General features: G+C 69.2%; 53 protein-coding genes (1 of these 53 cut by a window edge). 20 read left to right on the forward strand and 33 right to left on the reverse strand.

Going from position 1 to position 56,401, the window contains the following annotated elements:
• Positions 1-141: 141 nt before the first annotated feature.
• The 3 genes from moaC to AAGI91_02220 form a co-directional block, all read right to left on the reverse strand.
• Positions 142-645, reverse strand: a complete 504-nt coding sequence (gene moaC / locus AAGI91_02210) for a cyclic pyranopterin monophosphate synthase MoaC (protein ID MEM1041418.1) — start codon at positions 643-645, stop codon at positions 142-144.
• Between the two features lie 249 nt (positions 646-894).
• Complete coding sequence (gene moaA, locus AAGI91_02215) at positions 895-1,941, reverse strand: GTP 3',8-cyclase MoaA (protein ID MEM1041419.1); 1,047 nt, start codon at positions 1,939-1,941, stop codon at positions 895-897.
• Positions 1,938-4,136 carry a winged helix-turn-helix domain-containing protein gene (locus tag AAGI91_02220; protein MEM1041420.1) on the reverse strand — a complete coding sequence of 733 codons (2,199 nt, stop codon included), beginning with the start codon at positions 4,134-4,136 and terminating at the stop codon, positions 1,938-1,940. The genes moaA and AAGI91_02220 overlap by 4 nt, the downstream gene beginning before the upstream one ends.
• Before the next feature lie 481 nt (positions 4,137-4,617).
• Here AAGI91_02220 and AAGI91_02225 point away from each other — a divergent pair, with 481 nt between their 5' ends.
• Positions 4,618-5,181 (forward strand): fasciclin domain-containing protein, encoded by a 564-nt coding sequence (locus tag AAGI91_02225; protein MEM1041421.1) that lies wholly within the window; start codon positions 4,618-4,620, stop codon positions 5,179-5,181.
• A gap of 274 nt (positions 5,182-5,455) precedes the next feature.
• Here AAGI91_02225 and AAGI91_02230 read toward each other — a convergent pair whose 3' ends face one another.
• On the reverse strand, positions 5,456-7,117 hold the full coding sequence (locus tag AAGI91_02230; GenBank protein MEM1041422.1) for an amidohydrolase: 1,662 nt from the start codon (positions 7,115-7,117) through the stop codon (positions 5,456-5,458).
• A gap of 160 nt (positions 7,118-7,277) precedes the next feature.
• Between AAGI91_02230 and AAGI91_02235 the strand changes: the two genes are divergently transcribed.
• Positions 7,278-7,799 (forward strand): methylated-DNA--[protein]-cysteine S-methyltransferase, encoded by a 522-nt coding sequence (locus AAGI91_02235; protein ID MEM1041423.1) that lies wholly within the window; start codon positions 7,278-7,280, stop codon positions 7,797-7,799.
• A 79-nt stretch (positions 7,800-7,878) separates the two neighbouring features.
• Entirely contained in the window at positions 7,879-8,454 is a 576-nt protein-coding gene (locus tag AAGI91_02240; GenBank protein MEM1041424.1) for a hypothetical protein, read from the forward strand.
• A gap of 81 nt (positions 8,455-8,535) precedes the next feature.
• Here the strand turns inward: AAGI91_02240 and dtd are convergent, their stop codons facing one another.
• On the reverse strand, positions 8,536-8,988 hold the full coding sequence (gene dtd, locus AAGI91_02245) for a D-aminoacyl-tRNA deacylase (protein ID MEM1041425.1): 453 nt from the start codon (positions 8,986-8,988) through the stop codon (positions 8,536-8,538).
• Positions 8,989-9,091: 103 nt separating this feature from the next.
• Between dtd and AAGI91_02250 the strand changes: the two genes are divergently transcribed.
• Positions 9,092-9,364 carry a hypothetical protein gene (locus AAGI91_02250; protein MEM1041426.1) on the forward strand — a complete coding sequence of 91 codons (273 nt, stop codon included), beginning with the start codon at positions 9,092-9,094 and terminating at the stop codon, positions 9,362-9,364.
• Here AAGI91_02250 and rdgB read toward each other — a convergent pair.
• Entirely contained in the window at positions 9,361-9,987 is a 627-nt protein-coding gene (gene rdgB / locus AAGI91_02255) for an RdgB/HAM1 family non-canonical purine NTP pyrophosphatase (protein ID MEM1041427.1), read from the reverse strand. The two genes, AAGI91_02250 and rdgB, sit on opposite strands and share 4 nt — an antisense overlap.
• A gap of 48 nt (positions 9,988-10,035) precedes the next feature.
• Between rdgB and rpsU the strand changes: the two genes are divergently transcribed.
• On the forward strand, positions 10,036-10,395 hold the full coding sequence (gene rpsU / locus AAGI91_02260) for a 30S ribosomal protein S21 (GenBank protein ID MEM1041428.1): 360 nt from the start codon (positions 10,036-10,038) through the stop codon (positions 10,393-10,395).
• 114 nt (positions 10,396-10,509) lie between these two features.
• On the opposite strand, the gene AAGI91_02265 is transcribed toward rpsU, so the two are convergent.
• Both AAGI91_02265 and AAGI91_02270 read right to left on the reverse strand, forming a co-directional pair.
• Positions 10,510-14,238 carry a multifunctional oxoglutarate decarboxylase/oxoglutarate dehydrogenase thiamine pyrophosphate-binding subunit/dihydrolipoyllysine-residue succinyltransferase subunit gene (locus AAGI91_02265; protein MEM1041429.1) on the reverse strand — a complete coding sequence of 1,243 codons (3,729 nt, stop codon included), beginning with the start codon at positions 14,236-14,238 and terminating at the stop codon, positions 10,510-10,512.
• Between the two features lie 155 nt (positions 14,239-14,393).
• A complete protein-coding gene (locus tag AAGI91_02270) occupies positions 14,394-15,371 on the reverse strand; it encodes an NAD-dependent epimerase/dehydratase family protein (protein ID MEM1041430.1) in 978 nt (325 codons plus the stop codon).
• A 273-nt stretch (positions 15,372-15,644) separates the two neighbouring features.
• Between AAGI91_02270 and AAGI91_02275 the strand changes: the two genes are divergently transcribed.
• The 3 genes from AAGI91_02275 (at position 15,645) to AAGI91_02285 (ending at position 21,188) form a co-directional block, all read left to right on the forward strand.
• A complete protein-coding gene (locus AAGI91_02275) occupies positions 15,645-17,771 on the forward strand; it encodes a S8 family serine peptidase (protein ID MEM1041431.1) in 2,127 nt (708 codons plus the stop codon).
• A gap of 107 nt (positions 17,772-17,878) precedes the next feature.
• A complete protein-coding gene (locus AAGI91_02280) occupies positions 17,879-18,925 on the forward strand; it encodes a two-component regulator propeller domain-containing protein (protein ID MEM1041432.1) in 1,047 nt (348 codons plus the stop codon).
• Between the two features lie 61 nt (positions 18,926-18,986).
• Positions 18,987-21,188, forward strand: coding sequence for an ATP-binding protein (locus AAGI91_02285; GenBank protein ID MEM1041433.1), 2,202 nt, complete (start codon positions 18,987-18,989; stop codon positions 21,186-21,188).
• 9 nt (positions 21,189-21,197) lie between these two features.
• On the opposite strand, the gene AAGI91_02290 is transcribed toward AAGI91_02285, so the two are convergent.
• The 11 genes from AAGI91_02290 to AAGI91_02340 all read right to left on the reverse strand — a co-directional run bounded on the left by AAGI91_02290 (position 21,198) and on the right by AAGI91_02340 (position 34,155).
• Positions 21,198-21,644, reverse strand: coding sequence for a hypothetical protein (locus AAGI91_02290; GenBank protein ID MEM1041434.1), 447 nt, complete (start codon positions 21,642-21,644; stop codon positions 21,198-21,200).
• A 162-nt stretch (positions 21,645-21,806) separates the two neighbouring features.
• Positions 21,807-23,246 carry a 23S rRNA (uracil(1939)-C(5))-methyltransferase RlmD gene (gene rlmD, locus AAGI91_02295; GenBank protein MEM1041435.1) on the reverse strand — a complete coding sequence of 480 codons (1,440 nt, stop codon included), beginning with the start codon at positions 23,244-23,246 and terminating at the stop codon, positions 21,807-21,809.
• An 81-nt stretch (positions 23,247-23,327) separates the two neighbouring features.
• Entirely contained in the window at positions 23,328-25,679 is a 2,352-nt protein-coding gene (locus AAGI91_02300; protein MEM1041436.1) for a BamA/TamA family outer membrane protein, read from the reverse strand.
• 41 nt (positions 25,680-25,720) lie between these two features.
• The gene (locus AAGI91_02305) at positions 25,721-25,939 is read right to left on the reverse strand and encodes a DUF2795 domain-containing protein (protein ID MEM1041437.1); all 219 of its coding nucleotides are present in this window, start codon (positions 25,937-25,939) and stop codon (positions 25,721-25,723) included.
• A gap of 198 nt (positions 25,940-26,137) precedes the next feature.
• On the reverse strand, positions 26,138-27,115 hold the full coding sequence (locus tag AAGI91_02310) for a M23 family metallopeptidase (protein MEM1041438.1): 978 nt from the start codon (positions 27,113-27,115) through the stop codon (positions 26,138-26,140).
• A 466-nt stretch (positions 27,116-27,581) separates the two neighbouring features.
• Positions 27,582-28,616, reverse strand: a complete 1,035-nt coding sequence (gene hprK, locus AAGI91_02315) for an HPr(Ser) kinase/phosphatase (protein MEM1041439.1) — start codon at positions 28,614-28,616, stop codon at positions 27,582-27,584.
• An 84-nt stretch (positions 28,617-28,700) separates the two neighbouring features.
• Complete coding sequence (locus tag AAGI91_02320; GenBank protein MEM1041440.1) at positions 28,701-29,696, reverse strand: MoxR family ATPase; 996 nt, start codon at positions 29,694-29,696, stop codon at positions 28,701-28,703.
• A gap of 78 nt (positions 29,697-29,774) precedes the next feature.
• Entirely contained in the window at positions 29,775-30,704 is a 930-nt protein-coding gene (gene fmt / locus AAGI91_02325; protein MEM1041441.1) for a methionyl-tRNA formyltransferase, read from the reverse strand.
• Positions 30,705-30,823: 119 nt separating this feature from the next.
• Positions 30,824-32,218: a GWxTD domain-containing protein gene (locus AAGI91_02330; protein MEM1041442.1), complete on the reverse strand. Its 1,395-nt coding sequence runs from the start codon at positions 32,216-32,218 to the stop codon at positions 30,824-30,826.
• A 237-nt stretch (positions 32,219-32,455) separates the two neighbouring features.
• Positions 32,456-33,433, reverse strand: a complete 978-nt coding sequence (gene ftsY, locus AAGI91_02335) for a signal recognition particle-docking protein FtsY (protein ID MEM1041443.1) — start codon at positions 33,431-33,433, stop codon at positions 32,456-32,458.
• Positions 33,434-33,474: 41 nt separating this feature from the next.
• Positions 33,475-34,155 carry a CDP-alcohol phosphatidyltransferase family protein gene (locus AAGI91_02340; protein ID MEM1041444.1) on the reverse strand — a complete coding sequence of 227 codons (681 nt, stop codon included), beginning with the start codon at positions 34,153-34,155 and terminating at the stop codon, positions 33,475-33,477.
• A 175-nt stretch (positions 34,156-34,330) separates the two neighbouring features.
• Here AAGI91_02340 and AAGI91_02345 point away from each other — a divergent pair, with 175 nt between their 5' ends.
• From AAGI91_02345 to AAGI91_02375, 7 genes are all read left to right on the forward strand, one after another.
• A complete protein-coding gene (locus tag AAGI91_02345; GenBank protein MEM1041445.1) occupies positions 34,331-35,404 on the forward strand; it encodes a glycosyltransferase in 1,074 nt (357 codons plus the stop codon).
• Positions 35,405-35,445: 41 nt separating this feature from the next.
• Positions 35,446-37,416: a M1 family metallopeptidase gene (locus tag AAGI91_02350; protein MEM1041446.1), complete on the forward strand. Its 1,971-nt coding sequence runs from the start codon at positions 35,446-35,448 to the stop codon at positions 37,414-37,416.
• Between the two features lie 207 nt (positions 37,417-37,623).
• A complete protein-coding gene (locus AAGI91_02355; GenBank protein MEM1041447.1) occupies positions 37,624-39,012 on the forward strand; it encodes a nucleoside transporter C-terminal domain-containing protein in 1,389 nt (462 codons plus the stop codon).
• Between the two features lie 54 nt (positions 39,013-39,066).
• Positions 39,067-39,285, forward strand: coding sequence for a prevent-host-death protein (locus AAGI91_02360; GenBank protein ID MEM1041448.1), 219 nt, complete (start codon positions 39,067-39,069; stop codon positions 39,283-39,285).
• Positions 39,282-39,668, forward strand: coding sequence for a type II toxin-antitoxin system VapC family toxin (locus AAGI91_02365; GenBank protein MEM1041449.1), 387 nt, complete (start codon positions 39,282-39,284; stop codon positions 39,666-39,668). Before AAGI91_02360 ends, AAGI91_02365 begins: the two co-directional genes overlap by 4 nt.
• Before the next feature lie 13 nt (positions 39,669-39,681).
• Positions 39,682-40,671 carry a tRNA glutamyl-Q(34) synthetase GluQRS gene (gluQRS, locus tag AAGI91_02370; protein ID MEM1041450.1) on the forward strand — a complete coding sequence of 330 codons (990 nt, stop codon included), beginning with the start codon at positions 39,682-39,684 and terminating at the stop codon, positions 40,669-40,671.
• A gap of 48 nt (positions 40,672-40,719) precedes the next feature.
• Entirely contained in the window at positions 40,720-41,325 is a 606-nt protein-coding gene (locus tag AAGI91_02375; GenBank protein ID MEM1041451.1) for an intradiol ring-cleavage dioxygenase, read from the forward strand.
• Here the strand turns inward: AAGI91_02375 and AAGI91_02380 are convergent, their stop codons facing one another.
• Genes AAGI91_02380 through AAGI91_02390 form a run of 3 tightly spaced genes read right to left on the reverse strand, consistent with a single transcriptional unit; the run spans position 41,326 to position 42,585 of the window.
• A complete protein-coding gene (locus AAGI91_02380) occupies positions 41,326-41,595 on the reverse strand; it encodes a hypothetical protein (protein ID MEM1041452.1) in 270 nt (89 codons plus the stop codon). It lies immediately after the preceding gene.
• Entirely contained in the window at positions 41,592-41,984 is a 393-nt protein-coding gene (locus tag AAGI91_02385; protein MEM1041453.1) for a YraN family protein, read from the reverse strand. Before AAGI91_02385 ends, AAGI91_02380 begins: the two co-directional genes overlap by 4 nt.
• Positions 41,977-42,585, reverse strand: coding sequence for a hypothetical protein (locus tag AAGI91_02390; protein ID MEM1041454.1), 609 nt, complete (start codon positions 42,583-42,585; stop codon positions 41,977-41,979). Before AAGI91_02390 ends, AAGI91_02385 begins: the two co-directional genes overlap by 8 nt.
• A gap of 263 nt (positions 42,586-42,848) precedes the next feature.
• Here AAGI91_02390 and AAGI91_02395 point away from each other — a divergent pair, with 263 nt between their 5' ends.
• The 5 genes from AAGI91_02395 (at position 42,849) to AAGI91_02415 (ending at position 46,692) form a co-directional block, all read left to right on the forward strand.
• Positions 42,849-43,670: an SAM-dependent chlorinase/fluorinase gene (locus AAGI91_02395; GenBank protein MEM1041455.1), complete on the forward strand. Its 822-nt coding sequence runs from the start codon at positions 42,849-42,851 to the stop codon at positions 43,668-43,670.
• A gap of 44 nt (positions 43,671-43,714) precedes the next feature.
• Positions 43,715-44,545 carry a hypothetical protein gene (locus AAGI91_02400; protein ID MEM1041456.1) on the forward strand — a complete coding sequence of 277 codons (831 nt, stop codon included), beginning with the start codon at positions 43,715-43,717 and terminating at the stop codon, positions 44,543-44,545.
• Positions 44,546-44,735: 190 nt separating this feature from the next.
• Complete coding sequence (locus AAGI91_02405) at positions 44,736-45,533, forward strand: hypothetical protein (protein ID MEM1041457.1); 798 nt, start codon at positions 44,736-44,738, stop codon at positions 45,531-45,533.
• Positions 45,534-45,773: 240 nt separating this feature from the next.
• The gene (locus tag AAGI91_02410; GenBank protein ID MEM1041458.1) at positions 45,774-45,998 is read left to right on the forward strand and encodes a DUF2188 domain-containing protein; all 225 of its coding nucleotides are present in this window, start codon (positions 45,774-45,776) and stop codon (positions 45,996-45,998) included.
• A gap of 4 nt (positions 45,999-46,002) precedes the next feature.
• On the forward strand, positions 46,003-46,692 hold the full coding sequence (locus AAGI91_02415; GenBank protein MEM1041459.1) for a hypothetical protein: 690 nt from the start codon (positions 46,003-46,005) through the stop codon (positions 46,690-46,692).
• A gap of 4 nt (positions 46,693-46,696) precedes the next feature.
• On the opposite strand, the gene AAGI91_02420 is transcribed toward AAGI91_02415, so the two are convergent.
• From AAGI91_02420 to AAGI91_02470, 11 genes are all read right to left on the reverse strand, one after another.
• Positions 46,697-46,918, reverse strand: a complete 222-nt coding sequence (locus tag AAGI91_02420) for a hypothetical protein (protein MEM1041460.1) — start codon at positions 46,916-46,918, stop codon at positions 46,697-46,699.
• 101 nt (positions 46,919-47,019) lie between these two features.
• Positions 47,020-47,829: a lysophospholipid acyltransferase family protein gene (locus tag AAGI91_02425; protein MEM1041461.1), complete on the reverse strand. Its 810-nt coding sequence runs from the start codon at positions 47,827-47,829 to the stop codon at positions 47,020-47,022.
• 16 nt (positions 47,830-47,845) lie between these two features.
• Entirely contained in the window at positions 47,846-48,265 is a 420-nt protein-coding gene (locus AAGI91_02430; protein ID MEM1041462.1) for a type II toxin-antitoxin system VapC family toxin, read from the reverse strand.
• Positions 48,262-48,549: a hypothetical protein gene (locus AAGI91_02435; protein ID MEM1041463.1), complete on the reverse strand. Its 288-nt coding sequence runs from the start codon at positions 48,547-48,549 to the stop codon at positions 48,262-48,264. The genes AAGI91_02430 and AAGI91_02435 overlap by 4 nt, the downstream gene beginning before the upstream one ends.
• A 72-nt stretch (positions 48,550-48,621) precedes the next feature.
• The gene (locus AAGI91_02440) at positions 48,622-48,954 is read right to left on the reverse strand and encodes a YbjQ family protein (protein MEM1041464.1); all 333 of its coding nucleotides are present in this window, start codon (positions 48,952-48,954) and stop codon (positions 48,622-48,624) included.
• 45 nt (positions 48,955-48,999) lie between these two features.
• Complete coding sequence (locus AAGI91_02445) at positions 49,000-50,388, reverse strand: HAMP domain-containing sensor histidine kinase (GenBank protein ID MEM1041465.1); 1,389 nt, start codon at positions 50,386-50,388, stop codon at positions 49,000-49,002.
• Between the two features lie 386 nt (positions 50,389-50,774).
• Complete coding sequence (locus tag AAGI91_02450) at positions 50,775-52,067, reverse strand: adenylosuccinate synthase (GenBank protein MEM1041466.1); 1,293 nt, start codon at positions 52,065-52,067, stop codon at positions 50,775-50,777.
• A gap of 124 nt (positions 52,068-52,191) precedes the next feature.
• A complete protein-coding gene (locus AAGI91_02455; protein ID MEM1041467.1) occupies positions 52,192-52,563 on the reverse strand; it encodes an STAS domain-containing protein in 372 nt (123 codons plus the stop codon).
• A 255-nt stretch (positions 52,564-52,818) separates the two neighbouring features.
• Positions 52,819-53,742, reverse strand: a complete 924-nt coding sequence (gene secF / locus AAGI91_02460) for a protein translocase subunit SecF (GenBank protein MEM1041468.1) — start codon at positions 53,740-53,742, stop codon at positions 52,819-52,821.
• A gap of 68 nt (positions 53,743-53,810) precedes the next feature.
• Positions 53,811-55,745 (reverse strand): protein translocase subunit SecD, encoded by a 1,935-nt coding sequence (gene secD / locus AAGI91_02465; GenBank protein ID MEM1041469.1) that lies wholly within the window; start codon positions 55,743-55,745, stop codon positions 53,811-53,813.
• A gap of 144 nt (positions 55,746-55,889) precedes the next feature.
• Positions 55,890-56,401: the 3' portion of a hypothetical protein gene (locus AAGI91_02470; GenBank protein MEM1041470.1), read on the reverse strand. The gene runs 1 nt beyond the window's last position; 512 of the gene's 513 nt are visible here — the last part of the coding sequence; its start codon straddles the right edge of the window (only 2 of its three bases are visible, at positions 56,400-56,401); it ends in the stop codon at positions 55,890-55,892.

Genomic DNA, 56,401 nt, shown 5'->3' on the forward strand with positions numbered 1-56,401 from the left:
TACGACCCGAGCCAGGAGGGAAACCTCCGGGTGCGGGACCACGCCATCGACAAGGAGATCTGGCCTCCATCATGACCGTACCCCGCTGCCACTACCTTTCAACCTGTACCCCTGCAGGAAACGGTGTCTGCAATCTTTACATCAGTTGCTGCGCCGGTAGTCGCCGCTCTGGCCGCCGGTCTTGGCCAGGAGCTGGGTGTCGGTGATCGCGATGTCTTTCGAGACCGACTTGCACATGTCGTAGATCGTGAGTGCGGCGACGGAGACCGCCGTGAGCGCCTCCATCTCCACGCCCGTCGGGCCGGTGGTCTTGACGAAGGCGCGGACGTCGATGGCGAAGTCGTCCTCGTTGAGCTCGAGGTCGAGGTCGACGCCTTCGAGGAGGACGTCGTGGCAGAGCGGGACGAGGCGGCTGGTCTGCTTGGCCCCGAGGATGCCCGCGACCTGGGCGACGCTCAGCACGTCGCCTTTGCGGATGCGGTTCTCCCGGACGAGCGTGAACGCTTCTTGGCCGAGCACTACGCGGCCCCTCGCCACGGCGGTGCGTGCGGAGTCCGGCTTGGCGCTGACGTCGACCATCCGGGCGCGCCCGTCGTCGTCGATGTGGGTGAGCGTGAGGGCGTCGGCAGTCGGGCTGTCGGTCATCAGAGCGGAGGCTTGAGAAGAGACGTGAGCAGAGAAGTAACGTGCGGCGCGGCGACCGTAACGTTCACGATTCGGCAACTTCGCATGAAGTCCAGCGCATGCAGTCCAGCGCGGGGCAGCGGAAGCTAGCACCGGAGCGCACTCCGTGCAACGCATTCGCCCTTCCACTTCTGGCGCATTCTGAGCACAGCGCAAACAACGAGCCGGACGCACACGCCTGCCCGCCACTCCTGCGATTCGGCAGGCACCTCACCCGCCGATCAAGATCATCGGACGGTTACCGGCCCGGCGTGCTGCGTGGGCGACCTCGTCGATGCCGCCGTGTGCTGCCTTTTTCCGCTGCACGGCGGCGTGGACCGTCGCCCGCAACGCCTCGTCGCTGGCTCCGGCGCGCAGCGCGTCGCGCAGCGACACCTCGGCTTGCCCGAAGAGGCAGACTTTGAGCGCTCCGTCGGCGGTGAGGCGGAGCCGGTTGCACCCGGCGCAGAACGGAGCCGTCATCGAGGCAACGACACCGACGCGGCCTGCGTGGCCCGGCACGCGGTACGTCCGCGCCGTCTCGTGCGGCCCGTCCGCGCGCCGTTCGAGCGGAAAGCGCGCCTCGATACGGGCGAGCATCTCGGCGTAGGGCACGAGCCGGTCGCTGGCCCACCCGTTCCCGTCGAACGGCATGTACTCGATGAACCGGACCTCGACGGGGCGCTCCTCGGTGAGGGCGACGAAGTCGGCGAGCTCGTCGTCGTTGATCCCGCGCATGACGACGACGTTGACCTTGAGCCGCTCGCCGGTGTAGCCGTAGCCCAGCGCGAGGTCGAGCGCGTCGAGCACGGCGTCGAGGCCGGAGCGGCGGGCGAGGTAGGCGAAGCGGTCGGCGCGGAGCGTGTCGAGCGAGAGGTTGATGTGGGTCAGCCCAGCCTGGTAGAGCCGGTCGAGCTTGCGGTGGAGCAGCAGCCCGTTGGTCGTGAGCGCGAGCGTGCGCAGGCCCGGCATCGCCCCGAGCGCTTCGGCGACGGCTTCGGCGTCTTTGCGCACGAGCGGCTCGCCCCCGGTCAGCCGGACTTTCTCGACGCCCATGCCGACGAAGAGCCGGGCGAGGCGGAGGATCTCCGGCGTCGTGAGCAGGTGGCCGCGCGGCGTGAGCGGGACGCCGGCCGCGGGCATGCAGTAGCGGCAGCGGAGGTTGCAGCGCTCCGTCAGCGAGAGCCGGAGGTAGGTGTGACGCCTGCCGAAGCGGTCCGTCAGCCGGCGGGCGCCCGTCGGAAGGTCCGTCGCGGTCTCGGCGACCGCCGCGCTCACTGGAAGTCCTCGACCAGGAGGATGTCGCTCTCGTTGCGGTCTACGTGGGTGTAGAGCAGGACCCGGCCGTCCGGCGAGACGGCGAGGCTGGGCTGCTCGGGCACGTCGTCGAGCGTGGCGACGCGCGTGGACCAGCCGGAGAGGAAGCTGTAGAACCGGATCGTCGGGCCGTCGTCCTCGCGCCGGATGAAGTAGATGCCGTCGTCGGTCACGGCCCAGTTGCCCCAGTCGAAGGGTTCGAGCGCGCCGAGCACGAGGGTCTCCTGCTCGTCGGTGAAGCCGTGGCGCCACAGGCCGGGCTCGCCTTTCTTGGCGTAGTAGAGCTGCTCGCCGTCGGGGGCCTGGAAGGCGTTGTAGCCGCCGTTGTAGGTGACGCGGCTGGGCCGCCCTCCTTCGGCGGCCACGAGCCAGACCTCCCACTCCCCGCTGCGGTCCGAGGAGAAGTAGACCACCGTCGAGTCGACGGACCAACTTGGGGCGACGTCGGAGGCCGGGTCGTCGGTGAGGCGGCGCGGCTGCCCGCCGGCGGCGTCGATGATGTAGATGTCCGCGTTGCCCTCCACGCGCGCGTCGAAGGCGAGGCGGCGGCCGTCCGGGGCCCAGCGCGGGAGCGTGACGAGGGGGCCGGCGAAGTCGGTGAGCTGGATCGGGTTCTCGCCGTCGGCGTCGACGACCCAGACCTCGGGGCTGCCGGAGCGGTCCGAGGCGAAGGCGATCTGCGTGCCGTCGGGCGAGAACTGGGGGTTGGACTCCCAGCGCGTCGAGTGGATGAGCGGCAGCCGCCCGAAGCGGCCCTGCCGGATCGCCCAGATGTTGGCGTCCGAGGAGCGCTGCTCGTAGGTCAGGCGCCGCGCGCGCCGCGCCACCGAGGGCTGGCGCACGCTCTCGCCCTCGCCCGAGGTCGCGATCCGCTCCGGCGTCCCGCCGGCGGCCGGGATGCGCCACAGTCCGGCCCCCTCGGCCCGGCTCGAGGCGAAGACGATGCTCTGGCCGTCGGAGGCCCAGTCGAGGCCGGCGATCTCGCGCTCGTCCCGCGTCAGGCGCTCCGGCTCGCCGCCGCGCGCCGAGACCACGAAGAGGTCCTCAACGCCCTCGCTGGCGCGCCGCACGAAGGCGAGGCGCTCGCTGTTGGGCGAGAATGCCGGCTCGGCGTCCCCCCACTGCGCGGGCGCGGCCTCCGTGAGCTGGCGCACGTCGAGCGTCTCGACCGAGAGGAGGAAGAGGCTGTACGGCCCCGTCGGCTCGGCCTGCGCCGAGAGCGCGAGCGTGGTGCCGTCGGACGACCAGACGAGGCTCGACACCTCGCGGTCCTCGAACGTGGCGACGACGCGCTCGGTGCCGCCGATCGCAGGCACGATGACAACTTCCCGCACCCCCTCGTCGGTGGCGCGCACGAAGGCGATGTTGAGGCCGTCGGGGCTCCAGGCCGGGCTGTGCTCGCGGGCAGGATTGTCGGTCAGGCGAAGCGGGATCTCGGCCCCGGCTTGCTTGACGTAGACGTCCACGTTGCCGCCGTCGGCCCCCTCCCAGGTGAAGGCTACCTTCTCGCCGTCCGGCGACAGTTCCGGGTCGGCTTCCTGGCCGGGGAAGCTGGTGAAGGGGACGGTCTTGAGCGGTGCGTCGTCGCGGCCCTGGAAGAAAGCGAACCCGACGATGAGGCCGACGAGGAGCACGGTGCTGGCACCGGCGGCCCACCACATGGCCTCCTTCCAGCGCGGCGGCCCCGGCGGGGCCATGACCGGGAGCGACGCCCCGTCAGACCCAGGACTGGCCTCGACGGAGACGGCGTCGACGGGTACGTCCGGTGCGGCGGCGAGGGCGGCGGCTTCGTTCTCGATGGGCTGCCCGGCGGCGGAGGGCGGCACCTCGGCCGGTGGCTCGGGGCGTGGGGCTGCGGGGGTCGAGACCGGGGCGATCAGCCGGTAGCCCGACTTGCGGATCGTCTCGATGTAGTCCGGCTTGCGGGGGTTGTCGCCGAAGGCCTTGCGCAGTTCCGAGATGCAGCGCGCGAGCACGTCGTCCGAGACGACCGTACCGGCCCAGACGCGGTCCATGAAGTCCTCCTTCGTCACCGTGCGGCCGGGGTGGGCGGCGAGGCATTCAAGCACCTGCATCACCTTCGGCTCCAGCCGGACCACGTCCCCCGCCGGCCCGTGCAGACGGTTGCCCTTCGGGACGACCAGCCAGTCACCCACTCGAACGTCTCTCGTTGTCAGCGCGCGCGGCGCGGTCTGCTCACTCATTCCTGACCCGTGGTCCTGCTAGGCGCCCTGCATGTATTGGCCGCCGAGTCTGTCGTCTTCGAACAGGAAGCCCCCAGGGCTGTTCCTCTCGGCTTCCGCTCGGAAGCGGCCTACGAGGTGAACCGGCATCGCGCTCAATATACCGTGCACCGATTGCCCTGTCACACCCCCGCCGCAGAGGCCGTCCGGTTCGCACCGTTTTTCCCTCTACCTTTTTCTTTATGACCACAAGACCGCCCATTCTGGCCCTTAGAAGCGGATTCATTAGGTAACAATCAGGCTATGCCCATAGAGGTCCCGGCAGACCGGGCCTAGAATGGTCCCACTCGCCGCCGGCACCCCGCCGTGCTGAGCGAGCGAGCAGCACCGGCAGCCCAAACGGTACCCCCGTGCCGGTGCGACTCACCGCCACACTGGCTATCCACCACCAATTATGCCACGCACCTTAGCTCTCTCACTCCTCACCCTCCTGCTGCTGGCCGCCCCGGCGAGCTTCGCGCAGGAGACAGCCCCGCCTGAGGACGGTGCAGCCGCCGACCTTCTCACGACCCTCGAGTCGCTCGGCGACTTCACCGTCCTCGTTCAGGCACTCCGCGACACCGGTCTCGACGCGGCCCTCGCCGGAGGCGAGACCTTCACGCTCTTCGCGCCCACCGACGACGCCTTCCAGGCCCTGCCCGCCGGCACGCTCGACGGACTCTCGTCCGAACAGCTCACCGGCATCCTGCGCCGCCACGTACTCGTCGGTGCCGTCTCGTCCGAAGACGCCTCGGCGCTCGGCACGGCGGCGACGGTCGAAGGCAGCAGCCTCGACATCATCGCCACCGGCGATGGGTTGATGGTCGGCAACGCCCTCGTATCGAACGCTGACGTGCAGGCCTCCAACGGGGTCATCCATGTCATCAGTGCCGTTCTCCTCCCAGATGCCGCACCGGAGCAGGACGGCCAGGACCGGATGGACGAAAACGACCTCGAAGACCTCACGCCTCAACCCTGACGACTGACGAGAAGCCTACGGGCGCGGAACGCCCTGTCCGTGCTCACGCGACCTGAGCCCCCGCGTGAACTAAACCACCGCCGCGGACCACCTCTGGCCTTCCGTAGCCTCGCTCCGCCAGTCGTCAGTAGCGCCCTCGCACGCGCGAAGTTCTGTAAGACTTCCCGTGCGAGGGCGCTGCCTTTTTCGGAGGACGGTGAGACGGTGGCGGTGGCGCGTTGCGCGGCGGCCTCGGTAGCTTTGTGAGTCTTGCTTTCGGCAGCTGACAGCCAGCCTACAGGCCGCCGAAGATGGGGAGGCCGTCGAGGTAGGTCGCTACGACCTCGGTCTCCAGAATCTCCGGCGCGGGCACGGTCATGATATCGCGCGAGAGGACGACGAAGTCGGCCCGCTTGCCCGGCTCTAGGGAGCCTACCTGGTCTTCCATGAACGCGGCGTAGGCCGCGTCGAGGGTGAAGCCGCGCAGGGCCTCGGCGCGGGTCAGGCGCTGCTCCGGGTCCCACCCGCCCTCGGGATGGCCGCCGGCGTCCTGCCGGGTGACGGAGGCGTAGAGCCCGAGGAGCGGGCTGACGGGCTCGACGGGGAAGTCGGAGCCGAGAGCAAGGCGAGCACCGCTGCCGAGGAGCGAGCGCCACGCGTAGGCTCCCTCGATGCGCTGCGGGCCGACGCGGTCCTCGGCCCAGGGCCGGTCGCTCGTGGCATGGGTCGGCTGCACCGAGGCGATCACGCCGAGCGCGGCGAAGCGCGGGAGGTCCTCCGGGGCGATGACTTGGGCGTGCTCGACGCGGTGACGGCCCGGCCCGCCACCCGTCTCCTCGACGGCCGCGGCGTAGGTGTCGAGCGCGATCCGGTTGGCCCGGTCGCCGATGGCGTGGGTGTTGACCTGGAGGCCGCACCACATCGCCCGGTTGACGAGCGACTGGAACACGGAGGGGGCCGTGACGAGGAGGCCGCTGTTGCCGGGGTCGTCGCTGTAGGGTTCGAGGAGGGCCGCGCCCCGGCTGCCGAGCGCACCGTCGAGGTAGAACTTGACCGAGCGCACGGTGAGGCGCCCCCCGTAGTCGGCGAAGGGGCGGACCTCGCAGATGTAGTCCAGCGTCTGGCCCGGGCCGCCGATCATCCCGTAGAGCCGGAGCGGGAACCGGCCCGCGTCGATCATCGCCCGGTAGAGCGCCATCGTGGCGAGGTCGACGCCGGCTTCGTGGACGCCGGTGAGGCCGTGCCGGGACGTCTCCTCCAGCGCCCGCTCCAGCCGGAGTTGCAGCTCCAGCTCGCTCGGCGGCGGCACGAACGCCTCGACGAGCGCCTCTGCGTTGTCCACGAACACGCCGGTCGGTCGGCCCTCAGCGTCGCGGAGTACGGCCCCGCCCTCGGGGTTGGGCGGCGCAGGCTGGGCCGGGTCGATCCCGGCGGCGCGGAGGGCGGCCGTGTTGGCCCATGTGGCGTGCCCGTCGATGCGGGCGATCCAGACGGGCCGGTCGGGGAAGGCGGCGTCGAGGTCGGCGGCGGTCGGGAAGAGGTACGAGCCGTCGGCGGCGGCGGGCCAGTCGTTCTGGTCCCAGCCGCGCCCGAGCACCCACGCGCTGTCGGGCAGGGCGAGCGCGAAGCGCTGGAGCCGCTCGACGACCTCGGCCTTCGACGCGGTCCCGGCGAGGTTGGCTTGCAGGAGCGACGCGCCGAGGTTCATCAGGTGGGCGTGGGCGTCGATCAGCCCTGGGACGACCGTGCGGCCCCCGGCGTCGAGCCGCGCAGCCTCGGGGTAGGCGGCGAACACGGCCGCGGTGTCCCCGACGGCCAGCAGCACGCCGTCCTCGAACGCGAGGGCCTCGGCCGTGGGCTGCGCCGGGTCGACGGTGTAGATGCGGGCGTTGTGCAGCACCGTCGGCTGCGCCGCGAGCGGGGTGGCGAGCAGCAGGAACCAGAGAAAACGAAGCATGGGCGTGAGGCTCGGTGGGTGGGGAGCGAAGATACCGAGTGCGACGCATGAGCCGCGACGCGTGAACTCGGCACGGACCGCGTCGCCTGCCCCACGCATTACGCATCGCGGACGGATATTACCCTCGCACGTCTCCCCGACCAGGCTCACCTTTCCCCCGATGCCTCCCGCCCCCGACACCGTCTTCTGGACCCCGTTCACGACGCCGCTCGGCACCGCCTACGCTGCCTCGACCCGCAGCGGCCTGTGCCGACTCACCCTGCCCGACGAGACCGAGGCCCACTTCACCGTCTGGCTCCACGACCACTTCGACGCGGCCCATATCCGCCCGCACCCCGAACCCAACCTCGACGCGATCGAGCAGATCGACGCCTACTGGAAGGGCGAGCGGACGCGCTTCGAACTGCGGCTAGACCTGCGGGGGACGGACTTCCAGCGCGCCGTCTGGGACCGGCTGCTCCACATTCCCTTCGGCAAGACCGAGACGTACAGCGTGCTCGCCGAGGCCGCCGGTGCGCCGCAGGGGTACCAGGCCGCGGGCGCGGCGGTCGGGCAGAACCCGGTGCGGCTCGTCGTCCCGTGCCACCGCGTGCTCGGGAGCGACGGCGGGCTGACGGGCTTCGCCTCAGGCGTCCGCTCCAAGCAGTGGCTGCTTCGCCACGAAGGCGCGCTGCTGCTGTGATGCGGGAGACGTGATGCGTGATCTTATCCCTGGCCACTCTGCCCAGCCTCTCCTCCTTCCTCCCACTCGCCCCCACGCTGTGACCAACCGGTTTCTCTTCCTCGCACTCCTCGCCGCCGCGACGCTGCTCGCCGGGTGCAGCGGTCCGAAGCCCGGACCGCCGCCGCCCGCCGCCACCGAGGTCGGCCTCGACGTGCGCTACGAGCGAGCCTTCGCCGCGCTCCGGGTCCACCCCGCCGTGCAGGCGTTCGGCGCCGCCCACCTCGCGGCGTCGGAGCCGCTCGCGATCGAGGTCTCGCCGGAGATCGTCCCGCTCGACTACGCTCTCCTCGCCCCGGACGTGGCGCGGCAGTCGGGGGCCGCCGGCAGCCGCGTCGACGGCGTCCGCGACTCCCTCGCCGTCCTCGCCGCCGCCGACCGCTTCGCCCCGACCTCGGACGAGGCGCTGCCGCTGCTCTCGATGCGGCAGCAGCGGCCCCTCGTGCTGTTCTTCAGCCAGCTACGCGGCGACCGCCTCGGCGCGCAGCTCTACCCCAACCCGTTTCGCCGCCGGAGCTACGACGCGGTACGCGACGGCGCGCCCGGCCTCGCCCTGCTCGTCACGTTCGAGGACGGGCGCGTGGCCGAGGTCTACGCCGAGGCGATGGGACGGTGAGACGGAGGACAGCGGGCAGAAGACAGAGGACGGCTGACGCGTTGCGCGGCGTTCTCGCCAGCTCTGATAGTTTTGCTTTGTTCATCCGTCGGCGCGCTTCTCGATCCAGAGCGTCACCGGGCCGTCGTTCGTGAGCCGCACGTCCATGTGCGCACCGAATACACCGGTCGGGACCGGCTTGCCGAGCAGGTGGCGTAGCTCTGCCACGAAGGCTTTGTAGAGTGCCTCGGCCTGTTCCGGCGGGGCCGAGGCGACGAACGAGGGGCGGTTGCCCTTGCGCGTGTCGCCGTAGAGGGTGAACTGCGAGACCACGAGCGCTTCGCCGCCGGTGTCGAGGAGCGAGCGGTTCATACGCCCTTCCGTGTCGGGGAAGATGCGGAGGCCTGCGACCTTCTTCGCCACCCACGCTAGCTCTGCCTCCGTGTCGCTGCGGTGGACGCCGAGCAGGACGAGCAGGCCGGGACCGATCTCGCCCGTGACCTGACCGTCCACCGTGACCCTGGCTTCGGAGACGCGCTGGACGAGGGCAACCATAGGGGGGCGGGCAGGGGCGAGTGGATGCGAAGGTACTGTAGGGCACGGCGGATCTTCGCCTGCTGCCCTGCCGTTTCGCCCCGCCCCCTTCGCCGTGCACCTCATGGAACCCTACGCCTCCTACTCGACCAGCCCCCGCCGCCAAGACCGGCTCATCGTCCACGTCCGCGCCCCGGACGGCCGGCACGTCCAAGTGGCCCTCTACGGGTGGGACGTGGAGACGCCGGCAGCGCGCGGCATGCGCCGCAAGGCGACCTGGGAGGCGGCCGTCTACGCCGACACCGAAGAGCCCCTAGCCCCGGACGACGCCGAGCGCTGGCACGACGACCTCGCCGCCGCCGTCCTCGTCCGAGCCGACGTCCGGGCCGCTAGCTAGACCTCGGGCGTCGAGAGCCGGACGCGGAGGAACGCGGCGAAGCGGGCGAGCGCACGGCCTCGGTGACTGATTGCGTTCTTGGCCTCGGGCGGCATCTCGGCGAAGGTGCGCGTTTCGCCCTCCGGCTGGAAGACGGCGTCATACCCGAACCCGCCCTCGCCGCGCCCCGACTCGGTGATCGCGCCGGAGCAGACGCCCTCGAAGAACCGGACCTCGCCACCGCCGGCGAAGGCGAGGACGGTGCGGAAGCGGGCGCTCCGGTCGGTGGCTCGGTCGAGGTCGCGGAGGAGGCGGGCGCGGTTGGCGGCATCGTCGGCGTCGGGACCGGCGAAGCGGGCCGAGTGCACACCGGGCGCGCCGCCGAGGGCGTCCACTTCGAGCCCGGTGTCGTCGGCGAGCGACGGCAGGCCGGTGTAGGCGCGGAGCGTGTGGGCCTTCTTCTCCGCGTTGCCTTCGAGTGTCGGCGCGTCCTCCTCCACCTCCGGTGCCCCACCGATCTCAGCCGCGCTGACAAGCTCGACCGGCAGCCCGGCGAGAAGCGCCCGGAGTTCGTCGACTTTGCCGGGGTTGCGGGTGGCGAGGACGATGCGTTCGCCGTACGGCAGGTTGCTTCGCGGAGGCATGGTTCTGTTCAGTGCACGGGCACGCGGAGGCGGGGAAGATAACCGCGGATGTTGCATCCCAGGCTCTTCCGTGCGCCCCTGACCCTTCCTCACCGGACCGCCTTCGACTCGTTTTCAATCTTGCTTCCGAACAAACCGTTGCGTGGGCATGTTGTGAGGTCCTATCTTGACAAGCTCGCACCCCGTCATCCTGATACCGTCTCCTCGGAGGTCCCGTTGTCTGTAGGCATTAAAGTCCGCGATAAGGAATCCATCGACCGCGCCTTGCGCCGGTTCAAGCGCGCCGTCAACCGCAGCCGCGTGCTGCGCATCTACCGCGGCAATATGGCGTTCACCAAGCCCTCCGAGGAGAAGCGCCTCGCCAAGGAGAAGGCGATGCGCAACGCTCGCCGCCGCCGCCACTACTAGGCCGCCGCGGATCCCGACGTTTCGAACGGGCGACCCTGCCGATGCGCCGGGTCGCCCGTTTTGTGTTTGATCGCGCGAGGGTGGACGCAGGGGCGTATTGCGATACGCCCCTGCTCAACCCTCTACGGTGAGGGCTGTCTGCACGATGTGCCGCTGCTCGGCGGCGTGGACGCGGGCGCTGCCGGTGGCCGGGCTCGCGCTCGGCAGGCGGCCAACGTAGCCAACCTCCGCGCACGGGTCGCCGTGCTGCGTGCGGAGGAGGTCGTTGAACCGGGGCTGGAGGAAGCTCCACGCGCCCATGTTCTTCGGCTCTTCCTGCACCCAGTGCACGTCCCCGACGCCGAAGCGCTCCAGCTCCGCCGCGACCTGCTCGGCCGGGAACGGGTAGAACTGCTCGAGCCTGACAATCGCGACCTCGGCGGGGTTCTCCAGCTCGCCCTGCGCCTTGAGGAGGTCGTAGTAGACCTTGCCGCTGCAGAAGAGCAGCCGCTTGGCAGACCCAGGCTCGGTCGCAGCGGGGATCACCTCCTGGAACTGTCCGTCGGCGAGTTCCTCCGGAGTGGCGACGGCCTGCGGGTGGCGCAGCAGGCTCTTCGGCGTCATCACGACGAGCGGCTTGGCGACAGCGCGCTTCATCTGACGGCGGAGGGCGTGGAAGTAGTTGGCCGGGGTCGAGAAGTTGGCGACGATGATGTTGTCCTCGGCGCACGCCTGGAGGAAACGCTCGAGCCGGGCCGACGAGTGCTCCGGCCCCTGCCCCTCGAACCCGTGCGGGAGCAGCATCACAAGGCTGCTCGACTGGCCCCACTTCTCCTCGGCGGCGGTGATGAACTGGTCGATCATGATCTGCGCGCCGTTGACGAAGTCGCCGAACTGCGCCTCCCACAGCACGAGCGCCTCGGGCGCAGCGACCGAGTAGCCGTACTCAAACCCGAGCGCGGCGTACTCCGAGAGCAGGCTGTCGTAGACCTGGAACTCGGCCTGCTCTCCGTCGCCCGCGATCTCGGCGATGTGGTTGAGTGGGATGTAGAGGCTGGCGTCCTCCTGGTCGTGGAGGACGGCGTGGCGCTGGCTGAAGGTGCCGCGCCCGGAGTCCTGGCCGCTGAGCCGGACCGGCGTGCCTTCTTGCAAGAGCGTCCCGAAGGCGAGCGCCTCGGCGAAGGCCCAGTCCATCGTGCCCTTCTCGAACTGATCGTCCTTCCTCTGGATGAGCCGCCCGAGCTTCGGGTGGACGTTGAACGCCTCGGGGAGGTCGACGAGCGCGCGGAGCGTCTTTTCCAGCGCCTCGCGCGGCACGGTGGTGTCGACGCTGCCCTCGGCGACGGAGACGGGCGACTCGTCCGTCCGCACCGCCACCTCGCCGTCCTGCTCCTCGCTCAGGTTCTTGGTCTCCTCGAACGCCTGCTGGAGCTTCGCGTGGAAGTCGTCGAGGATCTGCTCGGCCGCCTCCGGGTCGAGGTCGCCGCGCCGGAGGAGCGTCTCGGTGTACTTCTTCCGCACCGAGCGGTGGCCCTTGATCTTGTCGTACATCAGGGGCTGGGTGTAGCTCGGCTCGTCACCCTCGTTGTGGCCGTGCTGGCGGTAGCAGACGAGGTCGATCACGACGTCTTTGTTGAAGACCTGCCGGTAATCCAAAGCCAGGCGCGCCACGCGGATGGCGGCCTCGGGGTCGTCGCCGTTGACGTGGAAGATCGGAGCCTGGATGATGCGCGCCACGTCGGTGGCATAGGCCGAGCTGCGGGCGTGCATCGGGAGCGTTGTGAACCCGATCTGGTTGTTGACGACGATGTGGACCGTGCCGCCGGTCTTGTAGCCGTCGAGTTGGGAGAGGTTGAGCGTCTCGCCGACCACGCCCTGCCCGGCGAAGGCGGCGTCGCCGTGGATGAGGATCGGGAGGACCGCGTCGCGGGCGGTGTCGCCTCGCTGGGTCTGCTTGGCGCGCACCATCCCCTCGACGACCGGGTTGACGGCCTCCAGGTGGCTCGGATTCCCGGCGAGCGTCAGGTCGATGGCCTGCCCACTCGGCGAGGAGTGGCTGCCGTGCGCGCCGAGGTGGTACTTCACGTCGCCCGAGCCGTGCGCCGTCCCGGTGTCGAGGTTGCCCTCGAACTCGCCGAAGATGGCGGTGTAGGGCTTGCCCATCACGTTGGCGAGCACGTTCAGCCGCCCGCGGTGCGCCATCCCGATCACCGCTTCGCCGACCTCCTGGTCGGCGGCGTCGGAGAGGATCTGGTCGAGGATCGGGATCAGCGTCTCGGCCCCTTCGAGGCTGAAGCGCTTGTGGCCGATGTACTTGGTGTGGATGAAGCGCTCGAAGGCCTCGGCGGCGTTGAGCTTCTCGAGGATGCGCTTCTTGCGGTCGAGCGGCACCTCGTCGCGCATCCGCTGTGGCTCGATCCGCTCGATGAGCCAGTTCTTCTCGGTCGGGTCCGAGATGTGCATGAACTCGGTCCCGATGTGCCGGGTGTAGGTCTCCCAGACCGTGTCGAGGATCTCGCGCAGCGGGAGCGCCTCCTTGCCCCCGAGGCCGCCGCCGACGGTCCCGATGCCGCCGACGTAGAATGTGCGGTCGAGGTCCCACACGGTCAGGCCGTAGCTGGCCGGGTCGAGCTCGTCGTGCTGGCGGAGGTCGCCGCCGAGCGGGTTGAGGTCGGCCATGAGGTGGCCGCGCACGCGGTAGGCGCGGATGAGCTGGAGCACGCGCGCCTGCTTCTTGACGAGCGCCACCTCGCCGGTCTGCCCGAGGACCGGGGTCGTGTCGTGCCCCATCGTGAGCGGCGGGGTGCCCAGGCCGAGGTCGCGGAAGATGCCCTCGTAGAACCCGTGCTTGCCGGTGAGAAGCGCACTTACGTAGGCGAGAAACTCGCCACTCTCGGCCCCCTGGATCACGCGGTGGTCGTAGGTGCTCGTGATCGTCATCACGCGGCTGATGCCGAGGCGGGAGACCTCGTCCGGCGGGAGGGCCAGGAACTCCGGCGGGTAGCCGATGGAGCCGACAGCGAGGATGAGGCCCTGACCCTGCATCAGGCGCGGCACGCTCATCACCGTCCCGATCATGCCGGGGTTGGTGAGCGTGACCGTCGTCCCCTGGAAGTCCTTGATCTCGAGCTTGCCGTCGCGGGCGCGGCGGACGATGTCGTTGTAGGCCCCCAGCAGTTCGGGGAACGTCAGCGCCCCGGCGTCGGGGACGTTCGGCACCATGAGCGAGCGCTGCCCGTTCTTGCGCTCCACGTCGATCGCGAGGCCGAAGTTGATCCCGGCGGGCTCGATCCGTTCGAGCGCTCCGGCCCCATCACCGGAGGAGGCTCGGCGGAAGGCGTTGTTCATCGCCGGGACCGCCTTGAGCGCCTGCACCAGCGCGTAGGCGATGATGTGGGTGAACGAGACCTTGTCGCCACCGACCGAGCGCTGGTGGTCGTTGATGAGCCGCCGGTTCTCGACCATCAGCTTGACCGGGATCGTCCGCGCGGAGGTCGCCGTCGGGATCTCGAGGCTCGCCTCCATGTTCTCGACGATCCGGGCAGCGGCGCCTCGGAGTGGCTTCAGGTCCGCGCCGCTCGGCGGAGGCGGCCCGGCGGGCTTCTCGGCCGGTGCCGGTGGTTCGGCTTTCGGGGCGGGCGCTTCGGTGGCGGCCCCGTCGCCGGACGGCTTGGCTGGGACCTCGGCCGGGGCTGCCTCGGCCTGCGGAGGCGGCGTCTGCAGCGCAGCCGGCGCGGTGAACGTGGGGCCGGGGTCGTAGTCGGCGAAGAACTCGCGCCAGCGCTCACTGACGGACTCGGGGTTTTCGAGGTACTGGGCGTAGAGGTCTTCGACGTAGCCGGTGTTGAATCCGAAGGTGCTCACGGCGGCGGGCAGGTGCGTGGATGGGAACGGTGCGTGCCGGCTGGAAGGTACGCAGCTTCGGGACGGGCGTTTCCCAAGCGACGAGGAACGAGCGACGAGCGTCGAGCCGGAAATGACCTCTCATTCGTCGCTCGACATTCGTCGCTCGCCGCTCGCTACAGCCACCCGTGCCTGCGGTACCACCGGACGGTCTCGGCCATGCCGTCCTCGATCTCGACCGTCTGCCGGTAGCCGAAATCGCGCCGCGCCTTCGCCACCGAGCACAGCCACGACGCCGTCGCCTCGCGCGCCTTCTCGCGGTTGAGCGGCGGGTATTGCCCGAACAGTCCGCCGACCCGCTCCACCGCCGCCCCGACCGGCCCGACGAGCGCACGGGGCACGTTCAGCTTCAGCGCCCGGCGGCCGAGCGCGCCGAGCACGGCGTCGCGGATCTCGTTCCACGCGTAGTACGCCTCGGACCCGATGAAGTAGGTCTCCCCCGCCGCCTTCCCAGCTTCGGCGGCGTCGGCCATGCCGCGCACGAGGTCGCGGACGTGGACGAGCGAGAGCTGCGGCTGCTCACCCTTGCCAACGACCGGGAAGACGCGCTGCTTGTCGGCGGCTTTGATGATGGTGTAGATGTCGGCCTCGCGCGGACCGTAGACGGCCGGGGGCCGGACGGTCGTGACGGGCAGGCCGGCGTAGTGCTTCTGCACGGCCTCTTCCATACGCGCCTTGCTCAGCCCGTAGCGCGAGATCGGCTCCAGCGGCTCGGCTTCTTTCAGCGGCTGCGCCCCGCTCGGCCCGCACGCGGCGAGCGACGAGGTGATGAGGACCCGCCGCACGTCCGGCGCAGCGTCGCGCACGGCAGCGAGCAGGTTGAGCGTCCCCGCTACGTTCGCCCGGTCGAGCGCCTCCTGCGTCTCGGCCCGCGTCAGGCCCGCGACATGGTAGACGATGTCTGCGCCACGCGCACCCCGGCGCAGCGCCTCGGCATCGAACAGGTCGCCGCCCACCGTCTCCACCGGGAGCCCGTCGAGCCACTTCGGGTCAGAGCGGACGAGGCAGCGGACCTCGTCATACCCGCGCCGGACCAGTTCTTCGGCGAGGTGGCTCCCGACGAATCCGGTCCCGCCGGTGACGAAGGCTTTCATGGAGCGCTCGGTGGATTGCGGATCGGGATGCGGCGCGGCCAAAGTACGGATCTACCCAGCGGCGTGCACTTTCTACCCACCCCCCTTTTTTTCTCTCTGTTTCCCGTTCTGAGACCGCTTCGTTTCACAGTGATCCGCATAGCCGGGGCGATTGCGAAGTCGAAAGCCATCCTCCCGAACCGTGCCAAAACGCATCCCAGGGTGAGATTCCGCAGGATAAGGCGGTCTCCTTGCTCAGCGCCGGAGTGCATTCACTCAACGCCTACAGTCGCCGTGAAAACTCCAATCGACACGTCCGAGCACTTCTCCCCTGCGCACGCGCTCTGGTTCGCAATCTTCCTGGCTGCGGCCTTCGTCCTCACGGGCTGCGACGTGGCCGACGTCAACGAGCCGACGGACGGACTCGGCGCGTCCCCGCTCACAGCGTCGGCCCCGATGGACGGCAAGCTGCGGCACGGGCACCTGATGGACCGCGCCACGCGCACGGTGACGGCATCGGCCCGGGGCGGCGAGGCTCCCGAGAACAGCATCGGCCTCATCGTTGGGCTGGACACGTACAAGATCCTCGACCGCTACGGCGAGCTCGACCTGCAGAAGATCCTCGACCGCTACCAGGAGGTCGACGAGTACCGCATCCTCGACCGCTACGAGTACGACCACGTCTTCGACGGCTTTGCGATCTGGGCCGACGAGGGCTACATCGACGAGCTCCTGAGGGACATGGCCGACGACGACGAGATCTCGTGGGTCGAGCCGGACATCACGGTGAAGGTCCACCCGCTCGGCATCACGATGAGCGACGGCACCTCCAGCGAGACCACGCCGTGGGGCGTCGCCCGCATCGGGGCCGGGACGGGCGATGCGTCGAGCGTGGATCTGTTCGTGATCGACACGGGCCTTTCGCTCGCCAAGAACGACCTCCACGCCAGCGACGGCGTCGACTTTACCGGCGACCCCGGCGGCACGGCGGACTTCCGCGGACACGGCACACACCTCGCCGGCACCGCGGCAGCTCTCGCCAACGGGTACGGCGTGCGCGGCGTCGCTCCGGGCGCGAACGTCCACCCGCTCCGCGTGCTGAGCGGCTACGAGGACGACGACGACTACGGACCGGTCGAGCTCTCGCGGGCGATCGCCGCGGTGGAGTACGTCACCGGCGAGAAGCTCCGCAGGCCGAACACTCCGATGGTGGTCAACTTCAGCCTCGGTGCCGACGTCGGCACGGCGCGCTACAACGCGCTCGACGAGGCCATCGTGGCCTCGATCGAGACGGGCGTGACCTACATCATCTCGGCCGGGAACGACCGCATCGACGCGGCGATGGTCACCCCGGCGCATGTCCGCGAGGCGATCACTGTCGGCGCTTACGACCAGCACAACCGGTTCGCCTCGTTCTCGAACTACGGCGCGGTGGTAGACCTCCACGCCCCCGGCGTGAACGTCCTCTCGCTGGCCAGCAGCCGCGCCGGGGACGGCAGCGACGGGCAGACGGCAGTCATGTCGGGCACGTCGATGGCGGCAGCGCACGTCTCGGGGGCGGCGGCACTCGTGCTCCAGGCCCACCCCCACGCCTCGCCGCGCCAGGTGGCGCGTGCCCTGCTGGCAACGGCACAGGCTACGGTCACCGGCACGCCGCGCCAGACGACGGACCGCAGCGTCTGGGTGGGCGAGGGCGGTGCCGCTAGCCAGGACCTCCCACCGTTCTTCCAGTACGCTCTCACCGCAGGCGACGACATCAAGACCTACTGGGGCACCCTCAGCGTGCTCAACGAAGGGTCCGGCGTCTCGAACGCCAACGTGTTCGCCAACGACCGGCTGTACCTGCACGAGAGCGGCTCCCGCTTCGAGGGCTTCGGCTACTACGGCACGAGCGTGAACCGCCCGGCGGCGTTCCACCCGGCCTACAACCCGACCCGGCTGCCCAGCACGATGCGGCAGAAGGCCATCGAGGTCCCCTCCTTCCGCGCCGAGGACTTCAGCAGGCTCGCTACCGAGCGCTCCTCCAGCCGGTCGCTCAGCGGACACGTCCGTCTCGGCACGCAGGACAGGCCGGCCATCGTCTACGTGGACGGCAACCTCTCGATCGACGGACCGACGCAGATCAGCGGCTACGGCATCTTCCTCGTGACAGGCACGGTGACGGTCAACGCCTCTGTCAAGGTGGACGGTAACGACGCGCTCGGCATCTACGCCAACGGCGCGATCTACATGCAGGCCCGGGGCAGCACGGTCGCAGCCCAGCTCTTCAGCCGAGGCGACATCATCTTCCGCGCCCCGACATCGCTCTACGGCACGGCGACAGCAGGCGACGATGTGCAGGTCCAGAGCGAAGGCGTGGAGGTCCACTACCGCCCGGCCTCGCCGGCCCTCACCGAACCGCTTTGGCCGGTGAGCGACTGACGCGCTGCCGCTTCCAGCAGTGCGCCGCCCCGCCGGAGGTTAAGGGCCTCCGGCTCGGCGTCGATACGTAACTCATGCCTGTGTAGCGGACTCTGTCCCTTCGTTTCGTGTACCTTCTTCGCCTGTCGCGCCCGGCCCTGCCTGCGTCCCGCCTCCGCCGCTGGGATAGGGCCCAGCCGTGCGCTCAGGTCCTGCTGTGGGGCTTGCTCGCAGCGCTGTGGACCGGCTCGCCTAGCCAGGCGCAGCCGTCACCGGGCCTCGACCCTGCGCACGCGCTGACCCAGTACGTGCTCGACGTGTGGACAGTGGACGAAGGTCTACCGCAGAACAGCGTCACGGCCGTCCGACGCACCGCAGACGGCTTCCTGTGGGTTGGTACCCAGGAGGGCCTCGCCCGCTTCGACGGCGTCGAGTTCCTGGGCTACGAGGGCCTGCCGAGTTCATTCGTGTCGGCACTGCACGAGGACCGGGACGGGACCCTGTGGGTCGGTACCTACGGCGGCCTCGTCGCGCTCGACCCGGCGCGCGCGCAGCTAGGCGGCAGCGCCTTCACGGCCCCCGTCGAGGGCCTGCCGGGCAGCCGGGTCAGCGTGCTCGCCTCCGACGCCCGCGACGCCCTCTGGATCGGGACCTTCGATGGCGGGCTCGGCCGGATGACGGAAGACGGCACCGAGGCCTTCTCGCTCACCGAGGGCGTACCGGAGGACGCCGTGATGGACATCGCGGTCGGTGCCGACGGCAGCGTCTGGATCGCCATGCAGACGGAGGGCCTGGTCCGCTATACCCGCTCGTCCAATGACTCCGGCGGCACCTTCACCACGCTTACCGGGGCCGATGGGCTGCCCGACGCGCCGCTGACAGGCCTCGCCCTCGCCCCCGACGGCACACTCTGGATCACGACCGAGCGCGGCCTCGCCCGCTACGACGGCAGCCGGTTCACGACTTTCGGCTCCGCTGACGGGCTGCCCATGCCCGACCTCCGCACGGTCGCCGCCGATGCGCGCGGCAGCGTCTGGCTCGGCGGCACGGATGGCGGGCTGGCACGTTTCTACCAGGGCGATTTCAGCGCCCTCTCCGCCGGGGGCGACCTCCCCGACGGGAAGGTCGGCGCGCTTCACCTCGACGGCGAGGGGCAACCTATGGGTCGGGACTGACAGCGGCGGGCTGGGCCGCCTCCGCGACAGCGGCCTGACGCTGTACTCCTCCTCGGAGGGCCTGGCCGACTCCTACGTCTGGTCCGTCTACGAGGACCCCGGCGGCGCGCTCTGGATCGGCACCGAGGGCGGTCTGAGCCGGTTCGACCAGGGGCAGTTCACGAACTTCGCGGTGGGCGACGGGTTGCCGAGCAGCCGCATCATCGCCGTCCGCGGAACCCAGGACGGGACCCTCTGGGCGGGCACGCACAGTGCGGGCCTCGTCCAGTACGCCAGCGGCCAGTTCAGCACCTACACCACCGACGACGGGCTACCCAGCCCTTCCGTCTACGCGCTCTACGAAGACCGCAGCGGCACGCTGTGGATCGGGACCGGGGGCGGCCTCGTCCGCTACAACCCTGGCGCAGAGCGCCGCTTCACAACGTTTACGACCGACGACGGCCTGTCGAGCAACCTCATCACGGTCGTCGCCGAGGACGCCGCCGGGTGCCTGCTCGTCGGGACCTACGACGGAGGACTGAACACGCTCTGCGGCGAGACCGTCGTCCGGCAGACCACGAAGGCCAGCGGCCTGCCGAGCGACCTCGTGCTGTCGCTCTACGTCGACGGCGAGGGTGTAGTCTGGGCCGGCCTGCTAGGCGGTCTCGCCCGCATCGAGGGCGGGGCGGTCCACACGTTCACCACCGACGACGGGCTCTACAGTGACGAGGTGCTGCACCTCTTCGAAGACGAGGCGGGCACCTTCTGGCTGTCGTCTAACCGCGGCCTGTTCCGCGTTCCCAAGTCCTCGCTGACCGCTGCGGCACGCGGCCAGGACGTGACGGTCGCGTCGATCTCCTACGGGCGCGTCACGGGCCAGCGCACGCTGGAGTTCAACGGCGGCGTGCAGCCCGCCGGCTGGCACAGCGCCGACGGGACCCTGTGGCTCCCGACGACAGAGGGCGTCATCAGCCTCCGGCCCGAGGACATGGCGGCGCTCCCTGTGCCCGCGCCCCACCTCGACGCCTTCCTCGTTGACGGCACCTCCGCTTCGATTGGTGGTCCCTTGCTGCTTCCGCCCGGCGGCAGCCGGTACCACTTCCGCTTTGCCGCGCCGCGCTTCGTCGCCCCAGAGCGCCTGCGCTACCGCTACCGCCTGGACGGCGTCGACGCGGGGTGGACCGAGGGCGAGGGACGGCACGAGGCCTTCTACACGAACCTGCCCCCCGGCCCCTACACCTTCCGCGTGCAAGCCGTAGATGAGGACGGGCGCGTCAGCGAAACCCGGAGCCTCGCCTTCGAGATCGAGCCTCATTTCTACCAGTCGCTCTGGTTCCTCGGGCCGGCGCTGCTCGGCCTCACCGGGCTGCTGTACCTGCTCTACCTCCTCCGCGTGCGCTACCTCGTGGCGCGGCAGCGCGCGCTGGAACGCCTCGTCGAGGCCCGCACGGCAGACTTGCGCGAGGCCAACCACCGGCTGGCCGAGACCAGTGAGTTGAAGTCCCACCTCATGCACATGGTAGCGCACGACCTCAAGAACCCGCTCAACGGGGTCCACGAGATCGCCAAGCTCCTGAAGATGGAACTGCCCCCCGACGCTCCGCAGCAGGAGTTCGTCACGCTCGTCGAGGACGCCGCCGAGCAGATGCTGGCCCTCGTCCTCCGTTTCCTCGACGCCGAAGCACTCGACAGCGACACGCTCAACATCGAGCTTCAGGCGGTCGACATGGCCGCGGCTGCCCGCGCGGCGGCGGGCCGGTTCCAGGCCGCTGCGGAACGGAAGGACCAGCGAATCGCTGTCGAAACGAGCACCGAGACGCCGTTCGCGCAGGCGGACCCGGCGTGGCTCCAGGAAGTGCTCGACAACCTCGTCAGCAACGCCGTGAAGTTCACCCCCTCGGGCAAGCACATCTGGATCGGCGTCAGCTGCAGCCAGGACGCTGGCGGCGCGCGCTCGGTCCGCTTCTCGGTCCGGGACGAAGGGCCTGGGCTCACCCAGGACGACCTCGACAAGCTCTTCGGCAAGTTTCAGCGGCTCTCGGCTCGGCCTACGGGGGGCGAGTCGTCGAGCGGCCTCGGCCTGTCGATTGTGCAGCGCGTCGCTGAGCTGCTCGGCGGCCGAGTGTGGGCTGAGAATGCGCCAGAGGGCGGCAGCCTCTTCGTGGTCGAGCTACCGGCCTCGGAGCCTGCTCCGGCCGAGCGGTCTGCCCCGGCCTCGATAGCACCCGACGATGACACCGCTGTTGACGAGTTCGACCTCGGCGGCGTGCTGATCGGCGGCTAGCGAGCCCGCTCAGGGTAACTCCTCTAGATCGGCCAGGTCCTTGAGTCGCCCGCTGGCGCGCTTGTTCTTCTTGAGGCACGCTAGCCCGATGACCGTGACGGGCACCCCGTCCCATTCGTCTTCGACGCGCTCCGGCCAGCACTCCTCGAAAGTGACCCCGGAGACCGTCGTCATTATCTCGATCCGCAGCGGCTCGTAGCCCATCCTGATGAGACTCCGCTTGCTGAGAAAAGCGTCAGCCCTCAGCTCAGACACCCCAAAGCCGAAGTCTCCGAGTGCCGCGACGATGCGCTCTGCGTTCTGGGCGTCCATTCGCACCCACACGTCCATGTCGTTCGTAGCGCGAGGGTATCCGTGCCGGGCGACAGCGTAGCCCCCGACAAGGAGGTACTCAACGCGGTGGTCGCTCAGCGATTTCAAGAACGCGCTGAAGTCGGTCGGTAGCTCGATCTCCATAGTTGATCCGGCGTAGCATCTCTACGTGACGGAGACGTTCGCCGGGGGCTTGGCTCCACCAGTAGCGACGGTTGGCCTCCTCGGCCTCCTCGAAGGACGAGAAGACCTGGAACGCAGTACGGTCGATGCGGGCGTCGTCAGGATTCATGCCGGTAACATACGCTACACCGCGCGCAGGCTGACGACGTTCTCGACGTGGTGCGTGTGCGGGAAGAGGTCGACGGGCTGCACGGCTTCGATCCGGTAGTGCGCCCTCAGCGGCGCGAGGTCGCGGGCCTGCGACTGCGGGTTGCAGCTCACGTAGACGAACCGCTCGGGCCGGAGCGCCCCGATCTGCTCGACGACCTTCGGGTGCAGCCCGGCGCGCGGCGGGTCCACGATCAGCACGTCCGGCCGCCCGTGCGAAGCGACGAAGTCCGGCGTGAAGAGCTTCATCATGTCGCCCGTCACGAACGTGCAGTTGTCCACGCCGTTGGCCGCCGCGTTCGCCCTCGCGTTCTGCACGGCCGCCTCGACGAGCTCCACCCCGACGACGCGGCGGACCTGGCCGGCGACGAAGAGCGAGATCGTCCCGGCCCCGCAGTAGAGGTCGTAGACGAGGTCGTCCGGCGTGAACTCGGCGAAGGCGGCGGCAACAGCGTAGAGCACCTCCGCCTGGCGCGTGTTGGTCTGGAAAAACGCGTTCGGCGCGATCTCGAACGTGTGATCGCCGATCCGGTCGTGGACGATGCCGGAGCCGAATACGGTGTGCATCGCCTCGCCGAGGGCGGTCTGCGCTACGCCGGTGTTGACGGTGTTGACGAACGTCGTCGCTTCGGGAAACTCAGCCCGCAGAAGACCGGCGTACTCGGCGACGCGCGCCTCGTCGTAGCCGTTGGTGACGAGGTTAACCATCTTCTCGCCGGTATGCTCGGGCGTGCGGAGGACGAGGTGGCGGAGGTAGCCGGTCTTCTTGTGCACGTCCCAGGGTGCCCACCCGCACCGCTTGGCGAGCGCGCGCGTGGCGTTGACGAGGCGGGCGCTCCACGCGCTCTGGAGGTAGCACGCCGAGAGGTCGAGCACCTTGTCGAACCGGCCGGGGACGTGGAGGCCGAGCGCGAAGTCGCGGTCGAACGTCTCGCCGGAGGCGATCTCGCGGTCGGTCAACCAGCGCTGCGCCGAGAAGGAAAACTCCATCTTGTTGCGGTAGTAGTATTTCTCTTCGGCCCCGATGGTCGGGCGCACTTCGACGCCCTCGAATCCGCCGGCGTGGGCCAGTGCCTCGGCCACGCTCTGCCGCTTGGCTTCGAGCTGGGCAGGGTACTCGACGTGCTGCCACTTGCAGCCGCCGCAGCCCCAGAAGTACTCGCAGCGCGGGTCGGTGCGGAGCGGGCTCTCCTCGAGCACCTCCACGATCCGCGCCTCGCCGAAGCCGCGCTTGCGCTTGAAGAGCCGCGCCCGGACCGTGTCTCCCGGCACCGCGCCCGCCACGAACACGACGTACCCGTTCAGGCGCGCGAGCGACTTGCCCCGGTCGGCGAACTTCTCGATCTTGAGATCGAGCGTCGCACCCTTCTTCGGACGCGTGGGCTTCTGGGCCGGAGGTGGAGGCAGGGACGTCATAGTTCCGAGGGGGAGACGCACATGGTAGCTGCCGCTCGGGAATAGGTTCTGCGCCTGAGCCGATCCTCGCGCCGGGAGGGTTCAAAAGGCTTGACCGATCCCGAAGTAGAACTGCGGCTCGTTCCCGGCGGGAAAGAGCGGGTCGTCTGGGTTAGGTGAGCGGACCTGCCACGCCAGGTCGAAGCGGACGATCAGGAACTCGTACGCCACGCGCAGCCCCACCCCGGCACCCACGGCGATCTCGCGCGCGAAGGAGTCGAACCGGAAGCGCCCTGCCGAGCTCGGGTTTCGGGGGCCGAGCCAGACGTTGCCGGCGTCGGAGAAGAGCGCGAGCGACCAGTCGGCGGCGAAGAGCTGGCGCAGCAGCAGCGTCCTGAACTCCATCCCCACCTCCAGCTTGACCTCGCCGCCCTGCGCGAAGGCGTCGCCGCTCGACACGTTCCCCGGCCCCAGCCGCCCCAGCCGCCAGCCGCGCACGCTGCTCGCCCCGCCGGCGTAGAACCGGCGGTCGAACGGCACCGTGTCCGGCGTCCCGGTCGGGTGGGCGAACCCGACGATGGCCTTGGCGGCAACCGTCGAGAGCCGGCCAACCGGGCGGTACTCGCGCACGTCGCCGATGGCGCGTGCGTAGGGCCGGTAGGTGAGCTCGTTGCCTCCACCGAGCACGGGCAGCCCCGGCAGCGCACCCTCCAGCGTGTCAGGCGTGAAGACGAACCGGTCGAGGAGGTACGAGAGGTTGCCCCCCACTTCGAGCGCGGCGTCGCGGGCGTACCCCTGGTCGCGGCGGAAGAGGTCGGCGGTCGTCGCGCGGAGCGTGTAGCGGAGCGCGTTGTTGATCTGGGGCTCGGTATAGTCGTTGAGGATGGCGGCGCGCACCACCGGGTCCTCGATGGAGTCGAGGAAGTTGTCCTCGAAGTCCCCGAACGTGTCAGGGTCGGAGAGCCGGAGGTCGACGAGGTCGAGCAGCGAGGTGAGCGAGGGGCTGTGCTGGACGGTGAAGCGCAGCCCCGCCGAGGCGCGGCCCCGGATGAGGATGCCAAGCTCCTGCTGCCGTGCGGTGAGGAACCCGAGCGAGAGCCGCGTCCGGGCGTCGAACGGCCGCAGCGCCCGCTCGGCGAAACCGAACGGGAAGATGAGGTACGGGTACGTCAGCGAGGTCGCCGCCTCAGCTTGCCACGAGCCGAGCGCCTCGTCGATGTCGATGGCACCGGCTACCGAGCCGCTGAGGCGGACGGCGAAGGCTTCGGCTCCGCCGAAGAGGTTGGCGTTGCGGTACGACGAGCCGATCCCGATGCCGAGCTCGCTGTCGCTGATGCCCGCGTCGTCGGAGGGCAAAATGGGCGTGCGCTGCAGCACGAAGCCTTCGAAGCGCAGGCTGTGCCGCCGCCGCGTGCGCAGCTCGATCCGGTGCCCCAGGCGTGGGACGGTGTCGGTGCTGACACCGCCGGCGGCGACGGGTGCGACCTCGGTGAACGAGAAGACGCCGGTGCGCTCCAGCCGCCGCTTCGTCGCCAGCAGGTCGCTGCGGCTGTACGAGGCCCCCGGCTGGAACTGGAGCGAACGGGCGAGCAGGCGCGTCTCCAGCACCCCCTCCCCGCTGTACGCCGACACGACCGTCCCGTCGCCTACGCGCAGCGTGTCCGCCCGCGCGGGATCCGTCTCCGGCCCTCTCACCTCAAACCACACGTCGCCGAAGTCGTAGCGCGGTCCCGTGCTCACCCGGAAGGCGACGTCGAAGCGCAGCGAGTCCACGGCGAAGGCTACGGCGCGGACCGAGTCGCGCGTGATCCCGGCGAACCCCTCGTCGCGCAGGAACGCGAGCAGGCGGCGGCGCTCGTCCAGCAAGTCCGGCTCGGACAGACGCTGGCCGCGCGCGGCGAAGGCGAGCGTGTCGGCGTTCCGAACACCTACCAGCCGGAGGCGCGTGGTGCGGGCCAGCCGGCCCTGGGCGTCGGCCCCGAGTCCGTCCAGTCCCTCGTAGCGCACCGACGCGATCAGGCTCGGCGGCCCCCGGTCGATCTCAAACCGCACGTCGGCCCGCTCCGCCGAGAGCGTGTCGACGCGCGCAGCGACGAGCGCGCTCCGGTAGCCGGCCTGGCGGTAGAGCAGTTCGAGCCGGGTGCGGTCCGCCTCCACCAGGTCGAGGTCGAGGTCAGCGGGCGGTTCTCCGCTTCGCAGGAACGCTCCGGAGAGCGCACCGCCGAGCGTGCCGGCAGCACCGAGTTGGTGGATCCAGAGGCCCGGCGTGACCCCAGGCAAGCCGAGAAACTCCCGGTTGGGCTGCGTCCGCAGGAGCGCGCGCACCTCCTCGTCGTCGAACGGATCGAGGTCGCCGGAGAGCCGGACGGAGGCGACGCGGAGCGGGTCCGTCTGCGCGCGGGCGGACGACGCAGCGAGGAGGCACCACAGAAGGCCGAGGGCGAGGCGTCGCACGGGGGCAGGCGAGGAGCCCGGGGACGGCTACCCGGGGACGGCTACTCGTCCTCGTAGTAGAAGTCGTCGTTGTTGACGGGATAGTCGGGCCAGATCTCCTCGATGCTTTCGTACGGCTCGCCGTCGTCCTCCATCTCGATCAGGTTCTGCCTGACTTCGAGGGGCGCACCGGTGCGGTCGCAGTAGTCGATGAGTTCTTCTTTGGTCGCCGGCCAGGGGGCATCTTCGAGATGCGCTGCGAGATCCAGAGTCCAGTACATAGAGAAAGCCAGGAAGGTGCGGCAGGGGCTGCGCCGGTGGGGTGGCGCGGCACCGCACGATAAAGCTAGTTGGAGGCCAAAAGCAACCCACGCCCGGAGGTTCCTGCAATCTCGGGCCGGAGCCCGCAGGCCAGAGTAAAAAATCGGGGCGAGCGCTCTGTGCGCCCGCCCCGCTGAAAGCGTTTCTGGCCTCGCCGGTCAGTCGAGCGGCATCGCTTCGCTCTCGGCGGTCTGCACGAGCGCCTGGTACTCGGACGGCTTCACGCCCGGCGCGAACGAGTAGACCGGGTTGACGGCCTCGTCGCTGCCCATGCGGCGGATCTCGTAGTGGAGGTGCGGCGACGTGGAGAGCCCCGTGTTGCCGCTGATCCCGATCACGTCGCCGCGCTCGACGGCGACGCCGGGGCGGACGCCCTCGGGAATCCGCGAGAGGTGGGCGTAGAGCGTAACGCGCTTCACCTTCGGGTGCCGGATGCGGACGTTGTAGCCGTAGCCAGAACTGACGCCGGCGAACTCGACGATGCCATCGCCGGTGGCGTAGATCTCCGTGCCGACGGGGACCGAGAAGTCCACGCCCGCGTGCATCTTGTAGACGCGGTGGATCGGGTGGCGGCGCATCCCGAAGCCGGAGGTGAGCGGGCCGGAGGTCGGGAGGATGGCAGGCATCTGCGGGATCGCCTCGGCGCGCTGCGAGGCGAGCGTGAGCAGTTCGTCGTAGCTCGTGCGCTGAAGCGACACCTGGCGCTCGAGCTTGTCGAGCGTCGACTCGTTCTCCTGGAGCAGTTCGCCGGCCGTCTCGCTGAACCCGTCGAAGGTGCTCACGTCCGCGCCGCCGACGCCGACCTGCCGGACCTCGTCCGAGATCGGGTCGGCCTGGAAGATGGTGCGGTAGAGGTCGCGGTCCGTCTCGGCAAGGTCGTCGAGGCGCTCCGAGAGGGCGCTGAAGCGCTCGCCGTTGGCCTTGAGCTGCTCCTGGAGGGCCTCGTTCTCCTGCGCGAGCGCGACCTCCTTCGGCGTCGAACTCGTCTCGTAGACCGCCCACATCCCGGCCCCGGCGAAGACGATGGCGAGGGCCAGCACGACGGCCGACTGCAGGAAGAACCTACGACGCTGAGGCTGGACTTCCACGAAGGTGCACGCCTCGTGGTCGTAGTAGTAGTAGCTGTTCTTGGACATGTACGGCGAGCGGATGAGAGGTTGTGGTGGGGAGGCTCGCTCTCCGTGCTGAGCACACGTGATGCGGACGTGTGCTCAGCACGAAGATGCAGGTCGCGGCGCGGTGGGGGCTGGCGTCTCGCTACGTCAATCTCGCGATTGGCAACAACCAAGCCCGAAGTGCTGTCCACAGGGCGGAGCGCCGTCGGGGGAAACTTTACTCCTCGCATCGGGAAAGCCTGCGAGGACAATATATCCAGGTCAACCGCTACCAGTCAACCGGCGGAACGGGTAGGACGGAAACTTCGCAAGAGATATCGCCCGTGCGGAGGTGCGCCTTCGGCGCGCGGTGTGAGGGCGTGGGAGGAATGAAGGGAATGGGAGGGATGAGCGTTGGCGCAGAGCGCGAGGGTCTCGGTAACCTGGTCGCCTTTTCTTGGCTCTCCCCACTCTCCCCACGCCAGACAGACCGGCGTGCGCAGCACATCTACTCCGTGTCGTGCTCGAACCACTCGGTGTTGCGGCGCGGGCGGGCGGGGCTGCCCTCGGGGTCGCCCGCTTCCTTTGAGCGGATGCGGTCGGCGAGGCGGCGGGCGAAGACCTGGGCAGGGTCGTAGCCGTAGTGCTGCAGGAGGTGGTTCATCGCGATCACCTCGCAGATGACGGTCATGTTCTTGCCCGGCACGATCGGGAGCCGGACGAGCGGGAGCGGCACGCCGAGGATCTCGCGCGACGCATCGACCATGCCGATGCGCGTGTATTCCTGGTCGGGGTCCCACACCTCCATCGCCACCACCACCTCGACGCGCTTCTGGAACCGGATCGCCCGGATGCCGAACATGGCCCGCACGTCGACGATCCCGAGGCCGCGGATCTCCATGAAGTGCTGCGTCAGCTCCGTCCCCGAGCCCATCAGCACGCCCTCGCTCTTCTTCGTCACCACCACCACGTCGTCGGCCACGAGCCGGTGCCCGCGCTCGACGAGGTCGAGGGCGACCTCGGACTTCCCGATCCCGCTCTTGCCGACGAGCAGCAGGCCGATCCCGTAGACGTCCACGAGCGAGCTGTGGACGGTCTGCTGGAGCGCGAACTGGTCCTCGAGGAAGTCGCGGAGGTGGTGCATGAACTCGGTCGAGGGCACTGGGGTCGAGTAGGCGGGGATCCCCGCGTCGGTCGCCATCTCGACGAGGTCGGCGGGGAGCCCGTTGCTCTCGGTCATGAACAGGCATGGGATGCCGAACTGCACGAGGCGGCCGAACGCGGCGCGCCGGGCGTCCGCGCCGAGGTGGGCGAGGTACTGGCACTCGGTGTTGCCGAGCACCTGGACGCGCTCGTGCGTGAAGAGGTCGGTGTAGCCCGCGAGCGCGAGGCCCGGCCGGTTCAGGCTGCTCTCGACCACGACGCGCTCCGAGGCGTCGACCTCGTTGACCGCCTCGACGTCCACCCTGAGCAGTTCGCGGAGCTGCTCTACGAGGAACGCGACGGAGATCGACTCTTTCTTGAACGGCTCAGGACTGCGCATGGCGAGCGACGAGTTGCGAATGACGAGCGACGAGTGCGTGCCCAGAGCCACCGTTCGTAGCTCGTCGTTCGTCACTCGTCCTTCTCATGGGACTTCGACGGTGTCGAGGATTTGGCGGACGAGCTGCTCCGAGGTCACCTCTTCGGCCTCGGCCTCGTAGGTCACGCTGACGCGGTGGCGGAGCACGTCGAGCGCGACGGCGCGCACATCCTCGGGCGTGACGTAGGCCCGGCGCTGGAGGAACGCGTGGGCGCGCGCCGCCCGGTTGAGGTAAATCGAGGCACGCGGCGAGGCCCCGTAGGCGATCAGCGTGGCGGCCTCGGCGAGCCGGTAGCGCGCCGGCTCGCGCGTGGCCAGGACGAGGTCCACGATGTAGCCCTCGACGCGCTCGTCCACGTAAAGGTCGGCGAGGACGGAGCGGGCGCGGAGGATCTGCTGCGGCTCGACGACGGGCTGCGCCTCGGGCACGGCCCCGTGCGCCGCCATCCGGCGCATGATCTCGAGCTCCTGGTCCCGCGTCGGATAGTCCACGACCACCTTCAGCATGAAGCGGTCCACCTGCGCCTCGGGTAGTGGGTAGGTCCCCTCCTGCTCCACCGGGTTCTGCGTGGCGAGGACCAGAAACGGCTCCTCCAGCGGGAACGTCGACTCGCCGATCGTCACCTGGCGCTCCTGCATCGCCTCGAGGAGCGCGCTCTGGACCTTCGCCGGGGCGCGGTTGATCTCGTCGGCGAGGATGAGGTGGGCGAAGATGGGGCCCTGCTTGATGAAGAAGTCGGCCTCCTGCTGGTTGTAGACGAGCGTGCCGAGGAGGTCGGCCGGGAGGAGGTCGGGGGTGAACTGGATGCGCTGGAAGCTCGCCGAGATGGCCCGCGCCAGGGTCGAGACGGTCAGCGTCTTGGCGAGGCCGGGGACGCCTTCAAGCAGGACGTGCCCGCCGCTGAGCAGGCCGATCACCAGGCGCTCGATGAGCTCGTGCTGCCCGACCACCACGCGGTGCACCTCGGCCACGAGCGCCTCGGCGAACGCGCTCTCGCGCTCGATCCGCTCGGAGAGTTCGGTGATGTCTGCTTCGGTCATAGGGGCAGCTTTTGGCTTTTGGCTTTTGGCTTTTGGCGGCGCAACCTACAGGCTGAGGGCTGACAGCCGAGAGCCTCCTCACCCAAGTCGTTCGCCGGGGCGGAAGCTGTAGCCGCGCAGGAACTCCTCGGCGCTCATTTTCGCTTTGCCTTCGCGCTGGAGCTCCAGCACCTCGACCGCCCGCTCGCCACAGGCGACGACGAGGCACTCGCCCTCGGCCTCGATCACCTCGCCCGGCTCGCCCGAGCCCTTCGCGGGGCACGTCCGGTAGAGCTTCAGGAGCGTGTCGCCGTGCGTCGTCCACGCGGCCGGGTAGGGCGAGAGGCCACGCACGAGGTTGTGGACCGCGGCCGCCGGGCGCGACCAGTCGATCTCGGTGTCCTCGCGGAAGAGCTTGGGCGCGTAGCTGACCCGGGCCTCGTCCTGCCTCAGCGCCTCGGCCGTGCCCGAGGCGAGGTGCTCGGCGGTCTCGACGACGACCTCGGCCCCAAGCGCCGCGAGGCGGTCGTGCAGTTCGCCCGCTGTCTCGTCCGGCCCAATCCCGAGACGCCGCATCAGGAGCGTGTCACCGGTGTCGACTTTGGGCTGGAGCAGGAACGTCGTCACGCCGGTCTCGATCTCGCCGGCCATGATGGCGCGGTTGATCGGGGCCGCGCCCCGGTACTGCGGCAGGAGCGATGCGTGGAGGTTGAACGCCCCCTGCCGAGCCACACCGTAGACTTCGGGCGGGAGGATGCGGAACGCGACGACCGCGATAATGTCTGGCTCCAGCGCACCCAGGGCCTCGGCGAAGGCGGGGTCGCGCAGGTCGTCGGGCTGGAGCACGTCGATCCCGTGGCGCTCGGCGGCGCGCTTGGCGGCCGAGGGCTGCACCTGCTGCCCGCGCCCCCGCGCCCGGTCCGGCACCGTGACGACCGCCACCGGCGGCATCCCGGCCTCGACGAGCGCGTCGAGCGATGGGACGGCGAAGTCGGGCGTGCCCATGAAGACGATTCGAGGCGCAGGCATGGCGGAGTGCGTGGGGTGATTGGCGGAAACTGCGCCAAAAAATACGCCCCACGCCGGTGCGGGCGCAGGGCTCAGGTTAATCGGGTAGGGGCTTGATTAATCAAGCCCCTACTCAGGACTTACATCCGCGTCCGCTCGTCCCAGATCGGGACCAGCAGTTCGAAGTCGCCGAAGCCCGTGTCGTCGACGAAGATGAAGCGGCGGCCGATGCGGTTGTAGTACCACACCTGGTAGGGCTTGTCGCCGTAGCTGAACGGGTGGCGCTCGACGAAGTCCGGCTCGCCGAAGCGGATGAAGACCTCGCCCCGGTCCGTGTTCCAGCCGTTGTCCTCGAAGCGGCCGTAGTTACGGTTGGCGAACGAGACGCGGAAGTAGTATTCCTCCATGCGCTCGTTGCGCCGCGTGCCGGGCGTGGGGTCGCGCTTCTCCCAGAAGCTCTCGAAGGCGCGGAACTGCTCCTCCGAGGTTTCGGCGTTGCGGATCGCCCGGAGGTCGCGGTCTTTGGCGATGTAGCGGAGCTGCGCGACGGCGCTTTCGAGGTCCGCGATCTGCTCGTCGAGGCCCATCCAGCGGACCGTGAACGCCTTCGACGCCGCCGCCACGACCACGCCGGCTTCGCTTTCGAGACGGACGGTGAACATATAATTGCCCGAGCCGAACGGGTCGGTCTCGAGCGTCAGGGTGGCAGGGTTGCGGCCGGGCTGGACGGTGAGCGTCTCGGTAGTTCGGAAGTCCGGGTCGCGCTCCTCGCTCTCCTTCGTCGGGAGGCCGAGGAGGGGGCGCAGGATTTCGGGACGGCGGCGCTCCCGGTTCTGCTTCACCACCTCGTAGTGGACCTGGAGGGGCTGCTCCCGGTCGGCGTAGATCTCGTAGAACAGCGTAAACTCGTCGCTGTCGGTGCCGATGGCGTTCGAGACGTTGGGGAAGATGGTCTGCTGCTCGGCGTCGTAGCGGTCGGCGAGCAGGAGATCGCTCATCGATATGGGGGCGTCGAAGGCGCGGACGTCGAGCGGAAGCTCGCGCAGGAAGGTCCGGCTGGAGGCCGCGTCCTCGACCTGCACTTCGAGCGCGTAGGTGCCCGGTGTGAGGCGGAGCGACTGCGTAGCGTAGTCGTAGAGCGTGTCGGACTGCGTCACCTCGTACTCGGGCGCGTCGACGGTGCGCTCCCACATCCGGCTGCGGACGAGCCCCTGAACCTTGCCCTCGCTGTCGGTCCGGTAGATGTCCACCGAGACGCTGTAGCGCGCGCCGAACCCGCTGTCCTGGCTCAGAAAGCGCAGGCTCTGGTAGGGCACCTTGGTGTAAACGTCGAGGCGGGTCTCCGTGCGTCCGTCTTCGCCCCGGACGCTCACCGCGTCCACGTCGAACTCGGGCTGGTAGGCCGCGCGGCCACTGAGACCGCTCCGGTACTCTTCCTGGGCGTGGGCTTCGGGCGTCGCCCAGCAGAGGGAGACGAAAAGCGCGCAGGCGGCCCAGCGCGCGAGGATCCATCGGTCTGTGGCAAGGCAACCCATAGGCTTCGGCCTCTGTTCGGCTTTTCCGGATCGCGAGCGATCCCTGCTTATGATACGCGCGCAGGTGAGTTCCGCAAGGTGGTACTGCCGGGAGCACCCCGCAGGGCAAGCGGTCCGGCGTAGGGTAAATATGACGACGGGGCGGCAGAAAACAAAGCGGGGCTGCGCCCTACCGTCTCCCTGCCACGCCGAACGGTTGCAGACGACCTCCGAACGGACGGGTCCAGACCACCCACGCTAGTCAAACAACGCGGCGACGAACGCGGGCCGGTCGAAGAGTTGGAGGTCGTCGATGCCCTCGCCGACACCGATATACTTTACGGGAATCTGGAACTCGTTGGAAATGCCAATCACAATGCCCCCTTTGGCGGTCCCGTCGAGCTTGGTGAGCACGAGGCCGGTGACATCCACGCTCTTGGTGAACTCCTCGGCCTGGCGGAGCGCGTTCTGGCCGGTCGAGGCGTCGAGGACGAGGAGGACCTCGTGCGGTGCCCCGGAGACCTGGCGGTCCATGACGCGCTTGACCTTGCTCAGTTCGTCCATCAGCCCGCCCTTCGTGTGCAGCCGCCCGGCGGTGTCGATCAGCACCACGTCCGAGCCGCGCGAGGTGGCCGCGGCGAGCGTGTCGAAGGCGACAGCGGCGGGGTCGGCCCCGTGGTGCTGCCGGACGATGGGCACGTCGGCCCGCGTCGCCCACACTTCGAGCTGCTCGGCGGCGGCGGCGCGGAACGTGTCGGCAGCCCCGAGGAGCACCGACTTGCCCGCCTCCTTGTAGCGGTTGGCGATCTTACCGATCGAGGTCGTTTTGCCGACCCCGTTGACGCCGACCACCATCACGACGTGCGGGTGGTTCGGCAGCGGGGCGGCGAAGCCTGTCCCGGACTCCGATCCGGGATCTCCCGGCCGGTCCGGGGCCGTGGCGAGGAGGAGGTCGGCGATCTCCTCGCGGATGATGCCGTTCAGGTCGCCCGTCGAGACGTACTTGTCGCGCTTGACGCGCGCCTCGATCCGGCGGATGACGTCGACCGTCGTCTTGACGCCGACGTCGCTCGTGACGAGGACTTCTTCGAGGTCGTCCAGGACCTCGTCGTCCACCTGGTCCTTGCCGGCGACGGCGCGGGTGAGCTTGCCGAAGAAGCTGGTGCGGGTCTTTTCGAGCCCCTCTTCGAGGCGCTCCTGCTCTTTCTCTTTCTTGCCGAAGCCGAACAAGGCCATGTCTATCGGGTGATTGGGCGAGGCGGTGACGGAGCGGTCGGCTATCCGGCGACCTGGTCTTTCGACTCCTCGCCGACGTTTTCGGGGAGGCGCCCGGTCACGACGCGGTGCTGCTCGTCCACGGGCACGTCGGGGCCGAGGCGCAGGACGAGCGCGAAGCGGTGGAGGTAGCGGGCGAGTGAGTAGGCCAGCAGCACCGTCGTCGTCCAGATGCAGGCGTCCAGCACGGGCGGGTCGGCGCGCAGGAGCGCCGCGAGGATCGTGACGGCGAGGGCGGTCACGGTCACTTTCCCGCTCCAGAGGCTCATCATCACGTAGCCGAGCTTCCGGGTCTGGATCAGCCCGCCGGCGGCGATCACGGCGTCGCGCAGGATCACGCAGGCGACGAACCACGCCGGCAGCGCCGGCCCGAACTCCGCCGGGCGCAGGACGAGCGCGAGCGTCACGGCCGCCGCCGCGAGCTTGTCGGTCGCCGGGTCGAGCACCCGGCCCCACTCCGAGACGGTCCCGCTCCAGCGAGCGATCTTGCCGTCCAGAAAGTCGGTGACGATGGCGAAACCGATCAGCCCCATCAGCCACCCGAACGGCCCGCCCTGGTAGACGAGCTGGGCAATCGGCCACACGAGCGCGCCCCGCGCGAGCGTCAGCACGTTCGCCGGCGTCCAGAACCGACCGAGGTCCGGGAAGCCGACGGGCGCAGGGGACGATGAGGGGGCAGCCATACAGGGCAGGACGTGAAAGCAGCCACGAAGATACACTGCGGACGTGCTGGGCCGAGGTAACCTGCGCAGCACATAAGGCAGAGATCGGGTGCGTTATTCGCTAAACCCGCAGGTCTCCCGGGCCACGCACACCGGCCAGCACCCGTACGTTTCGTGCCTCCTACCCGGTGCCGCTATGCTTCTCCTCTTCGCCGCCGCATGCGCCGTGCAGGTCGGCTGCTGGCTCCTGCTCGGCCTCGGGTTCCGACGCGCTCGCCAGACGGCCATCGCCGCAGGCGCTGCGCTCCAGCCCGCATCGGTCGTCGTCGCGGCGCGGGACGAGGAAGAGCGGCTTCCGGACCTGCTCGCCGCCCTCGCCGCGCAGACCCATCCTGACTTCGAGGTGCTCGTCGTGGACGACGCCTCGGAAGACCGCACGGCAGCCCTTGTGGAAGAAAAGGCGGCGCAGGATACGCGCTTCCGGCTCGTGCAGGTGACGGACTCTCAGGATCCAAGAAAGAAGCACGCCCTCACACTCGGCATCGCGGCAGCCCGCCACGGCCTACTCGCCTTCACCGACGCCGACTGCACGCCGCCGCCCGGCTGGCTCAGCACGCTTGCCGCGCACCACGCCGCCACGCCCGAGGCCGTGCTCGTCGGCTACGGACCGTACCGCCGCGAGCCGGGCGCGCTGAACGCCTTCGTCCGCTACGAGACCCTCGTGACCGCGCTCACGACGGCGGCAGCGGTCGGGCTTGGGCGGCCGTACATGGCCGTCGGGCGCAACTTCAGCTACCCCGCGTCGGTGTTCGAGCAGGTCGGCGGGTTCGCGCACTCGGTGCAGTCGCTCTCGGGCGACGACGACCTGCTCGTGCAGGAGGCGCACCGCCACGGCGTCCCCGTCCGCTACGTCTTCGACGAGGTCGCGTTCGTCCCGAGCGAAGCGCCGCGCTCGTGGCGGCGGTGGGCGCGGCAGAAGCTCCGCCACACCTCAGCGGGCCGGTACTACGACCGAGGCGCGCAGGCCGCCCTCGTCGTCTTCCACGCGTCGAACCTGCTGGTCTGGGTCGCGCCGCTCGTGCTCGGGTGGACGGGGGCCGGGCTGCTCGCCGGACGCTTCCTCTTCCAGCGCGTCGTTCTCCGCGACGCCGCACGCACCTTCGGCGAGGCCGACCTGATGCTTGCGCAGCCGTTGCTTGACGCAGGGTACGTCCTGTACAACACTGTCCTCGCCTCGCTCGGGACGCTCCTGACGCCAAAACGCTGGTGAGGCTTTATACTCCGCTGACCACTTTACGCTAGCCCGTCGCCATGCGCTCGCTTCTCCTCGCTCTCTGCCTCCTCGCTCTTCCTGCCGCTGCGCAGGACGCTCCGCCGCCAACGAATGCGGACCTCTTCGCCCCGCTCGACCTGCCCGCGCCGGACGCATACCGCACGGCCTCGGGCACGCCCGGCCCCGCCTACTGGCAGCAGCGCGCCGACTACGACATCGCCGTCGGCCTCGACCCCAACACCCACACCGTCACGGGCGAGGAGACGATCAAGTACACCAACAACAGCCCCCAGGCGCTCGGCTTCCTCTGGCTCTACCTGGAGCAGAACCTGTTCGCCGAGGGCAGCCGGGGCGCGGCGCTGACGCCGGCCGACAGCCGCTGGCGCGGGGCCTTCGCCGAGGGCGGGCTGACGCTCGGGTCGGTCGAGGTCGTCCACGGCGGCGAGACCTATACGCCCAACTACCTCGTCGACGACACGCGGATGCGGATCGACCTCGCCGAGCCGCTCGCGGCCGGCGGCGGGCAGCTCCAGCTTCGGATTGCGTGGGGCTTCGTCGTGCCCGAGTACGGGGCCGACCGGATGGGGCGGCTCGCGGTCGAGGACGGGATGGTCTACGAGCTCGCGCAGTGGTTCCCGCAGATGGCCGTCTTCGACGACGTGCGCGGCTGGAACACGCTCCCTTACCTCGGACAAGGCGAGTTCTACTTCAACTACGGCGACTTCGACCTCGCCATCACCGTCCCGACGCCCTACACGGTCGTCGCCACCGGCACGCTGCAAAACCCAGAAGAGGTCTGGACCACCGAGCAGCGCGACCGGCTCAAGGCGGCCGGCGCGAGCGCCGAGCGGGTCTACATCATCGCCCCCGATGAACTCGGTCGGGCGCACCCGCAGAAGAGCGCGGTGACGACGTGGCGCTTCCGCGCCGAGAACGTCCGCGACGTGGCGTGGGCCGCCTCGAACCGCTTCATCGTCGACGCCGCCGGAGCCACCACCGACGCAGGCGACGTGCTCGTCATGTCGGCCTACCCACCCGAGGGCGTCTCCGACGACCCGAGCGAGCCCGGCTGGGAGGAGGCGACGCGGTTCGGGCGGGCCTCCGTCCTCGCCAACTCGCGCTGGACGCCCTACCCCTATCCCGTCATGGTCTCCGTCGCGGGCGTAGTCGGCGGGATGGAGTACCCGATGCTGCACTTCTCCGGCGTCGGGCGGCGCGGGCAGAGCCTGTTCGGGGTGATCGACCACGAGATCGCCCACACCTGGTTTCCGATGGTGGTCGGGTCCGACGAGCGGCGGCACGCGTGGATGGACGAGGGCTTCGTCTCGTTCATGAACACGTCCTCGGCCGTCGCTTTCTACGACGAGAACGAGGACCCCTCCATCGCCCACTTCGGCCAGGGAACGACGATCCGCGTCAACCGGCTGATGCGACGCGACACGGTCGTCGCCCTCATGGAGTCGCCCCCGATGCAGGACCAGACGGTCGCGACGCCGGCCGACCAGATCCGCCGCCCGTCGCTGGGCTTCCTCGCCTACCGCAAGCCTGGCAAGGGGCTGCTGATGCTCCGCAATGCCGTCCTCGGGCCGGAGCGCTTCGACGCGGCGTTCCGCGCCTATATCGAGCGCTGGGCCTACAAGCACCCGCAGCCCGCCGACTTCTTCCGCACCGTCGAGGACGTAGCCGGCGAGGACCTGAGCTGGTTCTGGCGCGGCTGGTTTATGTCTACTGAGACGCTCGACCAGGCGATTGCGAGCGTCGAGCGGATGGGAGATGGCACCGTCGTCACCGTCGAGAACCGCGGCGGCCTCGTGATGCCCGCGGACCTGGAGGTGACATTCGCCGACGGGCAGACGGAGCGCGTCCGCGTTCCGGTCGAGGCCTTCTTCAAGACCGATACGTTCGAGGTCGCCCTCCCCGGCCCGCGCCGCCTCACCTCCGTGCGCCTCGACCCCGACGGCGTGTTGCCGGACACCGACGAGGCGAACGACGTGTGGGCTGGTGGGTGACGCGGCGACGCTTAAGCCGTCGCCGGGATCGTAGGGGCGGGTTTCAAACCCGCCCCTACGACAACGCACCGCCGCGCCGACGCATCGATCCCTCCGGCGGGAATATCTTGGCGCGGCCCGGTCCCACGGGGCCGCTCCGGGGCGCTGCCCCGTTTCTGCACCCGGCTCGGCACCGGCTGAGCCGGGTGCTTCTTTTCTTCCGCGCCTATGGACATCGTCTCCCTCCTCCGGGGTCTGCTCGGTATCGCCGCCATCCTCGGCATCGCTTTCGCCTTTTCCTCCGCGCGCCGCAGCGTTAACTGGCGGACGATTGGGGCCGGACTGCTGCTCCAACTCCTCTTCGCTGTCGTCATCCTCAAGGGCGACGCGATGGCTGAGGTCTTTGCCCCGTTCGGGTGGCCGAAGGCGGCGTTCGCGTGGGTGGCCGGGCTGTTCGTCAAGTTCCTCGCGGCGGTCGAGGTCGGGGCGACATTCATCTTTGGGAGCCTCGGGCTGCCGCCGGGGGCCGACGGCTCGCTCGGGTTCTTCTTCTTCGCCTACGTCCTCCCGACGGTCGTCGTGTTCGCCTCGCTGATGGCGATCCTGTACTACCTCGGCGTGATGCAAGTCGTGGTGCGCGGGATGGCGTACGTCGTGCGCCGGGCGCTCGGGACGAGCGGGCCGGAGAGCCTGAGCGTGAGCGCCAACATCTTCGTCGGGCAGACCGAGGCCCCGCTCGTCATCAAGCCCTACATCAAGAACCTCTCGCGGAGCGAACTGATGGCGGTCATGACGGGCGGGATGGCGACGATCGCGGGCGGCGTCCTGGCGAGCTACGTCGCCTTCCTCGGCGAGCGCTACGCGTCGGTGACGGGAATCGCGGTCGAGGCCGGGCAGCAGCTCTTCGCCGAGCAGCTCCTCGGGGCGAGCGTGATGGCGGCCCCGGCGGCGCTCGTCCTCGCCAAGATTCTGATTCCCGAGACGCGCCCGGTCACGGCCGATGCCGTTCCCGACACCGATGCGGGCGAGGCCACGCTCCCGGCGACCTCCAGCGACGAAGCGCTGGGCGCGGCCGAGGAGGCTATCGAAGACGCCGGCCCCAAAAACGTTATCGACGCCGCCGCGACGGGGGCGGCCGACGGGATGAAGCTCGCGCTCAACATCGGCGCGATGCTGATCGCCTTCCTCGCGCTCATCGCGATCATCAATGGGATTATCGGCTGGGCCTTCGGCTTCGCCGGCCTGGAGATCACCCTCGAGACGATCCTCGGGACGGTGCTAGCCCCGGTCGCCTGGCTCATCGGTGTGCCGAACGCGGACCTGCTGACCTTCGGCGGGTTCCTCGGGACGAAGGTGATCGCCAACGAGTTCGTCGCCTACAGCCAGTTCGCCGACGCGATTGGGGCCGGCACCCTCCAGCCGAAGACCATCGTGATGGCGACCTTCGCGCTCTGCGGCTTCGCCAACCTGTCGTCGATCGGCATCCAGATCGGCGGGATCGGGCCGCTGGCACCGGAGCGGACGGGCGAGATCGCCTCGCTCGGCCTCCGCGCCGTCCTTGCCGGGACGCTCGCCAACCTGATGACGGCCACCATTGCCGGGGTTCTTCTCGGCTGACGCATCGGTCGGAACCGCTTGCCGCGCTCTCCGGTGAGAGCAGAAAACAGCACCATGACCCAGCTTCTCGAACAGACGCTGCGCCGCCTGCAGGCGCTGCCGGCACGCGACCAGGACCGCATCGCTGCCGCGCTGCAAGAAGAACTCGACCGCCTCTCGCCGGTGCCCGAGCCGAAGGACGAGCGCACTCCTGGTTTAGGCGAGGGACGCTTCGAGGTACCGGACGACTTCACCGCGCCGCTGCCCGATGCGTTCTGGCTGGGCAAGGGATGAGGCTTCTCCTCGACACGCACACGCTGCTCTGGTGGCACGCGAAGGCGGGTGCCCTCTCTGATACCGTTCGAGACGCGCTCAAAGACCCCAAGCACGACGTGTTTCTGAGCGTGGTGAGTGCCTGGGAGATGCAGATCAAGGTCAGCCTCGGCAAACTACCGCTCCCGGGTACGGTACCGGAACTCATAGGAGAAGAGCTACGGGAGAACGGCTTTCTTCCGCTCAGCGTGACGTTCGATCACGTCTACGCGTTAGCCGGGCTGCCCGCTCATCACAAAGACCCGTTCGACCGCTTGCTCGTCGCCCAGGCGCGTCACGAGGGGCTGACTCTGGTAACCGACGACCGGCAGATACAGCAGTATGATCTGCTGACGCTGTGGTAGACCTGCTAGCCTGGTGAGCACACGCGCTAATCTCTTACCTGGGACGCCGCGCGGCCGCTTCGCGCCGAGTCCGACGGGGTTGCTGCACGTCGGCAGCGCGCGGACGGCGCTGGCGGCGTGGCTCTCGGCACGCAGCCAGGGCGGGCAGTTCGTGTGGCGGATCGAAGACCTGGATCCGCCGCGCGCGGTCGCCGGTACGGCCGAGGCGGCGCTCGACGACCTGCGCTGGCTCGGGCTAGACTGGGACGAAGGACCGGACATCGACGGTCCGCATGCACCGTACGTGCAGTCGGAGCGGTACGCGCTGTACGAGGCTGCGCTGCGGCAGCTGGCCGAGGCGGGGCGGCTGTTCCCGTGCCGCCGCTCGCGCAAGGACCTCCGCGCTATCGCCTCGGCTCCGCACGGGGCCTCCGGCTCACCCCCCTACCCCGCGTCGCTCCGCCCGACCGGCCTCGCCCCCGGCTGGTTCAACCGCGCGGACGGCTCCGACGCCGCACTCCGCTTTCTCATCGCCGAGGGGGCGGTGACGTTCGAGGACTACGTCCAGGGCACGGTCTCGGAGACCGTCAGCGAGACGACGGGCGACTTCGTACTCAAGCGCCGCGACGGGCTCTACGCCTACCAGCTCGCTGTCGTCGTGGACGACCTCGCGATGGGGATCACCGAAGTCGTGCGCGGGGCCGACCTGCTAGGCTCGACCGCGCGGCAGGTGCAGCTCATCGAGGCGCTCGGCGGGGCACGTCCGGCCTACGCCCACCTCCCGCTCGTCCTCAACGCCGAGGGCGAGAAGCTCTCGAAGCGCGACGAAGCGCTGGCGCTGCGGAGCCTGCGCGACCGGGGCGTGGCACCGGAGGCGCTCGTCGGTGTGCTCGCGCAGTCGCTCGGCTTGGCCGCGTCCTCCGCGCCCGTTTCTGCCCGTACGCTCGTCCCCCGTTTCGAGTGGTCGCACGTCCGCCCCGAGCCGTGGCGGCTGCCTGGCACGCTTACGAAAGAGCTGCGTTAGGCCGAATACCAGGGGCATCCACCCCTCCTTCGCTCTTCCTGCTGCGCTGTGACCGCTCGCTCGCTGATCGCTCTGGCTCTCCTCTGCACCGGCTGCGGTTCGCCCGGCGCAGACGTGTCGGAAGAGGACGCGTCGCTGCCTCTCTGCGCGTGGTGCGGCGCGGACGAGGCACCGGAGGGCCTCGACTGGGACATGACGATCGCCGGTCCCGATGAGGACGGCGAGCGCCTCGTCATTACCGGCACAGTCTACGAGGCGGGCGGAACGCGCCCCGCGTCGGGCGTGCTCGTCTACGCGTACCACGCCGACGTCGAGGGGGTCTATCCGCAGCCCGGTGCCGCGACGGGCAACGGGCCGCGCCACGGCGCGCTCCGGTCGTGGCTCCGCACGAACCCGCAGGGCCGCTACCGGATCACCACCGTCCGCCCGGCTCCGCCCGCTGACGAGGCGGGACCGGCTCGCATCCACATGACGGTGCAGCCGCCGACCGAGCGCGAGTACCCCATCGACGAGATCGTCTTCGCGGGCGACTCGCTGCTCACCCCGGCGGTGCGGGCAGGGTTCGACCGGCGGGGCGGAACGGGGATCGTGAGGCTTCGCCGCGACGCGCAGGGCGTGTGGCGTGGGCGGCGGGACATCCTGCTGGAACGGTAGCTACCGGTTGCCTCCTGGCGGAAGTACCATCAAGCCGGGTGCGCTGACGAGGGGCGCTCGGCGACGCCCGAGCGGCCGAGGCGAGTCGTGTTTCTGACGAGCTACAGGAGCCCACGGCCCGGCCTCCAGCAGCGCCTGGCCGCGGGCGAGGGCCTCGGCCAGGCCCTCGACGTGGGCCGCCGTTTCGCCGAGCGGGATGTCCCACGCCCCGCCGTGGACGAGGAGGGCCGGGCGCCCCGGCGGGGGTGCAGCAACGGCAGCCGAGGTCATCCGAACATCCCGAACGCGTTCTCGAAGTGCTCGATCTCCGGCCCGCCGGGCCCGAAGAGCACGGCGATCACGTCGAACCGGACAAGGGCCCCTTCGAGCTTAGTCTCGTGGAGGTAGGCCTCGGCGACGCGCATGATGGCCTTCTGCTTGTCGCGCGTCACGGACTCCTCGGGCCGGCCGTAGCCCAGCCCACGCCGCGCCTTGACCTCGACGAAGACGAGTTCGCCGCCCTGCGTGTAGTCCTCGTAGGGCTGGAAGCAGACGAGGTCCACCTCCTCCCGGTTGAAGCGGTAGTTGCGCTCGATCACGCGGTAGCCCTTCGCTTCGAGGAAGTCTGCCGCGAGGTCCTCGCCGAGGTCGCCGGTGGTCTTGGCCGAACGCTCAGGCATCGCCCTCGCTGTTCTTGCGGCTGAGGCGGGCCGCGAAGCCGGTGAGCTTTCGCACCTTGCGGGCGTTGCGCTCGTGGAGGAACGGCAGGAGAGCCTCGGTGAACTCGTCGAAGACCCGTATGAACTCCTGCATGTTCTCCATCCGCTCGAGGAAGAGCGCCTCGTCCGAGGAGAGGGCCTCGCCGGCCTCCATCTCCGCGATGCAGTCGGTGAGAGCCTTCTCGACAGGCTTGATCTCGCGGCGCTGGCGCTCCTGGATGATCGTCGTCGTGATCTTCCAGATGTCCTTCTCGGCGACGTAGAAGTCCTTGCGGCTGCCCATCTGGTGGACCTTGCGGACGAGGTTCCATTCGGCCAGCGACCGGAGGTTCATGTTGGCGTTGCCCCGGCTGATCTGGAGGCGCTCCATGATCTCGTCGGTGTCGAGCGGGCGCTCGACGGCGTAGAGGAAGGCGTGGATCTGGGCCATCGTCCGGTTGATGCCCCAGTAGGTCGCCATCTCGCCCCAGAGCAGGATGAACTGCTGGAGGGCGCGCCGGTGACGCTCGCTGAGCGCCGCGTCGGCGTCGGACAGGAGCAGGTCGGGGCGCTCGGCAGGCATGGAGACGGGGGGCTGGCTGGGGAAACAAGATAGGGCGATTCGGCTCCGCGTGCCGAGCGGCTGCGGAAAAGGAGAAATGGTTCGGCGTGGAGGGAACGGAGGGCGAGGAGAGAATGGGCGTTGGCGCAGGGCGCGGCGGTCTCGGTACCTTTCTCGGCTTTTCGTTCCCTGCCCTCCCTGCCCTCCCTGCCCTCCCTGCCCTCCCTGCCCTCCCTGCCCTCCCTGCCCTCCCTGCCCTCCCTGCCCTCCCTGCCCTCCCCACCGTGCCCCTCGTCACCCTCACCACCGACTTCGGCCTCGACGACGCCTACGTGGCGGCGATGAAGGGCGTCATCCTGTCGGTGGCGCCCGGCCTCCGCACGGTCGACGTGTCGCACGGCGTGACGCCGCAGGACGTGATGGGAGCGGCCTTCGTGCTCCGCGAGGCGGCTCCGTACTTCCCGGACGGTACGGTCCACCTCGCCGTCGTCGACCCCGGCGTGGGGACGGCCCGCCGGCCGATTGCGGCGCGGATCGGGGGGCACCTGTTCGTCGGGCCAGACAACGGACTGTTCTCGCTCCTGCTAGACCCCGGATCGGCGTCCGGGGCAGGCTCCGCCGAGCCCGAGGCCGTCGTCGTCCTCGACCGGCCGGCGTTCTGGCGGACGCCGGAGCCGAGCCGGACCTTCCACGGGCGCGACATCTTCGCCCCCGTCGCGGCGCACCTCGCCTCGGGCCGCACGCTCGGCGAGGTCGGCTCGCGGACGGACGGGCTGCAGCGGCTCCACTGGGTCCGCGCCCGCGCCGACGCCGAGGGGCTCCAGGGCTGGGTCGCCCACATCGACCGCTTCGGCAACGCCGTCACCAACATTCCGGCGGCGCTGCTGCTGGCCCACCGCGCCGGGCGCCCGCTCAAGTGCTACGTCGGCTCGGCGATCCTGACGGGGCTGGAGGAGACCTACGCCGACGTGGAGGTCGGCGAGCCGGTCGCGCTCGTCGGCTCGTCGGGCTGGCTCGAGGTCGGGGTGCGCGACGGCGACGCGGCGGCGCTGCTGAGCATCCACAAAGGCAGCGCGGTCAACGTCGTGTTCGGGGACCGCGACTGACCGGCACCTGGTGCTATTTTGCCCCGCCTCCAGGTCCCCGCGCTATGCTCCCGTTCGCCCTCGCTTCCGCCGATGCGCTGCCGCCCCGTCCCGACGGCGGAGGGGCCGACGCCGAGCGCTGGCCGGAGCCCTCGCCCGAGGCAGAGCCGACCGCGCCGTCCGGCGAAGCGGAGCCGGTTCCCGGCGCAGCGGACCTGCCAGACGAGAACCTGCCGGACGCCGCAGGGCTGCCCGACGCCACGCCGTTCCGCGACCCCGCGCCCGAGCCGCCGGCCATTCCACCGCCTGGTCCGGACGACCTGCCGCCGCCGCAGGCCCCTCCCGAGCCCGCGAAGCGCCCGCTCGTGCAGCGCCTCGTCCTCGCCCTGCTCCTCATCGCCGCCGCCGGGCTGATCGGGTACATGCTCTCGCGCCCGAGCCAGACGACCGAGACGCTCGGCGTCCTCGCGCGCTCGGTCGAGGCCGCCGGGACGCTGCGGCTCGCGGTCAACACCGACCTCCCCGCCGAGGCGCAGCAGTTCGTGCGCGACGAGTTCGGCTGGCGCGTCGGCGTGCCTACGTTCTCGACGGCCACGCTGCGCGGCGTCGCCCTGGCGCGGGCGGCCCCGTCCGTCGAGGTCCCCGTCTTCCTCTACACCGACGGCACCAGCCGCGACGTCGCCGTCTTCGCCTACAGCTACGCCCTGCTCGACCAGGTCCCGGACCGCCTCACCCTCGCCCGCGACGACTACGCCGAGCTCGACCTCGGTGCGCCGGTCGTCCGCCGCACCGGCCGCACCGACGTCCTGCTCTGGCGGGACCGGGACGACATCTACGTCGCCGTCACCGACCTGCCGCCGAGCGCGCTGCGAGATGGCCTTTCGGTGGAACGGTGAGGCGGAGGACAGAGGACAGAGGACAGAGGACAGAGGACAGAGGACAGAGGACAGAGGACAGAGGACAGAGGACAATTTTTCCACGTTAGTTCCACAACACAAGCGTCTTCGTAATTTTCACGGCTTTTCTTGTCTCACCGTCTCACCGTCTCACCGTCTCACCGTCTCACCGTCTCACCGTCTCGCCCCCATGCCCTACGGTCTCCTCCTCGCCCTCGCCTTGCTGCTCGTCGGCTGCGCTGAGCCGCCCGCACCGGAGCCGGAGTCGGCCGCTCCCTCGGCTCCTGCGCTCGTCACCAAAGCCGACTCCGTGGCGATGCAGGTCGTGGCGGCCTCCGGCGGGTTCGACGCGTGGCACGCGCTCCCGGCGCTGCGCTTCTCGTTCGGGGTCGAGCGCGGCGGCGAGGCGCGGGTCGCGGCGCGGCACCTGTGGGACAAGCAGACGGGCCGCTACCGCGTCGAGTGGCCCGGCGGCGCGGACTCGACCTACACCGCGCTCTTCACGGCGTGGCCGGACAGCGGCCGGGCCTACCTCAACGGCGAGCCCCTCGACGGCAGCGCCGCCGACGTGGCGATGGCGAGCGCCCGCAGCCGAACCCTCAACGACACCTACTGGCTCCTCGCCCCCTTCAAGCTCTTCGACGGCGGCGTCGCGCGCACCTACGCCCCCGACTCTTCGGACGCCGCCACCGACGTGATCCGGCTCGACTTCGACGGCGTCGGCCTCACGCCGGGCGACCGGTACTGGCTGTTTGTGGATAAAGAGAGCGGGCAGCTTACGCGGTGGACGTTCGTCCTCGAAGGCAGCACCACGCCGCGCTCCTCGACGTGGACGGCCTACCGCTCCCTCTCCAGTCCGCAGGGCCGGGTGGTGCTCTCGGCGCGCAAGGATGTCGTCGGCGCCCCCGTCACTATCCTCACCGACGAGCTGCAAGCCCCGGCAGCCCTCGACGAGACGTGGTTCACCGATCCGCAGCCTCGCTTGTAGCGGTGCTGTTTACGCGGCCGAGGGGCTGTTTTCGCGCAGCAACGCGGCGTTACACTTCGGCCAGCCCGTGTATCTTAGCGGCTCGAAAACAGCCTGGGCGGGCCCTGGGAGGACACGCGCCACCTAAACGCGGAGAGGTCCCCGGCACAGCCTCCTGGTATGTTATGCCGCCAGCCGCCCGCCTTCGAACATTCCTGGGGCTGCCGCCGTATCCTGACCACGACCATCCGAATCCGAGCCATGCCCAGAAAAACACAGCATGTCGTCCGCACCCCCGGCGGGTGGAGCGTGAAGAAGGGGGGGGCGAAGAGAGCCTCGAGGACTTTCAGCACCCAGAAGGAAGCAATCTCCTACGGAAAAGACCTCAGCAGAAAGCAAGGTGCCGAGCTGTATATCCACCGTAGGGACGGAATGATTAGGGAGAAGAACTCTTACGGCAAAGACCCGCATCCTCCCCGCGGATAGCTCTATGGCTGCATCTAGCGCGGGTAGCGACGCTCCCGACAGCTTTGGTGAGAGTGTCTTCGTCAACTGCCCGTTCGACGCGAAGTACCTGGACCTTCTGCGCCCGATCCTTTTCACCGTTATCTACTTCGGACACAGACCCCGTATAGCGAGCGAGTCCTCCGACTCCGGCGAGAACAGGCTCTCGAAAATTAGTGGTCTGATCTCGGCCTGTCGCTATAGCATCCACGACATTTCCCGGCTGAAAGCGAAGAAGCCGGACGAGTTCGCCCGGATGAATATGCCGTTCGAACTTGGGATCGACTTCGGGACACGACTTCATGGCCCCGCTCACGCCTCGGAGAAGAAGTTTCTCGTCCTTGAAGAGAAGGCACACGACTTCAAGATTGCCTTATCTGACCTTAGCGGTATCGACGTCAAGCCTCACAGCAACGAGCCAGTTGACGTGTGCTGGGCTGTCCGGGATTGGTACTACGAGACGGTCGGGATCGACAACTCGTGGCCGGAGGAGCATCACTGGGCAAGCACGGTGTGGAGCAAGTTCAACGAGTTTGTAGCCTCACTATTCGAGGTCCGCTCACAGGCTGGTCTGTCTGATTCGGAGGCGACTAAGGCGGTAGAGAAGATGCCAATGGCCGAGTTCATCGACCGGGCGACGGAGTGGATTGAGGCCGACAGAGACCCGGCGGCATAATCTGTTACAGGGCTCCTCCAATCAGCAGCACGCCGATTCCGGCAGCGAAGCTGATCAGCCCCGCCTTGGCCGTGTGCCAGTGCAGAAAGGCGAACACGAAGATCAGCGGCCCGCCCAGCAAACACGCTACGCCCCAGAGCGTGCTCTCTTCAAACGCCCGGACAAGCATGTGTAGGAGGCCGGCCGCGAGCGCGAGCGTTCCGGCGATGGCCAAGACTAGGTCCATAGTGAGAAGACAGTAGTGTGGTCTGGATCTACTGCTGGAGGATCGGCACGGGGGCATCCAATCTAAAGACATGATTTTGCATTGGAAGAAGCACTGTCCGATCACGCCAGCAACGCCCTCTCGAGCACGGACTTGGCATGCGCAACGAGCGCGTCGGCCTCGTCCGTCGAGGTCGGGTGCACGGTCTCCAGAATCGCTACGTCGGCCGTGATGGTGCCCCGGTGCCGGGCGAGGCGCCAGACGGCCTGCATCAGGGGCTCGCCCTCGTGCCAGCGGACGGCGGCCTCGTCGCTGTAGCGGATCGCGGCCAGCAGGTACGGCACCGAGCCTTCGGCGGCGACTTCGAACGCGCCGCGCCGGAGCGGTTGCAGGCCCGGTGCGCGGTTGATCCCGCCCTCGGGAAAGAGCACGAGCGGGGGATGGCTCCGGGCCGCCATCGTCTCGGCCAGCTCGCGCCGCGCCTCGGCCCGCGACGCCTTGCTCTCGCGGTTAACGAAGACCGTCCCGACCGCCTTCGCCAGCCACCCGATGAAGGGCATCCGCTCGACTTTGTGCTGGCTCAGAAACCGCACTGGGAAGAGGTGAAGCAGCACCGCGATGTCGGCGTAGGAGCGGTGGTTCGGAAAGAGGAATCCGCGATGCGACCGCAGCCGCCCGACCTCGTCGCACCGGATCCGGACGCCGAAGATCGCCCAGGTGACGTGCGCCATGCCCATCACGATCCACCCGCCAAGCCGAACTCCGCGAACGCGCACCCATCCCACGAGCAGCACGAAGACCGTACCGAGCGCGACGACGAGCAGCACCGACACGAGCCGGACCGCACCGAGCGCCACGGCGATGGGACCAAGCCGCGGACATTCTGTCACCGTGTCGGCCTCAAGCGGCGCCTGCTTTTCTTCGTCCGACATCGGAGGCATCGCAGACTCAGGAGGCGAACCAGTTCTCGACGTGGAGGCCCTGGTAGCCCTCAAAGTCGCCGGTGTTGCGGGTGACGAGGATGAGGCCGCGCGTGGCGGCTATGGCAGCGACGATTCCACCGAGCGCGGGGCGGGGCTTCCCCAGCGCTTCGAGCCGCGCACGCTCCCGGGCTAGCCACTCGGCAGCGTCTGCGTCGAACGAGAGGATAGGCATCGCCGGGCGCACCACGCTGAAGAGATAGCGGGCGAGAAACTCTCGCTTTCGCCCGGTCGGCATCCGTTCGAGCCCGTGGAGCAGTTCGTGCCAGACCGCGCTGGCCACGGCTGCCTCTTGCGCGTGCGCCTCAACCCGCGCCTGCACCTGCGGGGCCGGTCGCTGCCGTGTCGGTTCGGAGACGATGTTGGTATCGAGGAGGTAGCGGATCACGCGTCTGCCTCGTCCTCGAACGGCGAGGGCCGACCTAGACCCTGGTCTTGCAGGTTTCCAAACACCTCGTCGAACGTCTCATCGTCGAACGGCGAGGGACCGTATTTCTCGGTGAACGCCTCGTGCGCCTCGCGAAAGCTCGGGCGCGGCTCGTCGAGCGCAGCCTCCAGCAGCCAGATGGCCTGCTGGTTGAGGCTGCGGCGCTCGGACGCGGCCCGCTTGCGGAGCCGGGCGAGCGTGTCGTCGGGGATGCCTTTGAGCGTGAGCGAGGCCACTAGAGTCACCGCTTTGGTTCCGTTTTGGGTAAGCTACGACGTACCCTTCGCCTGACGGCTCCAGCCCGCGCCTCCTCGGCGTCAGTCCTTGAGCCGGACCGCCGTGCCGTAGGCCAGCATCTCGGCCATGCCCTGCATCACCATGCTCGTCGTGAAGCGGACGTTGATCACGGCGTCGGCCCCGAGGTCGAGGGCGTCCTCCTTCATGCGGTCCAGGGCCTCGTCGCGGGCCTCGCGGAGCATCTCGGTGTAGCCCCGGATCTCGCCTCCGACGACCGTCTTGAGCCCCGCCATGATGTCGCGGCCGAGGTGCTTGGCGCGGACCGTGTTGCCGTAGACCACGTCGATGTGGTCGACGATGGTCTCGCCAGGCAGGTGGTCGGCGGAGGTAATGGGAATGAGGGCGCTGTCCATGCGAAAGAGAAAGGTTAGGCGGTGCGGTAGGAAACGGCGCGTCGCTTACGAAACCGGGCGCGGGCTGAACGCTTCCGGGTGCGGCTCGGCCGCAGCGTCGGCGACCGGCTCGGCCTCGGCGAGGACGATGCGGAACGTGGTGCCCTGGCCGGGGCGCGTCTCGGCGAGCGTCAGCGTGCCGCCGTGGTAGTCCTCGACGATCCGCTTGGCGAGGCTCAGGCCGAGGCCCCACCCGCGCTGCTTAGTCGAGAAACCGGGGCGGAAGACGTGACGGGCGGCGCTGCGCTCGATGCCCTTGCCGGTGTCGCGCACGTCGAGCGTGACGGTCCCCGCCCGGCCCGGCGTTCGGTAGCCCCGGACGGTGATCGTCCCGGCCTCGCCCTCGAGGGCGTCGAGCGCGTTCTTGAGGAGGTTCTCGACGACCCACTCGAACAGCTCGCGGTTGGCCGAGACCCAGAGGCCAGGCGGCACGTCCACCTCCAGCTCCACCCGGCGCCCGGCCGACGGGAGGCGGCGGCGGACGTAGTCGGCGATGGACTCGGTGACCGGCGCGAGCGGCTGCGCCTCCAGCGCTGGGACCGAGCCAATCTTCTGGAACCGGTCGGCGACGCGGTGGAGGCGGCCGACGTCCTTGTCGAGCTCGTCGGCGACCTGCGCGTTGGGGACGCCGTTGCCCGCGCGGAGGAGCTCGGTCCAGCCCATGATGCTGGAGATCGGCGTGCCGAGCTGATGCGCCGCCTCCTTCGCCATCCCGACCCAGAGGCTCGACTGCTCGCTCCGCCGGACGTAGCTGAACCCGAGGTAGCCGACGAGGATGAAGAGGCCGACGAAGAGGAACTGCACGAACGGAAACCACCGAAGCGTGCGGACGGTGTCGCTCTCGCCGTAGTGGATGAGCTGTACGTCGAGCCCGTCGCCGAGGTCGAGCCGGATCGGCGGGTGGATGGCGTCGAACGCGGCAGCCTCGCGCAGCAGGTCGGCGTCGATCTGCTCCTGGGTCCGCGACGAATCCACGTCCACGTTGCGGCTCGTGACGACGAGGCTGAGCGTGGTGTCGGTGATGATCGCGGGGACGTAGAAGCGCTCGGGCTGGACGATCTCGTTGAAGACGAAGTTGATCTCGTCCGAGGCGGGCATCGAGCGCGCCCACTGGAGGGCGGCCCGGAGCGAGTCGAGCGAGCGTCGCGGCAGCGGCTCCGCCGCAGGTCCGCGCAGCAGCCCTTCGAGCTGGGCGAAGGCGTCCTGGTACGGGTTCTCGGAGTCGACCTGGGTCTGGTACTCGATGGCCCGCGCCCAGAGCTGGATCGCCTCCTGCTCCTGCCGCATCAGCCGGTTGGCGAGGTCGTTCGTGTACCACAGCGACGCGACCGCGATGAGCACGGCGGCCACGATAAGGCCGAGCTTGATCTTGACGGACGTGCGGTACGCCTTCATGAGCGGAGGAGCGGAGGCGAGGAAGAGCGGAAGATACTGGCGTAACGCCTCGGTCGAGGGTGGATGTACCTCCCCACACACTCAGGTCTCCCTGCACCCTCTTCAACAGTCATCCCCGCACAGGCGCTGACGCGGGAAGGCATGCACCCGAGGAGACACCTCCAGGCTCCAACCCCCAACACACGTCATCCCCGCCCGTTCGACTGCGCTCAGGACAGGCTCCGGCGGGGACCCACAGGGGTGCTGGCCGGTGGGTCCCGGATCGGAGTCCGGGATGACTGCTGTGGTAGTTTTCTACCAGAGGCCGTTGCGAGCAAAATTGGACCACACGACTAAAATCAGACGCAGTCGGCCCCCTGTCTTCCGCTCCTCCACTCTTCCACGCCTCAGACGCGCAGCGTCTCCGAGCGCTTCGGGCCCGTCGAGACCATCGCAATCGGTACGTCGAGGAAGTCAGACATAAAGCCGAGGTAGTCGCGGGCCGTGCCGGGCAGCGCGTCCAGCGAGTCGGCCCCGGTCACGTCGCCGAAGCCGGCGAAGCTCTCGTAGACCGGCTCGGCGCGCTCCAGCGTGGCGAGGTCGTTCGGGAAGCGGTCGGTCTCCTTGCCGCCGATGCGGTAGCGGGTGCAGACCTTGAGCTCGTCCAGCCCGGCGAGCACGTCGAGCTTGGTGACGGCGAGGTCGGTGAAGCCGTTGACGGCGGTCGTGTAGCGGAGCGCGACGAGGTCGAGCCAGCCGCAGCGGCGGGGGCGGCCCGTCGTCGCGCCGTACTCCTGTCCCACGTCGCGGAGTTTCTGCCCGATGCCCGCCGGATCGTGCTCGGCGTCGCCGTCGAGTTCGGTCGGGAAGGGCCCGTTGCCGACGCGCGTCGAGTAGGCCTTGACGATCCCAATCACGCGGTCGACGGCCGTCGGCGGGACGCCGAGGCCGGTGCAGCACCCGCCGGCCGTCGGGTGGCTACTCGTCACGAAGGGGTAGGTCCCGAAGTCCACGTCGAGCAGGCTGCCCTGCGCACCTTCGGCGAGGACGCGCTGCCCGTCTTTCAGCGCGGCGTTCAGGTACTCCGTCGTGTTCTTGACGAAGGGGTCGATCTCGTGGTCGAAGGCGACGTACTCCTCGATCATCTGGTCCACGTCGAGCGTCTCGGCGTCGTAGACCCCGCGTAGGATCGCGTTCTTCTCGTCGATGGCATCTTTCAGCTTGCGGCGGAGCACGTCGCGGTCGAGGAGGTCGACGACGCGGATGCCGGTGCGGGCGAACTTGTCTACGTAGGCCGGGCCGATCCCGCGCCCCGTCGTGCCGATCGCGCCGGCGTCGCGGTAGCGCTCGCGCGCCTGCTCGACGGCCTTGTGGTAGGGCATGATGAGGTGCGCGTTGTGGCTGATGAACAGCCGCCCCTCGACCTCGAAGCCCAGCTCCTTGATCGTGCTGATCTCCTTCATCAGCGCCACCGGGTCGATCACGACGCCGTTGCCGATGACGCAGGTCGTGCCGGCGTGGAAGATGCCGCTCGGGATGAGGTGGAGGACGAACTTCTTGTCGTCCCACGCAATCGTGTGGCCGGCGTTGGCGCCGCCCTGGTAGCGGGCGACGATGTCTACGTCGGGCGCGAGCAGGTCCACGACCTTGCCCTTTCCCTCATCGCCCCACTGGCTTCCGATGACAATTGTAACAGGCATGGTTCGGCGGTTGAGATCGGCCGTAGGGATTTGATTAATCAAACCCCTCCGGGGTGGCAACACGCAAAAACGAAGGCGGCGAGGCCCGGCCCCGCCGCCTCTATCACAAAACGCTAGTGAGGACCTAGCCTTCGGCGGCAGCGTCGCCTGCCGGCTCCTCGTTGTAGCTCTCCACGGCCTCGTCGACCGACTCGTAGTGCTTGAAGACCGTCAGCAGCTTGGCGATCATCAGCAGCGACTGGATGCGGTCGGTGGCGTTGGCGAGGCGGAGGTCGCCGCCGGCGTTGCGCATGGTGGCGAGGCCGCCGATGAGCATGCCGAGACCGCTGGAGTTCATGAAGCGGACCTTCGAGAGGTCGATCACGAGGTTCTGCTGACCGGCCTCCTTGAGCTCGCGGAGCTGGTCGTGCAGCTTCGCGCCGTCCGGGCCGCCCATCACGTCACCTTTGAGTTGGAGGACGACCGCGTTGTAGCGCTCTTCGGTTTTGAATCGCATGGGCTTCGAGAGGTGGGTGGACCGGAGCGGAGTGGAGGAAGGTACGGCACGCGGTGAACAAAGGTACGCGCCGCGTGCCGATACCACACGGCAGCTTAGTCCTCTGGCACGTTGAGACGGACAGGCTTTCTTCTTTGTCATCCCGGACCCCGATCCGGGATCTGGGGCGTGGCCCGTAGATGGGCTGCGCCGCTGCTGCGCGGTCTGAACCACGTTCAGGATGACCTACCTGTCAACGGGAGCTCGTCACAGCACTTAGGCCGCCTTCGCGGCGAGGGCGCGCTGCTTCAGCTCGACGAGCACCGGCGAGGCGACGAAGACCGACGAGTAGGTCCCGATGACGACGCCGACAATGAGCGCGAAGGCGAACCCGCGCAGCACCTCGCCGCCGAAGATGAACAGCGTCAGCACCACGATCAGCGTCGTGCCCGAGGTGACGAGCGGGCGCGAGAGCGTCGAGTTGATCGAGCGGTCGACGACCTTCGCGTAGTCCTCAGTCTTGAACAGGTTGGTGTACTCGCGGATGCGGTCGAAGACGACGACCGTGTCGTTGAGCGAGTAGCCGACGATCGTCAGCAGCGCCGCGATGATGGCCTGGTCGATTTGGAGCGAGAACGGCAGCAGGTGGTGAAACATCGCGAAGATGCCGAGGGTGATCGTCACGTCGTGCGCGAGCGCCGCCACGGCCCCGGCCGAGAAGCGCCACTCGAAGCGGAGCATGATGTAGAGGAAGATCACGCCGAGCGAGGCAAGGACCGCCCAGATCGCGCCGCGCTTGAGGTCGTCGGCGAAGCGCGGCCCGACGGAGTCGATCTTGACGACGTTGACCGTAGCCTGGGGATACGCCGCCTGCATCGCGTTGACCGCGTTGCTCTGGAGGGCGTCGATGTTGTCGCCGCCGGCCGTCGTGCGGATGAGGAGGGTCTCGTCGTTGTCGTAGGTCTTGACCTCGGGCTGGACGCCGCCGAAGGCCGAGGCGAGGGCGTCGCGGACGCCGGGAATCGGGAGTGCCTCGCCCGTCTCGATGACGAACTCGGTGCCGCCCTGGAAGTCGATCCCGGTCTCGAGCCCGCGCGTGACGAGCGCGAAGATGCTGAGGACGATGAGGGTGCCGGAGATGAGGTAGGCCGTCCGGCGCTTCGGGATGAACTCGAAGCTGGTGTTTTCGAAAATGCGCATGGTGTTTCCAATTGAGGATTCGTACGGGCAGGTCTGAGACCCGCCCGTACAAAAGATTCGGAGGCGGGTCAGCCGAAGGCGACCGCGCTGCGGCGCTCGGCGACGAAGTAGTCGAAGACGATGCGGGTCACGACGATCGCGGTGAAGAGCGACGACAGGATGCCCGCCATCAGCGTGACGGCGAAGCCCTGGATCGGGCCGACGCCGAACGAGTAGAGGATCACGCCGACAAAGAACGTCGTGATGTTGGCGTCGGCAATCGCCGAGAGCGCCTTCGCGTAGCCCCCGTCGATGGCAGCCTTGAGCGTCTTCCCGCTCGCCATCTCCTCCCGGATGCGCTCGAAGATGAGCACGTTGGCGTCGACCGCCATGCCGATCGTGAGCACGATGCCGGCGATGCCGGGGAGCGTGAGCGTCGCCCGGAAGGCCGCCAGAATCCCGAAGATGAACAGGATGTTCAGCAGCAGGGCGAGGTTGGCCACCATGCCGGCGGTGCGGTAGTAGAAGATCATGAAGATCGCCACGAGCCCGAGCCCGACGAGGATCGAGACCGTCCCCGCCCGGATCGAGGCCGCGCCGAGGCTCGGCCCGACGGTGCGCTCCTCGACGATGTCTACCGGCGCGGGCAGCGAGCCGGACTTGAGGACGGTCACGACGTCCTCCTGGTCCTGGCGCGTCACGCCGGTGATCGAGGTGCGCCCGCCGGGGATCTTGTCGATGATCGTCGGGCGCGAGTAGACGACGTTGTCGAGCACGATCGCGACGGGCTTGCCGACGTTCGCGCCGGTGAGGCGGCTCCAGGTCTGGGCACCCTCGGCGTTCATCGTGAGCGAGATCTCCGGCTCGTTGGTGAACGGGTCGAAGCTCGGCCCGGCCTCGGTGATGACTTCGCCGGTCAGTTCGGGGTCGCCGCCGCGCACGCCGACGAGGTAGAACACGTCCTCGCCGGCTTCGGTCTGGCCCTCGGCTTTGGCGTCGTAGACGAGGCGGATGCCCGGCGGCAGGAGCGCCAGCACCTCGGCGCGGCGGAGCAGGGAGCCGGCCTCGGCCGTGTCGCGCTCGGCGACGGCACCGAAGATGACGCTCTCCCCGCCCAGCGGCGAGAGCACCCGCAGGAGCGCGTTGTCGAGTTCATCGACCGCCTCGTCCAAGCCGAGGAGGTCGTCCACGTCGGCAGCCCCGGTATCGGCCTCGGCGAGGTCGTCGGTCTCCACCGCGTCGGCTTCGGCGAGGTCGGCTGCTTCGAGCGTCGTCGTGTCGAGCGCGGAGGTCTCGTCCTCGGCCCCGAGGGCGTCGAAGTAGCCGATGATCCGGTTGCGCGAGGCGGTTAGCTCGGTCGGGTCGGCCATCAGGCGGAACTCCAGGCGGGCCGTGCCGCGCAGGAGGTCGCGGACGCGCTGCGGGTCGTCCACGCCGGGCAGCTCGACGACGATGCGGCGCGAGCCCTGGCGCTGGATCGACGGCTCGCTGACGCCGTAGCGGTCGACGCGCTCACGGACGATCGAGACGGCGCGCTGCACGGCCTCGTCGGCCTCGGACTGGAGGTAGGACGCCACCTCGCCGTTCTCAGAGCGGCGCGTGATGTCGGCCCCGGTCGAGCGGAAGTAGCGCGAGAGGCGGACGTTGGGGTCCTGCTCCTCGAAGACCTCGACGAAGGTGGCGACGAAGTCGTCGTCGCCCGCGTCGGACGCCTCGCGGGCGGCGGTGAGGGCCTGGTCGAAGGCCGGGTCGGTGTCGGTGGCGAGGGCGCGCACGAGGGCGTCCATGCGCACCTCGAGCGTGACGTGCATCCCGCCCTGGAGGTCGAGGCCGAGCTTGAGCGCCCGCTCGCGCAGGTCGCGGATCTCGGTGTAGTTCGCGTTGAGGTAGTCCGTGCGCTCGGTCTCCTCCATGGCCTCAATCCGGTTCTCCGTGAAGTAGCTCTGGAGCGTCGGGAAGAGGTACCACAGCGACAGCGACAGGAAGGCGAGCGTGGCGAATAGCTTAAAACCGTTCTCTTGCATGGGTACGTCTGGGGTCTTGGGTCGGGGGCCGGGCCTCCGCCGGGGAGGGCCCGAGGAAGCACGCGGCTTCCAGACGAGGAGGGCCCGCACCCTAGACGTGCAGGCCAGAGGCACCGGCAGACAGCCGGCGATGGGACGGCTCGGCTAAGGGCCGAGCGGCTGCGCCGCCGAGAGGACGGCGAGCGGGACGACGGTGTCGGGACAGGACGAAGCCGGAGCGATCGCGACCGGCCTCGGCGCGAGGGCCTGGGCGTGGAGCAGCTTGGCGGCCAGGCTGGAGGTCCCACCCGCAGGCGCGGCGACCGGCGGGGCCGGGGCCGCCACGACGCCGCGGTCGTGCCCGAAGGCTTGGAGGAGGTGCCCGTAGAGGATCGACAGGAGCAGCTCGGCTCCGCCTCGCTGGTCGAGGAACTGGGCGAGGTCCGGCTCCGCACTGAGGGCTTCGGCGAAGGCGGCGACGAACGCTTCGGGCGTGCGGGCGTCCGCTGCCGCCGCGAGAGCCTGCTCGAAGGCGGCCTCTACCGTCGGCGGCGCGCCGGGCGGTGCAGCCACCGGCCGCGCCGCGCCCGTCGCCGGGGCCACGAGCCACAGCCCGAGCCCGAGCAGAAGGCCCGCGCTGAGGACGCGCTGTATCGCAGAGTGCCGAAGAAAACGCA

The sequence above is a fragment of the Bacteroidota bacterium genome (assembly GCA_038746285.1).
In the GTDB taxonomy this organism is placed as follows: Bacteria; Bacteroidota; Rhodothermia; order Rhodothermales; family JANQRZ01; genus JANQRZ01.

Excerpts from the sequence above, each read along its gene's own strand:
- AAGI91_02305 (MEM1041437.1), bottom strand. The coding sequence starts at position 25,939 with ATGTACTGGACTCTGGATCTCGCAGCGCATCTCGAAGATGCCCCCTGG.
- AAGI91_02445 (MEM1041465.1), bottom strand. The coding sequence starts at position 50,388 with ATGAAGGCGTACCGCACGTCCGTCAAGATCAAGCTCGGCCTTATCGTG.
- rlmD (MEM1041435.1), bottom strand. The coding sequence starts at position 23,246 with ATGACGTCCCTGCCTCCACCTCCGGCCCAGAAGCCCACGCGTCCGAAG.
- AAGI91_02425 (MEM1041461.1), bottom strand. The coding sequence starts at position 47,829 with ATGTCGGACGAAGAAAAGCAGGCGCCGCTTGAGGCCGACACGGTGACA.
- AAGI91_02230 (MEM1041422.1), bottom strand. The coding sequence starts at position 7,117 with ATGCTTCGTTTTCTCTGGTTCCTGCTGCTCGCCACCCCGCTCGCGGCG.
- AAGI91_02420 (MEM1041460.1), bottom strand. The coding sequence starts at position 46,918 with ATGGACCTAGTCTTGGCCATCGCCGGAACGCTCGCGCTCGCGGCCGGC.
- AAGI91_02405 (MEM1041457.1), top strand. The coding sequence starts at position 44,736 with ATGCCCTACGGTCTCCTCCTCGCCCTCGCCTTGCTGCTCGTCGGCTGC.
- AAGI91_02390 (MEM1041454.1), bottom strand. The coding sequence starts at position 42,585 with ATGCCTGCCGAGCGCCCCGACCTGCTCCTGTCCGACGCCGACGCGGCG.
- AAGI91_02350 (MEM1041446.1), top strand. The coding sequence starts at position 35,446 with ATGCGCTCGCTTCTCCTCGCTCTCTGCCTCCTCGCTCTTCCTGCCGCT.
- fmt (MEM1041441.1), bottom strand. The coding sequence starts at position 30,704 with ATGCCTGCGCCTCGAATCGTCTTCATGGGCACGCCCGACTTCGCCGTC.
- AAGI91_02455 (MEM1041467.1), bottom strand. The coding sequence starts at position 52,563 with ATGCGATTCAAAACCGAAGAGCGCTACAACGCGGTCGTCCTCCAACTC.
- AAGI91_02320 (MEM1041440.1), bottom strand. The coding sequence starts at position 29,696 with ATGACCGAAGCAGACATCACCGAACTCTCCGAGCGGATCGAGCGCGAG.
- AAGI91_02415 (MEM1041459.1), top strand. The coding sequence starts at position 46,003 with ATGGCTGCATCTAGCGCGGGTAGCGACGCTCCCGACAGCTTTGGTGAG.
- ftsY (MEM1041443.1), bottom strand. The coding sequence starts at position 33,433 with ATGGCCTTGTTCGGCTTCGGCAAGAAAGAGAAAGAGCAGGAGCGCCTC.
- secF (MEM1041468.1), bottom strand. The coding sequence starts at position 53,742 with ATGCGCATTTTCGAAAACACCAGCTTCGAGTTCATCCCGAAGCGCCGG.
- AAGI91_02340 (MEM1041444.1), bottom strand. The coding sequence starts at position 34,155 with ATGGCTGCCCCCTCATCGTCCCCTGCGCCCGTCGGCTTCCCGGACCTC.
- AAGI91_02225 (MEM1041421.1), top strand. The coding sequence starts at position 4,618 with ATGCCACGCACCTTAGCTCTCTCACTCCTCACCCTCCTGCTGCTGGCC.
- AAGI91_02400 (MEM1041456.1), top strand. The coding sequence starts at position 43,715 with ATGCTCCCGTTCGCCCTCGCTTCCGCCGATGCGCTGCCGCCCCGTCCC.
- AAGI91_02450 (MEM1041466.1), bottom strand. The coding sequence starts at position 52,067 with ATGCCTGTTACAATTGTCATCGGAAGCCAGTGGGGCGATGAGGGAAAG.
- AAGI91_02385 (MEM1041453.1), bottom strand. The coding sequence starts at position 41,984 with ATGCCTGAGCGTTCGGCCAAGACCACCGGCGACCTCGGCGAGGACCTC.
- rpsU (MEM1041428.1), top strand. The coding sequence starts at position 10,036 with ATGTTGCATCCCAGGCTCTTCCGTGCGCCCCTGACCCTTCCTCACCGG.
- AAGI91_02290 (MEM1041434.1), bottom strand. The coding sequence starts at position 21,644 with ATGGAGATCGAGCTACCGACCGACTTCAGCGCGTTCTTGAAATCGCTG.
- AAGI91_02355 (MEM1041447.1), top strand. The coding sequence starts at position 37,624 with ATGGACATCGTCTCCCTCCTCCGGGGTCTGCTCGGTATCGCCGCCATC.
- AAGI91_02250 (MEM1041426.1), top strand. The coding sequence starts at position 9,092 with ATGGAACCCTACGCCTCCTACTCGACCAGCCCCCGCCGCCAAGACCGG.
- rdgB (MEM1041427.1), bottom strand. The coding sequence starts at position 9,987 with ATGCCTCCGCGAAGCAACCTGCCGTACGGCGAACGCATCGTCCTCGCC.
- AAGI91_02380 (MEM1041452.1), bottom strand. The coding sequence starts at position 41,595 with ATGACCTCGGCTGCCGTTGCTGCACCCCCGCCGGGGCGCCCGGCCCTC.
- AAGI91_02270 (MEM1041430.1), bottom strand. The coding sequence starts at position 15,371 with ATGAAAGCCTTCGTCACCGGCGGGACCGGATTCGTCGGGAGCCACCTC.
- hprK (MEM1041439.1), bottom strand. The coding sequence starts at position 28,616 with ATGCGCAGTCCTGAGCCGTTCAAGAAAGAGTCGATCTCCGTCGCGTTC.
- AAGI91_02235 (MEM1041423.1), top strand. The coding sequence starts at position 7,278 with ATGCCTCCCGCCCCCGACACCGTCTTCTGGACCCCGTTCACGACGCCG.
- AAGI91_02440 (MEM1041464.1), bottom strand. The coding sequence starts at position 48,954 with ATGGACAGCGCCCTCATTCCCATTACCTCCGCCGACCACCTGCCTGGC.
- AAGI91_02345 (MEM1041445.1), top strand. The coding sequence starts at position 34,331 with ATGCTTCTCCTCTTCGCCGCCGCATGCGCCGTGCAGGTCGGCTGCTGG.
- AAGI91_02360 (MEM1041448.1), top strand. The coding sequence starts at position 39,067 with ATGACCCAGCTTCTCGAACAGACGCTGCGCCGCCTGCAGGCGCTGCCG.
- AAGI91_02310 (MEM1041438.1), bottom strand. The coding sequence starts at position 27,115 with ATGTCCAAGAACAGCTACTACTACTACGACCACGAGGCGTGCACCTTC.
- dtd (MEM1041425.1), bottom strand. The coding sequence starts at position 8,988 with ATGGTTGCCCTCGTCCAGCGCGTCTCCGAAGCCAGGGTCACGGTGGAC.
- secD (MEM1041469.1), bottom strand. The coding sequence starts at position 55,745 with ATGCAAGAGAACGGTTTTAAGCTATTCGCCACGCTCGCCTTCCTGTCG.
- moaC (MEM1041418.1), bottom strand. The coding sequence starts at position 645 with ATGACCGACAGCCCGACTGCCGACGCCCTCACGCTCACCCACATCGAC.
- AAGI91_02410 (MEM1041458.1), top strand. The coding sequence starts at position 45,774 with ATGCCCAGAAAAACACAGCATGTCGTCCGCACCCCCGGCGGGTGGAGC.
- AAGI91_02330 (MEM1041442.1), bottom strand. The coding sequence starts at position 32,218 with ATGGGTTGCCTTGCCACAGACCGATGGATCCTCGCGCGCTGGGCCGCC.
- AAGI91_02365 (MEM1041449.1), top strand. The coding sequence starts at position 39,282 with ATGAGGCTTCTCCTCGACACGCACACGCTGCTCTGGTGGCACGCGAAG.